A 56,445-nucleotide genomic window follows, 5' to 3' on the forward strand; every position below is an offset into this window, starting at 1 on the left:
GCGCAGCTCGGGGAGATCTCCCGCGTCATCGCCGAGGGCCTGCACCAGCCGGACCGCGCGGACCTGCCCTGGCTGCGCTGAAACGGTCGGTCACCGACCGCGGGAGCGTCAACCTCGCGCCCGTGAGGTCACCCCATACGGTCAGCGCCGCCCGGAGCGGGCGAGCCACCGTCCCTCGTGCCTGCTGACCTCGATCGGCCGCCCGAAGCAGTGGGTCATCGACTCGGCCGTGAGCACCTGCCGCGCGGTCCCCGAGGTCAGCACCCGTCCTTCCTTGAGCAGCAGTACGTGCCCGATCGCGGGCGACAGCTCTTCCAGGTGGTGGGTGACGGTGATGGTCGCCAGACCCGTACGGGTGAGCGCGAGGCGGTGCATGGCGTCGATCAGGTCCTCGCGGGAGGGCAGGTCGAGCGCGTTGAAGGGCTCGTCGAGGAGCATCAGTGCCGGGTCGGCCATCAATGCCCGCGCGACCAGAACGCGGGCCCGCTGACCGCCGGAGCAGACCCCGTACGCCCGGTCCGCCAGATCCTTGATCTCCAGCTCCGCCAGCAGCTCGTGCGCGCGCTCGCGGACCTCGTCGTCGTACTTGCGCCACAGCGGCTGCACCGTGCCCGTGTGGCCGGTCAGGACGACGGTGTGGGCGGTGGCGTCGAGCGGCACCTTCTGTGAGGACGACACCAGGCCGATGTGCGCGCGCAATTCGCGCATGTCGACACGGCCGAGACGGTGGCCGAGCACGTCGACCGTGCCGGAGGTGGGATGCATGAGGGCGCCGATGAGGCGCAGCATCGTCGTCTTGCCCGCGCCGTTGGCGCCCAGCAGCGCCCAGTGCTCGCCGGACCGTACGGTCCAGTTGACGTCGTCGAGGATGACCTGGCCGGTGGTGAAGCGGCGGACGCTGACGGCGTCGAGAGCGGCCACGACGGTGTTGGCTGTCATGACGGCACGGTAGCTGTATCCGCCACCTTCACGCCCCGGGATTCCACGATGTGAGCGGCCGTGCGCGGGAGGGAGGCGTCACATATGTGCGGCGGGCGGGGCGTCGGGTTCGGCGTCACCTGGTGCGGGCGAATCGTCGGGCAGCGTGCTGGGCTGCGCCAGGGCGCGCGGCTTGCCGCGCCGGTAGAGGAAGGCCGTCACCACGGTGCCGACGGCGAAGAAGCCCGCCGCCCACCAATAGGCGGTCGAATAGCTGTGCAACTGGGCCTGTGCGGCGACGGCGGGAGTGTTCTGCCTGCCGACCACGTAGCTGGCGGCGGCGCTGGTGGCGAGGGTGTTCAGCAGCGAGGTGCCGACGGAGCCGCCGACCTGCTGCGAGGTGTTCACCATGGCGGACGCGACGCCCGCGTCCCGCGCTTGTACGCCCGCGGTGGCGAGGTTCATCGCCGTGGCGAAGATCGAGCCGAGGCCGAGGCCGAGGATCAGCAGCGGCGGCAGTACGTGCGCGGGATAGGTGCTGTGCAGGTCGAGCGCGGTCAGCCACGCCATGGCGACGCCGGCCAGGGCCATGCCGGTCGGCACGATCGGCTTGGCGCCGAAGCGCGGCACCAGCACATTGGTGGTGGTCACCGACGTCACCACCATCACGGCGATCATCGGAAGAAAGGCGAGTCCGGTGGAGACCGGCGAGTAGTGCAGGCTCTGCTGGAGGTAGTACGTCAGGAACAGGAAGACGCCGAACATCCCGCCGCCGGAGATGAACATCGCCAGGAACGACGCGCCCCGGTCCCGGTCGGTCACCACCCGAAGCGGCAGCAGGGGATGCGCCGCACGGCGCTGCCAGGTGACGAAGGCGAGCAGCAGGACGACGCTCGCCACCAGGAAGCCCCAGGTCTGCGGCGAGCTCCAAGGGTGCTTCTCGGCGTTGGAGAAGCCGTAGACGATGCAGAACAGGCCGGCCGACACCAGGGCGGTGCCGGGGATGTCCAGCTTGGGACGGTCGGGCAGGGTGCCGCCTTGCAGCAGTCGTACGCCGCCGATGAACGCGATCGTGGCGAAGATCAGATTGACGTACAGGCACCAGCGCCAGTCGAGGTATTCGGTCAGCACACCGCCGAGCAGCAGACCGACGGCGCCGCCCGCGCCCGCGATGGCGCCGTAGATGCCGAACGCCTTGGCGCGCTCCTTGGGGATGGTGAAGGTCGTGGTGAGCAAGGAGAGGGCGGCGGGGGCGAGCAGGGCGCCGAACATGCCCTGGAGGGCGCGGGCGGTAACCAGTACGCCGAAGTTGGGGGCGGCGCCGCCGATCGCGGAGGCGAGCGCGAAGCCGGTCAGGCCGATCAGGAAGACCCTCTTGCGGCCGACCAGGTCGGCGAGACGGCCGCCGAGCAGCAGCAGCGAGCCGAAGGCGAGGGCGTACGCCGTCACGATCCACTGACGGTTGCCGTCGGTGAAGCCGAGGGCCGTCTGGGCGGAGGGCAGCGCGATGTTCACGATGGTGGCGTCGAGGACCACCATGAGCTGCGCCAGGCCGATCACGCCGAGCACCCACCAGCGGTGGGAGGGGGTGCCGACGACACTGCTGCGGCCCGGCTTCCCGTCGGGCTGTGGGCCGCCGCCGAGGCCGGCGGCGGAAGCGGAGGTGTCCGGGCTGCTACGGGCCATGACGGAGTTCTCCCTTGGCGCGACCACCCCCCGGGAACTCCACGCTAGGCGCAGCTCAGCGGCCTCGCCACGCGGGAAGCCGTCGCCCGGACGGCGCAAGGGCCCTGGGCAGTGCCGAGGAGCCGCCGCGGTCCGGTCCCCGTACCGGAACCGCGGCGGCTCCTCCGTCTTCGGTGTCGGTCGTCGCATCCGCGGCGGTGGTCGCCCGCAAGGCCCTGGAGTCCACCGCGACCGCCATCGGACGACCGTCCCGGGTGGCGATGACGGTCACGGAGTGGTCGGCCGCTCCGCGGTCCGCGGTGGCGGCGTGGGCGGGCGTCGTCCGCGCGGCCGGGAACCGCACGGCGGTGGCCGTGCCTGTCCTGTCCAGCAGCAGACGGGTGGTGATCACGCGGTGCGCCCTTCACGAACCTGACCGCCGCGCGACCCGCGCTTCACCGGGTCTGCGGCACCGACACAACGATCAGTAACCGCCCATCCCATAGGACTAACGCGTCGTCACCCGAATGGCGCGACCCAATGAGCGCGACCGCGTGCGCTGAGGTAGCGCCGCACACCGTCACACACCGCGCGAAAGGCGATTTGGCGACAACCCTGACGTACCAACTCCGCGCGCGCACCTGCCCGGCAGCACGTTCCCTGAGAGGAACGGGCCCGGTCGGGCGGCAACCGCACAGGCAGGGGGTACGTGGATGGCGGCGACCACCGACGGACCCGCCGCCGGGGACGGCGCGTCAGGGTCGGGACCGTTGGGTGACGACGAGCGCGCGGAGTTGACGGCGCTGCGGGCGCGGTTGGCGGGGACGCGGTCGCGGCACCGGGTGCGGTCGTTCTTCTCCGCGCTGCTCATCACACTGGCCGCGGTGTTGGCTCCGCTGAGCGCCGTGGCGGTGTGGGCCGCCGACATCGTCGGCAACACCGACCGCTATGTGGCGACGATGGCGCCGCTCGCCGACAACCCGCAGGTGCGGAGGGCCGTCACCGATCAGGTGACGGCGGCCGTCATGGACCGGATCGACCTCGACTCGCTGCTGTCGAGCGTGGCGCCCTCGGATCTGCCGGGGGTGAAGGCGGCGCTGGGCGGGATCAGCGGCCCGATCACGTCGGGGGTGACGGATTTCGTGCACGGCACGGTGGCGACGTTCGTATCGAGCAGTGCCTTCTCGACGATCTGGGAGGAGCTGAACCGGAGGGCGCACGCGACGGTCGTCGACGCGCTGACCGGCAGTAACGATTCGGCGGTGCAGGTCGAGCACAACACGGTGACGCTCGATCTCGCGCCCGTGGTGGCCGGGGTGAAGCAGCAGCTGGTGGACCGCGGGTTGAAGGTCGCCGGGCGGCTGCCCGACGTGCACACCGACTTCACGTTGCTGAAGTCGGACGAGATCGGGCGGGTGAAGACCGGTTTCCGGGCGCTGCAACTGGCCGGGGACTGGCTGCCGGTGGTCACCGTCGTCATCGCGGGCGCCGGGGTGCTGCTGGCCGTACGGCGTCGCCGCGCGCTGGTCGCCGCCGCGCTGGGTGTCGCGGCGGGGGTGGCCGTGCTCGGCGTCGCGCTCGCTCTCTTCCGCACCTTCTACCTCGACCACCTCTCCCCCGATGTGCACCATGCGGCCGCCGCGCCGATCTACGACCAGGTGGTGCGGTTTCTGCGGGCGAGCGTTCGGATGGTGATCACCCTGGGGGTGGTGGTGGCGCTGGGGGCGTGGCTGAGCGGTTCGGGGCAGTGGGCGGTACGGGTGCGGTCGATGTGGGAGTCGGGGATCGCGGCGGTGCGGGAGGCGGCGGGGGTGCGGTCGACCGGGCCGGTGGGGCCGTGGGTGGACCGTTTCCGTGTCTGGCTGCGGTGGGTCGTCGTCGCGGTCGCCTCGGTGGTCCTGGCGCTGTGGCCGTATCCGACCGGCATGGTGATCTTCTGGATCGCGTTGGTGACGGTGGCGGGGCTCGCGGTCATCGAGTTCCTGGACGAGCGTCCGGCCGTTGATACGACCGGCGGGGGTGAGCGCGGAGCCGGGGCGTTGACGTCGTAGTTGACGCCGTCGTCGGGTCCCTCGCCCCGGCTCCGTCGCACGGTCACTCTTGTGGCGCCGTCACCCTTGCGCGCCGAGTGCCGCCAACTGCTCGGCGAACGGCACGACCTCGTCGTCGGCACCGGCGCCCATACCGGCGTCCGTCGTCGCGCGCCCGCCCGGCGCCGGGCGGGACGGTCGGGAGGTCATCAGGGCGGCGAGTTCGGCTCCCGCGCGGTCGATGCGGGCGGCGAGGGTGCCGTCGACAGCGCTGCTCCCGTTGCCGTTGCCACCACCGCTGCCGCTGCCTGCCGTGCCCCAGTCCTCGGAGGCCGCGTATACGGCGGTCGGTACGACGATCGCGCGCAGGTAGGCGAACAGCGGGCGCATGGCGTGTTCGAGGACCAGGGAGTGGCGGGCGGTGCCGCCGGTGGCGGCGGCCAGCACCGGGGTGCCCGCCAGTGCGTCTTTGTCGACAATGTCGAAGAACGACTTGAACAGGCCGCTGTACGAGCCGGTGAACACCGGGGTCACGGCGATCAGGCCGTCGGCGCCGGTCACCGAATCGATTGCGTCGCGCAGATGATGCGCCGGGAAGCCAGTGAGCATGTTGTGCGCGATGTCGTTGGCCAGGCCCCGCAGCTCGATGACCCGTACGTCCACGTCCACGTCACCGTCGACATGGCGGCGTACCGCCTCCGTCAGCCGGTCGGCCAGCAGCCGGGTGGACGACGGCTGGCTGAGACCGGCGGTGACGACGGCGAGCCGACGTCGCTCGATCGGGTGGTGCGTCATGCCCGGGCCTCCAGAACTTCGTCGGCGATGTCGGCGTCGCGGCGGGCGAGCAGCGAGGCGTGGGTGGGGGCGTCGGGCACCTCGGCCGGGCGGCCCTTGGCGAATTCGGCGCGCAGGACGGGGACGACCTCCTCGCCGAGCAGGTCGAGCTGTTCGAGGACGGTCTTGAGGGGCAGACCGGCGTGGTCCATGAGGAAGAGCTGGCGCTGGTAGTCGCCGACGGCGTCGCGGAAGGTCAGGGTGCGTTCGATGACCTGCTGCGGGGAGCCGACGGTCAGCGGCGTCTGCTCGGCGAAGTCCTCCAGCGACGGCCCGTGCCCGTAGACCGGGGCGTTGTCGAAGTACGGCCGGAATTCCCGTACCGCGGCCTGCGAGTCGCGGCGCATGAACACCTGGCCGCCGAGGCCGACGATGGCCTGCTGCTCGGTGCCGTGGCCGTAGTGCGCGAAGCGGCGACGGTAGAGGTCGACCATCTTCTTGGTGTGTTCCATGGGCCAGAAGATGTTGTTGTGGAAGAAGCCGTCGCCGTAGTACGCGGCCTGCTCGGCGATCTCCGGGCTGCGGATGGAGCCGTGCCAGACGAACGGGGGCACGCCGTCCAGCGGGCGGGGCGTCGAGGTGAACGACTGGAGCGGCGTACGGAACTTGCCCGCCCAGTCGACGACGTCCTCGCGCCACAGCTTGTGCAGCAGCGCGTAGTTCTCGACGGCGAGCGGGATGCCCTGCCGGATGTCCTTGCCGAACCACGGGTAGACCGGCCCGGTGTTGCCGCGGCCCATCATCAGGTCGACGCGGCCGTCCGCCAGGTGCTGGAGCATCGCGTAGTCCTCGGCGATCTTCACCGGGTCGTTCGTGGTGATCAGCGTGGTGGAGGTGGACAGCACGATGCGCTCGGTGCGGGCCGCGATGTAGCCGAGCATGGTGGTGGGCGAGGACGGCACGAAGGGCGGATTGTGGTGCTCGCCGGTCGCGAAGACGTCCAGGCCGACTTCCTCGGCCTTCCGCGCGATGGTGACCATCGCCTTGATCCGCTCGTGCTCGCTCGGCGTCCGTCCGTTGGTCGGGTCCGTCGTGACGTCGCCGACCGTGAAGATCCCGAACTGCATCACACCCACCGTCCTGTCGCACTCACCCTGTTTGGTTGAGCATTCAACATCCCGAACATTCCGGCCACCTTACCTATTCCCCTGACCCGGCCGCACCCGGCCCCCGCCGTATCCGGCCCCCCGCCGCACCCGGCGCGAGCCCCCGCCTCGGCGTACGTTGGAAACGCCCGCCCCACCCGCCCCCAGCGACACGGAAGAGAGAGCCACCTCCATGGCAAGGATCCTGTTCGTCCTGACCGGAGCCACCCACTGGACGCTCGCCGACGGCAGCGCGCACCCGACCGGCTTCTGGGCCGAGGAGGCCGTGGTCCCGTACCGGGTCTTCACCGAGGCGGGCCACGAGGTCGTCGCCGCGACGCCGGGCGGGGTCGTACCGACGGTGGACCGGGGAAGCCTCGCGCCCGAGTTCAACGGCGGCGAGGAGGGCGCGGCGGCGATGGCGGCCGAGCTGGCCGGGATCGCCGCCTTCCAGCACCCCGTGAAGCTGTCCGACGTCTCGCTCGACGACTACGACGCGGTCTTCTACCCCGGCGGCCACGGCCCGATGGAGGACCTGTCGGCCGACGCCGTGTCCGGCGCCCTGCTCAACGCGGCCCTCGCCTCGGGCAAGCCGCTCGGCATCGTCTGCCACGCGCCCGCCGCGCTGCTCGCCACCGCCACCGGGCCCGGCGGCGCCTCCCCCTTCGCCGGTTACCGGCTGACCGGCTTCACCAACGTCGAGGAGACCCAGGCGGGCTTCGCCGACAAGGCCCGCTGGCTCCTCCAGGACCGGCTCGTGCAGCTCGGCGCCGACTTCCAGGAAGGCGCGCCCTGGGCGCCGCACACCGTCACCGACCGCAATCTGCACACCGGTCAGAACCCGGCCTCCGCCGGTCCCCTGGCCGCCGAGATCCTCAAGACCCTCGGCTGACGAACCGGCCTTCCGCCCCGCCCCCGGGCCCCCGACCGGCCACCGCCGACCCGCTACACTGACGCCTGTCCCCGCCCCAGTAGCTCAGGGGATAGAGCACAGCTCTCCTAAAGCTGGTGTCGCAGGTTCGAATCCTGCCTGGGGCACACCGGAAGCAGCAGGTCACAGCCATGAGAGGCCCTCCCGTTGTCGAACGGGAGGGCCTCTTTGGCCGTGGAAGTCGGCACGGGGGCCGCTCGGAGACGGCACCGGTGCCCCACGGAGACCGCACGCCCCCGAGGGGACCCGGCCGGTCAGCTCATGTTGTTATACGCGTTGCCCGTGTGGGCGTCGGAGATCGCGCGGGGGGCGAAGGGGCGGGCGGGGTCGCCGGTGCCGGAGTAGAGGTAGACGGTCTTGGTGGCGGCCCGGTAGGCGAAGAGGTCGGCCTTGCCGTCGTGGTCGACGTCGCCGGCGCCGGTGAGCTGGGAGTACGTCTGCCAGCCGGAGCCGATCCGGGTGCGGCGCTCGAAGGTGCCGTCGGACTTGCCGAGGTAGAGCCACAACACGCCGTCCTTGTCGCGGGCGACGAGTTCGCCCGCGGGTCCGCCCGCGAGGTCGCCGACGGCGGTGAGCTGGTCGTAGCCGGTCCAGCCGGTGCCGACGCGCACGCGGGGCTCGAAGGGGCGGGCCGTGCTGCCGGTGCCGCGGTAGAGCCAGAGGGCACCGGTCGCGTCGACCGCGACGAGATCCGGGCGGCCGTCACCGGTGAGGTCGCTGCCGCCGGTGAGATGGGTGTACGTCTGCCAGCCGCCGCCGACGCGGACGCGCGGGGTGAGACCGCCGTCCTCGCGGCCCGAGTAGAGCCACAGGACCCCGTCCTTGTCGCGGGCGACGAGTTCGGGAAGGTAGTCGGGGCTGTTCGTCCCCGCGATGTCGCCGACGGTCTCGAGCTTGTCGTAGATCTGCCAGCCGCCGCCGATCCGCGCCCGCTGGCGCCCGTCGGCGGCGCTGTCCCGCCACAAACCGCCCGAGGCGTCGCGGCCCAGCAGGTCGGGCAGGCCGTCGTTGTCGAAGTCGTGCAGGGCGGAGGTCGGGGTGCCCGCGTGCGCGAGGAGCCGCGCGAACGGCCGGCCGTTCGGGTCGAGGGCGACGCGGAAGACGCCCGCTCCCTGGGCGGAGTCGCTGCCCTGGACGATCCGCGCGGCGCCGTCGGGGACGGCGTACGAGGCGTCGGCGCGGTCGAGGAAGGTGACCTTCTCGCCGGTCCCGACACGCAGGGCCGTCGTCCCGTACGTCACCCAGTCGCCGAGCAGGCCGATGGTCAGATCCGTACCGGCTTTCACGCCCGGCACGGGCACCGCGGTGTCCGCGCCGGTGGTCCGGTTGCGGACGACCACCCGCAGCGTGTTCGCGGCGGTGTCGTCCTCGATCCAGGCGAGGCGGTTGCCGGAGATCACCGGATTCCGCGCCTGCCGCGGGTAGGGGAAGGTGAGGGTGGCGGTGGTCAGGTCGATGAGGCCGAAGCGCCGGTCGCTCTCCCCGGTCCCGGTGGGGACCAGGCCGTGGGTCGCGTCGCCCGGCCGCACCCGCCCGTAGTCGGTCCCCTCGGGCAGGCCCTGCACGGCGCGGTTCGCCCCGTCCGCGGTCTCGACCCACAGCTTCGTGGCGCCCCGGACGAACAGCGCCCGGCCCGCGACGCCCCCGTAGAGGCTGTCCAGCCCGTCGTCGACCGTCCGCAGCGCGAAGGAGGTGCCGGTGGGCATGTCCAGCACGCGGCTCCCGGACGTGTCGCTCGTGGTGGTGACGGTGTCCCCCGAGATCTCGGCGATCCCGTTGGCGGTGTCGAAGCGCAGGTCGCGGACCGGGCCGGGCCCGTACGGGGTCCAGCGGAGCTTGCCGTCGTCGCCGTCGTGCGGGACGTACGTCCAGAAGCCCTGGGTGCCCGCGGACGCCAGCGTGGCGCCGGGCGTCATCGGGAGCAGGCCGCTCACCCCGGACGTCGCGGCGGACGCCCGCGTCGCACCCGCGGAGGCGGAGGTGGTGGCGGTGGCCGTGGTGGTCAGCGAAACCGCGCCCAGAGTGACGGCCAGGACGGTGGCGGTCGCGCCGACGAGACGGCGGCGCCCGGTGCGGAGGGAGAGCGGGGAGACCAAGGAACGTTCCTCCTGTGCGTAACGGGGTGAGACACCGCCCTTGGTGTCCCACCCCGTCCGACAGCCGACCCGTCGGGTTGGTTGTGCTCTGCGGTCAGATGATCAGAGGAAGTCAATACGGCGTCGTGCGGGTGAAGTTGGGGACACCCCGGTCTCCGTGAGCCGTTCTCAGGTCGCGAGGTGGGCGAAGACCACGGTGTTTCCCTCGTAGGAGTGATTGCGCGCGTTCCAGTCGGAGCAGGTGATGAGCCGGAGTTCGGCGTCCGCGGTGTTGCCGTAGACGTCGAGGGTCGGGAACCGGGCCTTCTCGTAGGAGCGGACGGCGTCGACGGTGAAGACGGCGACTTTGTGGTCGGCGCGGGTGACGCGGATCTGCTGCTCGGGCTTCATCGCGCCGAGCCGGTAGAAGACGGCGGGGCCGGTCTCCTTGGAGTCGACGTGGCCGAGGATGACGGAGGGTCCGGTCTGGCCGGGGGCGGGCGAGTTGCGGTACCAGCCGGCGCGCAGCGGCTTGGAGGGGACCTCCAGGCTGCCGTCCTTGTTGAGGCCCAGGTCCAGCAGGTCGGAGTGGACGCCGATGGCCGGGATGTCGAGGGCGACCGGCTTGGACGCGGGCAGGGTGCCGGGCCGGGTGGGCGTCGGACCGGCCGCTTCGGCCGAGGCGGCGCCGCTCGGCGGGGCGGGCATCGCGGCCATGTCGTGGCCGGACATCTCGTGACCCGACATGTCGTCGCGCGGTGTGCTTCCCGCGACGGCCGGGCCCGGCTGCGGCGGCGGGTTGCCGCCGCCCCCGGTGGTCCCGGCGAGTACGGCGGTGACCCCCGCGGCGACGCAGACCACCGCGAGGACGACGAGCATGACCGCCGTACGTCGCGTGCGGCCCACGCGGGCAGTGCGGCTGGCGCGGAGGGTACGGCCGGTATGGCCGTCGCCGGTCGTACGTACGGTGTCGTCCGTACGGCCGGTCTCGTCGTCCGGGCCGTCCTCGTGCGCGGCGGCGGCGTCGTCACTCATCGGGTCGTGACGCCCCTGCGGCGCAGGGCGAATCCGCCGATGCCGAGGCCGACCAGGGCGGCGGCGCTGCCGCCCGCGACCATGCCGGTGTGGATGCCGCTTCCGGTCTGCGTGGCGCCGTCACCGGTGTCCGCGCCGCCGCCGGGCATCGAGGTCATCTGGGAGACGTTGAAGGCGCCGCAGAGGGCGGGGTCGGTGGCCTCGGCGGGCAGGGTCTTGTCGAGTTCGCTCGCGCCGAGCACGTTGTCGTACTTGCCGTTGCCGTTGTAGTCGATGCCGTGCACGACCAGGACGGCCTTGCCGGACTTGAGGTTCGCGGCGACGTTGTCGGTGACTTCGAGGGTGCGGCTGTACTTGACGCTCGAACCGGCCGGGAAGCGGTCGACGGCCAGGGCGCTCTTGGGGGTGCTGTCGCCGCTGGTGGTGAGCGAGGTGCCGATCATGCCGTAGTCCTTCATGGCGTCGGCGACGTTGATCGAACTGTGGCCGTTGTGGTCCTTGGCCTCGGACGGCTTGGGACACACGCCGGCGCCGTCGACGTGGATGTGCATGGCGTGCGGGGAGCCGCCGCCGACCAGGCCCGACGCGGTGACGGTGATCTTCGCGGTGTTGCCGGAGAGCTGGATCATCGCCGTGCCACGGCCCGTGACGTGGTTGGCGGTGATCGGGTCCAGCGACGCCTGGTACGTGGTCCAGGGGACGTCGGTGTCCGTCGGTGCCGCCCACGCCGCCGCCGGGAAGGCCAACGGGACTGCGGCGACTGCTATCGCGGTCACGACACGTGCGCTGGTGGATCGCATGGTGGTGCTGCCCTTCACTCGCGGATTCGCGGAGTCGGCATGGCGTCGGCTCCGCGACCGGAGGCGGGTGCCTCCGCACTGGCATTCGGAGCGGTGGGGGGCGCGGATTGGTACGGGTGTGCCCATGACCTCTTTACGGCGGTACCTCCGCGTCCGGGCATACGGACATATCGCATACGTATGTCCGTATGCCCGGGGAGAGCCGGAGCGCCGTGCGCCGCGCACGACATGACGCGCCGTCAACATCGGCACCATCGCCAAGCCGGACGGCGCACCCCTGGCATCCGTATCCGCATATTCGCCCGATCGGGGACAAAAACCTCTTTCGGGCAATCCGGCACCTCCCCTGGAGACGAACGGGGTGCAGGGACCGGTCCCGAGGCCGGACTCTTCACCCCCACAGAAAGACCACCCATGAGTTCACGCAAAACACCGGGCATCGTCGGCCGGTGGAAGTCGGCAGCGCTGCTGCTGACGCTCGGCACGGCGATCGCGGGAGCGGCGCTCGCCGGTCCCGGTACGGGCGTCGGCCAGGCGTCCAGCCACCGCGAGGCGCCGCTGATCGCGGCGGACCCACAGGTCGACAACACCGACCTCTACGCGTTCTCCAGTCCTGACAAGTCGGACACGGTGACGCTGGTCGCGAACTGGTACCCGTTCCAGGAGCCCAACGGGGGGCCGAACTTCTACCCGTTCGCCACCGACGCCCAGTACGACATCAATATCGACAGCCAGGGCACCGGCAAGGCGGACCTCACGTACCGCTGGACCTTCCGCAACGAGGACCGGCGCGGAGACAAGACATTCCTGTACAACAACGGCGTGGTGAACAACCTCAACGACAAGACGCTGCTGTTCCGCCAGCACTACACGCTCCAGGAACTGCGCGCGGGCAAGCGCCCGGTCACGCTGGTGAAGGACGGCATCGCGACGCCGTCGAACGTCGGCAAGGCGTCGATGCCGAACTACGGGCGGCTGCGCGGCCAGGCGACGCGGAAGCTGCCCGGCGGCGGTCAGACGGTGGCCTCGCAGGCCGCCGACCCGTTCTTCCTCGACCTGCGCGTCTTCGACCTCCTCTACGGCGGGAATCTGTCGGAGACCGGGCACAACACGCTCAAGGGCTACAACGTCAACACCCTGGCGATCCAGGTCCCGAAGTCGGCGCTGGCGCTCAACTGCAACCCCAAGCGCAACCCGGTGATCGGCGTGTGGAGCACCACCTCGCGCCGCACCATGAACCTCTCCCCGGGCAAGCAGACGGCCAGCGGCCCGTACGTGCAGGTCTCGCGGCTGGGCAACCCGCTGGTGAACGAGGCGGTGGTGCCCGCGGGTCTGAAGAACGCGTTCAACGCACTGCCGCCGTCGCAGGACCACAACCAGCCCAAGGTCGTGGCGAAGGTGCTCAACCCCGAGCTTCCGATGCTGATCCAGTCGATCTACGGGATCCCGGCGCCCGCGACGCCGCGCAAGGACCTTCAGGAGATCTTCCTGACCGGTATCGCGAAGGCGGCGAACGGCCCGCTGGCCGTGGACCTCAACTCGCAGCTCATGAACCAGGACGCCGACAAGAAGCGGTTCGTCCCCGCCGAGGAGCTGCGGCTGAACATGTCCACCCCGGTCACCGCGAAGCCGGACCGTCTCGGCGTGCTGAACGGCGACTTCCAGGGCTACCCCAACGGCCGCCGCCTCGGTGACGACGTCGTGGACATCGCGATCCAGGCGCTGGAGGGCGCGACCCCCGGCCACCTGATCCAGGCGCTCGCCGCGGGTGACGGCGTGAACGGACCCGGCGTCCCCTTCGCCGGCACCTTCCCGTACGTCGCGCTGCCCTACACCGGCTCGGTCAACCAGGCCGGCTGAGCAAGCCACCCGGCGTGGGCACCTGACAGGCCCACGCCGGGTCCCTCTCCTCCGGTCCGACCGCCCCACCCGTCCGACCGGCCGGAGCCCCTGTTCGCCCCGAGCGGAGAAAACAGACCCCCATGCGCCGCCTCGCCCTGATCGCCACCACCGCCGTGCTCTGTGCGGGCCTGACCGGCTTCGCAGCGCTGGAGCGCTCGGGCGGCGCCTCGTCCCCGCCGCCGTCCGACGCGGTCCCGGGCCAGAGTTCCGATACGGGTTCCGGTACAGGTTCCGGTACGGGTCCCGGCCCGGACTCCGGCCCGGACTCCGGCCCGCAGGCGGCGCCGTTGAGCGTGGACGCCATCGTCGCCAAGCTCCAGAGCACGCTGCGCGCACAGCCGAACGACGCCTCCTCCTGGGCCCAGCTCGGCTCGGAATACGTCGAACAGGCCCGGCTCGACGTCGATCCGACGCTGTACCCGAAGTCGGAGGCGGCGCTGCGCAAGTCGCTCGCGCTCCAGCCGCGGCACAACACCGCCGCGCTCACCGGAATGGCCGGACTGGCCAACGCGCGGCACCAGTTCGCGCAGGCCAGGACGTGGGCGGACAAGGCGATCAGCGACGACCCGTACGCCTGGGCGCCGTACGGCGCGCTCAACGACGCGCTCACCCAGTTGGGTGAGGACAGCGCCGCGCAGGACGCCGTGCAGCGGATGCTCGATCTGCACCCGTCGACGGCGTCGTTCACCCGGGCGTCGTACACCTTCGAGCTGCACGGGCGCACCGCGGACGCGGAGCAGGCGCTGCGGCGGGCGCTCCAGGACGCGACGACGGCGGCCGACCAGGCGTTCTGCCACCACTACTTGGGCGAGCTGGCCTTCAACACCGGCAAGACGCGCGAGGCGCTGCGGGAGTACCGGACGGCGCTCGCGCTGGATCCGACGTACACCGCGTCGCTGGCGGGCGCGGCCAGGGCGGAGGCCGCGCTCGGGCGGACGGACCAGGCGGTCGCGGACTACCGGACGGCGATCGACCGGGTGCCGCAGCCGCAATATGTGCTGGAATTCGGCGAATTGCTGGAGTCGCTGGGCCGGGCGCCGGAAGCCAGGGCGCAGTACGGGGTGCTGGAGGCGGAGCAGAGGCTGTTCGCGGCCAACGGCGTGGTGGACGACCTCAACCTCGGCCAATATCAGGCCGATCACGGCGACGCGGACCTCGCGGTGAAGCTGCTGAGCGCCGAGTGGGACCGGCGGCACAGTGTGCTGGTCGCGGACGCGCTGAGCTGGGCGCTGCACCGGGCGGGCCGTGACGGCGACGCGCTGCCGCTGGCCGAGCAGGCGAACCGGCTCGGCTGGCGCGACGCGCTGCTGCGCTACCACCGGGGCGTGATCGAGCAGTCGCTCGGCGACGACGAGGCGGCGCGTACGGACCTGGCCGGGGCCCTGGCCGCGAATCCGGCCTTCTCGCCGCTGTACGCGCCGGACGCGCGCGCCCGGCTGACCGCCCTTCAGAAGGATCAGAAGGAACCGGCGGCACAACCACCGCAAGGACGGCGAGGACAGCGATGACGACCCCGATCCGTGCCCGGCGCGGCGCGGCCCTGCTGCTGGTGGCGGTGCCCTCGCTGCTGTGGCTGGCCGCCCCGGCCGTCTCCGCCCACCCGCTGGGCAACTTCACCGTCAACCGGTACGACGGTCTGACCGTACGCCCCGACCGGATCGACGACCTCGCCGTCGTGGACACCGCCGAGATCCCCACGCTCCAGGCCAAGGCCGCCATGGACACCGACCACGACGGGGCCCTGAGCCCGGCGGAGGCCGCGGCCCACGCGCACACCGCCTGCACCGACCTGGCGCGCGGTATCGACGCGACGCTCGGCGGCGACACGGGCGCGGCCGGCGGTTCGGGGAACGCGGGCGGCGCCGGGGACGCGCGGCGGGCCGAGGCCCTGCGGTTCGGGCTGACGGACGCGTCCTTCCGGCTGGTGCCCGGGCAGGCCGGGCTCGACACCGGACGGCTGGAGTGCCGGCTGTCCGCGCCCGCCTCCCCCGGCCGCGGCGACACGATCACGCTGGCCACCGGCGTGGACAGCAGCCGGATCGGCTGGCACGAGATCACCGCGCACGGCGACGGCGTACGCATCGGCTCCTCGGACGTCCCTGCCGTCTCGGTCTCGCGCGAGCTGCGCGCGTATCCGGCGGACCTGCTCGCCGACCCGCTGGACCAGCGCCGTACGCGGCTCGTCCTGGGCTCGGGTCCCGGGGCCGTCGCGGCCGTCGCGCCCGGCACCGGCTGGCCCTCCTCCTGGTACGCCGCCCTGGACCGGCGACTGGGCGCGCTCACCGACCACGACCGGCTCACCCTTCCCGTCGGGCTGCTCGCCGTGCTGATGGCCATGGTGCTGGGCGCGGGGCACGCGGCGCTGCCCGGTCACGGCAAGACCATCATGGCCGCGTATCTGGCGGGCCGTCAGGGGCGTCCGCGCGACGCCGTCACGGTCGCGGGCACGGTAACGCTGACCCACACCGCCTCCGTCCTCGTCCTCGGCATCGCGCTCAGCGTGTCCTCCGCGCTCGTCGGCGAGGACGTCCTGGCCTGGCTCGGCACGGTCAGCGGCATCGTCATCACCGCGGCCGGTCTGTGGCTGCTGCCGTCGGCCGTCCGGGTCTTCCGGGCGCGGCAGGCGGAGCACGGGCACGCGGGGGGCGCGGCTCACGGTTCGCACGGCCACGGCCACGAGCCCGGACACGAGCACGGACCGGGACACGGGCACGGACACGGACACGGACACGCGCAAGGACACGGGGCTGAGCACCAGCACCCGCACCCGTCGTCCGGCCCGCTCGTCGAGGTCCCCGAGGGCGCCGAGGGCATCACCCAGCAGAGCGCTGCCACGACCGTCGCCACCACGCGGGTCGCGGTCCTGGACGAACGGGAGGCCCCCGAACACGAACCCGACCACGAGCACGGCCTTGAGCACGGCCTTGAGCACGACCACGGCCACGACGGTCACCACTCGCACCACACCGACGATCACACCGCCCACGAACACCCGCACCCCCACGGCCTCTTCGGCCACGGCCACCATCACCACTCCCACTCCGCGGGCGGCACCCGCAAGCGCGGCGGTCTCATCGGCATCGGCATCGCGGGCGGCCTGGTCCCCAGCCCCTCGGCGCTGGTCGTCCTGCTGGGCTCGATCGCCCTCGGCCGTACGGCGTTCGGCGTGCTGCTCGTCGTCTGCTACGGCCTCGGCATGGCCGCCACCCTCGCCGCCGCGGGCCTGCTCCTGCTGACGCTCAGGGACCGCTTCCCCGCGCTGAGCGGCGGGAGATGGCACGCCGTCGGCGCGTGGAGCGGTCGCCTCACCCCTCTGGGCACCGCGCTGCTCATTCTCGCCGTGGGCGTGGGAACCGCCCTGCGTGCGATGCCCCTCTGACGGATCGACAACACCCGCACCCGTTGTCCCACGGACGCCACAAGGACAGAACCATGCGCACACCCTCGCGTACGACGACCCGCACGACTGATATGACCGGCACGACCCGCGCGGCCACGCGTACGGCCACACGTACGGCCACACGTATGACACCGCCTACGTCACCGCGTACGGCCTCCCGCCCGGCCGCCCTCCTCGGCGCCGCCCTGACCGCCGCCGTCCTCGCGCTCGCGCTCACCTCCTGCGCCGCCGACCGGCACACGGGAGCGCTGGTCACCGGCCCCGCGAGCCCGCGTCCGACCTGCCGCGTCCACCAGGCGACGCTGCCCGACCGCGACTACACGGCGGGCAAGAACAGCGACCCGATGGCCGTACTGTCGATGCTCCGCTACTACACGGCCCAGCACGCGCTGCCCTATTGCGACGGAAAACCGGCCAGCCGTCAGGACGACGCCTGGGACACCCTCTACGGCGACCTCACCCGGCGCTGAGCGCGCCACCGGCCCCCGACTCCGCCCATGACCCCGGCGGACGGCCGACGGGCGCCACGTCAGGGCGCCCGCACATCCGTACGTCCGTACCCCCTTTCCAGGTGGCCATCGGGCGGAGCGGCCATACCTGAGGACCGGGGCCACGAACTCCCCTTGGTCCGCACGGCACCCGGTTCAGCACCGGGCGCTGAGGAGGTGAGCCGAATGCCGGACGCAGGTCCGACGCGTCTCCCGTCGCCGCCGGAGGCGGAGTGCTGGGAGAGCGACGGCCTCGAACAGCACATGCTGGCGGCGGGACGCGGCGACCAGGAGGCGTTCACCGCGCTGTACACGCTGCTCTTTCCCATGGTCAGGTCGCTGGTCCAGCGGCGGGTGCGGCTGCGCGCCGAAGCCGAGGACATCGCCCAGGACGTCATGGCCGAGGTGTGGGCGAAGGCGTCGCTGTACCGGCCGGAGCAGGGGAGCGTACGCGGCTGGGTCGTCACCATCGCGCACCGCCGTGCCGTCGACTGGATCCGGCGCAACGCCGTACTGCTGCGCAGTGAGGACCTGGCGGCCCGCAGGACGCGGCTGCCGGCCGGCGACAACGTCCTGGACATCGTCGAGCGGCGCATGAGGCAGGCGGCGGTGCGGCGCGGGGTGAGCGTGCTGACCGATCTGCAACGGGAGGCGATCCACCTGGCGTTCTACGCCGAGCGCAGCCACCAGGAGGTCGCGGAGACGCTCGGCATCCCGCTGGGCACGGCCAAGTCCCGTGTCCGCAGCGCCCTGACGCGTCTGCGCCGCGACCTCGGTCTCGACCTGGACCTGAACCTGAACCTGGATCTGAACCTCGACCTGGACCGCAAGTGACGGCACGGGACGACGGAGACGGGACGACGGGGGCGGGACGGCGAGGGCGGAGGGGCGTTACGGGCGGCGGGCCGCGTTCCACTCGCGGTAGACCGCCCACGCGTCCCCGACCGGGCCCAGGTGCCCGAGCTTGTCGGGGTTGCTGACGGAGTTGATCATCTGGATCCGGCCGTCGAGCACGTCCAGCGTCCACACGTTGAGCACCTTGCGGTCGCGGTCGCGGAAGATCATGCCGGGCTGGCCGTTGATCTCGTGGGCCTCGACGGTCACGTCGATGCGGAAGAACCAGGGCAAGGTTGTGGCGAGCAGGCGCGTCACGTTCTCGACGCCGTTGATGGCGCGGGCGAACTGCGGGGTCTTGCCGCCGCCGTCGCCGACGACCTGGACGTCCGCGGCGAGCACGTCGCGCAGGGCCTCGACGTCGCCCTCGCGCAGCGCGTCGAAGAACCGTCCCGCCAGCCTCTCCCGCTCCCGCCGGTCGGCCTCGAAGCGCGGGCGGCCCTCGTCCATGTGCCGCCTGGCGCGTACCGCGAGCTGACGGCAGGCGGCCTCGGAGCGGCCGACGGCGGAGGCGACCTCGGGGAAGCCGAAACCGAAGACCTCGCGCAGCACGAAGACGGCGCGCTCCAGCGGGCTGAGCCGCTCCAGCAGCAACAGGGCGGCCGTCGAGACGGAGTCGGCCAGTTCCGCCGAGCGCGCCGGGTCGTCGTAGGGGTCGGCGAGCAGCGGCTCCGGCAGCCACTCCCCCACGTACTCCTCGCGCCGGAAGCGGGCGGAGCGCAGCACGTCGATGGAGACGCGGGTGACGGCGGCCGACAGGTACGCCTTGGGCGAGGCGGGCGAGGTCCCGGCGGCCTCGTAGCGCAGCCAGGTGTCCTGGACCGCGTCCTCCGCCTCGCTCACGCTGCCCAGGATCCGGTACGCGATCGAGAACAGCAGCGGCCGCAGGTCCTCGAACTCCCCCGCCCGCGCCGCACCGGACCGTGCCCCGTCAGACCGTGCCGAACCCTGCCCCTGCCGCGCATCCGCCCGCGTCACTTCAGCCCCTTCTCGAACCCCTCGCGCCACGACGAGTAGCGCGGCTCCCAGCCCAGTTCCCGCCGGGCCTTGGCATTGGAGAAGCCGCGGCCCTCGGTCATCATCGTCACCGCCACCTCCCCGGCCAGCAAACGGGCCAGCCACGCGGGCACCCGCATCGGCCGTTTCGCGCCCGCGCACCGGGCCAGATACGGCAGCCACTCGGCGGCCGGCGCCGGTTCGTCGTCGACGACGTTGAACAGGCCGGTCGCGCGCCGCTCGACGGCCAGGGCGGTGGCGCTCGCCGCGTCGTCCAGGTGGATCCACGAGGTGTGGCCCGCGCCGGCGCCGACGAGCGGGAGCTGCCGCTTGCGCAGGAGTTCGACCATGTCGTCGGTGACGCCGGGGCCGTAGAAACTGCCGTAGCGCATGACCGCGCCGCCGAAGTCCGCCACCACGTCCTCGACGTGCCGGATCGCCCGCATTCCCGCCTGCGCCGCCGTCCCCTCCATCAGGTCGAGCGGGTCCTGTTCCGTCTTGACCCAGCCGCCCTCGCGGACGCCGTTCCAGGAGGCGTAGCCCTGGGCGACGACGTGGCGCACGCCGGTCGCCTGGGCCGCCGCCAGCAGGTGGTCGGTGCCTTCGGTGCGGAGCCGGATGGTGGGGGCGAACCAGCGGTCCATGTGCTTGAGGTCGGGCTTGCCCGCGTGTGCGGTGGCGATCGCCGTCATCTGGTGCACGATGACGTCCGGCCGCGCCGTGGCCACCGCCTCGCCGACCGACGCCGCGTCCAGGCCGTCCATCACGACGCCGTCGGCGCCCAGCGCCTTCAGCGAGTCCAGTTTGGCCGCGCTCGTCGTGGTGGCCGTCACCTGGTGGCCCCCGTCCACGAGCAGCGGCACCAGCCGCCGCCCCAGTACCCCGCTCCCGCCTGCCACGAACACCCGCATGACCGCCACCGTCCTCGCGTTCCGGTCGGCCCCGGCTCATCGCGGGGCTCTCCCTCACGGGACGGGACAGCGCGGACGCCTGTGACACGCGAGGGACGGTGCGGGTGTGCGAGGTGTGCGGGGGAATGTCAGTGCGGCTTGATAGGGATCTTGATAGGGATGGGGCATGACTGAGCGTGTGACGATCCATGACGTCGATCGAGGGCTGCCGTCGATCGCGGGGCTGCGGGATGTGTGCCGGGCGTCGGCCGCGTTGGAGATCGTGCGGTATCCGGGGGCGGGGGAGGTTCGGGGGGACGGCCGGGGGGAGCTGGAGCGGATCGGCTACCCGGTCGCGCGCTGACGGGGGGGGCGGGGACATGGCACGCAGGGGCGGGCGCAAGGCGCCGCCGTCGCCGTTGGCGCAGCGGGACGGCGTGGACCCGGTGCGGCTGCGGCTGCCCGGCGGGGGCGGGGAGCCGCCGACGGTGGCGGCGTATCTGCTGGAGCGGTACGCGGGGGCGGTGGGCGCGGAGCGCGTCGGGGCGATGCTGGCCGAGGGGCGTTTCGTGACCGCGGACGGCGGTCCGGTGACGGCGGGGACGGCGTACGAGGCGGGCGCGTACGTATGGTTCCACCGCGATGCGGCGCCGGAGACGGCCGTGCCGTTCGAGGTGAGGGTGGTGTACCGCGACGAGCGGATCGTGGTGGCGGACAAGCCGCACTTCCTGGCGACGACCCCGCGCGGGCGGCACGTCACGGACACCGCCCTGGCGCGGCTGCGGCGCGACTGCGGGCTGCCCGAACTGTCGCCCGCGCACCGGCTCGACCGGCTGACGGCGGGCCTGGTGCTGTTCGTGGTCCGCCCCGGGGACCGGGGCGCGTACCAGACGCTCTTCCGGGACCGGCGGGTGCGCAAGGAGTACGAGGCGGTCGCCGCGTACGACCCGCGGGTCGAGCTGCCGAGGACGGTACGGAGCCGGATCGTGAAGGAGCGCGGGCGGATCGCGGCGTGGGAGGAGCCGGGGCCGCCGAACGCGGAGAGCCGGGTCGAACTGCTGGAGCGGCGCGGTGCGCGGGGCCGCTACCGGCTGCTGCCCGCGACGGGCCGTACCCACCAGTTGCGGCTGCACATGAGCGCGCTCGGCCTGCCGCTGCTGTACGACCCGGTGTATCCGCGGGTGCTGCCGGAGCCCGAATCGGAGGGCGGCCGGGAGGACTTCACCCGGCCGCTGCAACTGCTCGCGCGGGTGCTGGAATTCACCGATCCGGTGACCGGACGGGCGCTGCGGTTCGACAGCGCACGGGAGCTGGCGGCGTGGCGCGAGGCCCTGTGACCGGTCGGCCACGCTCCGGTGGGCTGGTTGCGGGGCCGCGGGGAAGTACGGGATGGTTGCTGGACGGCAACGGTCTTCTGGTCGCCGTACGCAACTGTCCCCTAGTCGATGAGGTGAGGGATTCGCTCAGCGGATCCTGAATGTGTGGTTGGTTCCGTCACGACGGCAGCCGGTGCGGACGCACCGGTGAGCGTTTCGAGGAGCGACACTCCGTACCCCCTGCTGGCGCCCTACCCGGTGCTCGTGGTCGAGGCCGACGGCAGGCTGATACTCGCGAACGAGGCGGCGGGGATTCTGCTGCCGGGGGCCGGGAAAGGGGTGGCGCTCGCGGACGTGGCGCCACCGTGGCTGTCGCGGGCACACGAAACGCTGCACGCGCCGACGGAGGAATCCCCGGGCACGGACGTGGCCGCCACCGCTGACGTGGACGTTGCCGCGACCGCTGACGTCGACGTGGCCTGGGGTGCGGTCGGCGGGCGCACCTTCGAGGCGCATCCGACGGTGCTGGCCGACGGAAGCGCCGTGTGGTGGCTGGTCGAGGACACCGACCGGCGGCTGGCGCGCGAGGCGTTGCGCATGGAACGCGAGCGCACCGAATTCCTCAGCCGTTCGTCCAACCTGCTGCTCTCCTCGCTCAACCTGGACCGGTGCATGGACGTCACCGCGCAGATGGCCGCCGAGCACCTGGCCGACGCCGCCATGGTCATCGCCCCGTCGCGGGCGAACCGGCTGCCGGTGGTCTTCTGTGTGCGCGGCGGCAGCCCCTCGCAGTCGCACCTGGGCGTCGATCCGGACGAAGTGCCGGGGCTCGGCGAGGCGTTGCGCGGCTTCCCGCCGGTGCCCTCGCGCTGGCTCGACCCGGCGACGGCCCCCTCCTGGCTGGTGCCCGAGGGCTTCGGGCCGGTCGGTTCGATAGTGATCACCCCGCTGCCGGGGCACGGGGTGTCGGCGGGCGCCCTCGTCCTGCTGCGGCGCTCGGAGACCGACGCCTTCACCGAACGCGAAGAGGTCTTCGCCCGGCTGTTCGCCGCGCGCGCGGGCGCCGCCATGTCGGCGGCCCGGCTGTACGCGGAGCAGTCGGCGATCACCGAGGTCCTGATGCGGGAACTGCTGCCGCCGTCGCTGCACCAGGTCGGCGGGGTGGACTTCGCCGGCGGCTACCGGCCCTCGCAGGACCACGAGCGGATCGGCGGGGACTTCTACGACGTGCACCCGTCGGTGACCGAGGGCGAGGCGTCGCTGGCGGTGCTGGGCGATGTGTGCGGCAAGGGCCTCGAGGCGGCCGTGCTGACCGGCAAGATCCGCAACACCCTGCACGCGCTGCTGCCCATGGCCGACGACCACCAGCGGATGCTCAGCCTGCTGAACACGGCGCTGCTGAACTCCCACCACACCCGCTTCGCGACGCTGATCCTGGCCTCCGCGCTCCGCGACGGGCACCAGGTGCGGCTGCGGCTGACCAGCGCGGGGCACCTCGCGCCGCTGATCGTGCGGGCCGACGGCGAGGTGGAGCAGGCCGACACCAAGGGCACCCTGGTCGGCGCGATCCCCGACGCCGTCTCCCGGACCGTCACGCTGTCCCTGGCGCCCGGCGAGACCTGCGTGCTGTACACGGACGGGATCACCGAGGCGCGCGGCGGCCCCCTGGGCGGTGCGCTGTTCGGCGAGAAGCGGCTGCGGCGTGTGCTGTCGGAGTGCGCGGGCATGCCCGCGGAAGGAATCGTGGAGCGGGTCCAGATGCTCGCCGCCGAATGGGTCGGCACGGGGCGTCACGACGACATGGCCGTCGTCGTGATCTCCGCGCCCCGGACGCACCACCTGAGTGCGGTGAACGGCCGTACTCGGGGCAGGTACACAGCGTGAGCACCGACACCGAGCCGACCGCACCCTCGTCGCACTCCGCGTCCTCGCCGCCCGCCCCGCCGTCCGGAGCCCGCTCCGGACCTGATCAGGGGCTCGGGCGGCGCGTGACGGAGCTGTGGGAGGCCGTCGCGCACGGCGACGAGCACGCGGCGGCCGGTGTGGTGCTCGGCGCGCTGGACACGGGGGTGGACGCGGAGAGCGTGCTGCTCGACGTCATCGCGCCCGTGCAGGGCAAGGTGGGCGAGGAGTGGGCGGCCAACCGGCTGAGCGTCGCCGAGGAGCACGCCGCCACCGCGATCAACGACCGGGCGGTGGCGGCGCTGTCCCTGCACCCGGCCGCCCGTACCGAACCCTGGCGGGGCAGGATCACGGTGGCCTGCGTCGAGGGCGAGTGGCACGCGCTGCCCGCCCGGATCCTCGCCGAGGTGCTGAAGCTGCGCGGCTGGCGCGTCGACTTCCTCGGCGCCCAGGTGCCCACCCCGCACCTCATCACCCACCTGCACCGCACCGCGTGCGACGCGGTGGCGCTCTCCAGTTCGCTGGCCACCCGGCTGCCGACCGCGCACGCGGCGATCACCGCGTGCCAGGCCGTCGGGGTGCCGGTCCTCGTCGGCGGCGCCGCCTTCGGCCCGGACGGCCGGCACGCGCGGCTGCTGGGCGCCGACGCCTGGGCCCCCGACGCGCGTACGGCCGCGGAGCGCCTCGCGCGCGGCCCGCTGCCGCGCCCGCAGCCCGAGCACCAGCCGATAGACGATCTGCCGCACCTGGCCGACCAGGAGTACACGATGGTCGCGCGCGCCCGTACGGCCCTGGTGCGGACCGTCTTCGGCGGGCTGGAGGCCGCCTTCCCCGCGATGCGCGCGTACAGCGAACTCCAGCGCGAGCACACCGCGCAAGACCTCGCGCACATCGTGGACTTCCTCACCATCGCCCTCTACACGGGCGACGAGGACCTCTTCGCGGACTTCCTCACCTGGACAGCGGGGATTCTCGCCGCCCGCGGCGTTCCCGCGCACAGCCTGCCGCCCGCGCTGCGGATCCTGTCCGACGAGCTGAAGGACTTCCCGCGCGCGGTCCGGATACTCCGGCTCGGCACCGACTGTCTGACCTCGTCCGCACTCACCACCGCCAGGACCACCGCATGACCACGATTCCCCCGAGCCATCTGCGGCTGACGGCCGTCGACACCCAGACGACCGTGCGGATCGAACTGCACGGCGACCTCGACTACGACAACGCCGACCGGCTGCTGGCGGTCGTCAGCGACAAGATCGCCGACAATCCGCACCTGGCGGACCTGCACCTGCACTGCGCCGGGCTCGGCAGCACGGACTCCAGCGGGCTCTCGGCGCTGCTGATGATCCGCCGCCGCACCGACGAGGCCGGTGTCCGGCTCCACCTGGACGACCGGTCCCCCGCGCTGGAGCGGCTGCTGACGATCACCGGCACGCTCGCCCATCTGACGGCGCTCCCCGCGACCGGGGCCGGTGCGGCGGAGCCGTCCGCCGCCGAGCAGGCCGCCCCTTCCACGGGCCAGGACCCGCGGGCCTGAGGGCCGCGCGGGCCGGGCACGCTGTGGCGGCTTTGCGGGAGGCTGTAAGGGCTTCGCGGGCTCTACGGGCCGTACGGGCTCAGGACGTCATCGAGGCCGCCGGGGTGAGCACGGCGAAGAACGCGCCCTCGGGGTCGGTCAGCAGGGCGAGGCGGCCGACGCCCGCCATGTCGGTGGGGGGCAGGAGGGCCGTGCCGCCGCCCTCGGTGGCCCTGGCGACGACGGCGTCGCAGTCGTCGACGCCGAAGTAGGGCTGCCAGTAGGCCGTACCGGCGGGGAGCAGGTCGGGGCCGAGCTGGAGGATGCCGCCGTGCGAGCCGTCCTGGCCGCCGCCGGAGCGGGACACCACGGTGTAGACGTCGGCGGACGCGTCGCCGGGCAGCGGCATGTCCTCGTAGTCCCAGGCCAGGACCGCGGCGTAGAAGTCCTTGGCGCGCTGGGCCCGCGGTGTGTACAGCTCGGTCCAGCACAGGCCCCAGGGGCCGACGTGGTCCAGGCCCTTGTTGGTGCCGGGCTGCCAGACGCCGAATTCGCCGCCGGTCGGGTCGGTGTAGGAGGCGAGGCGGCCCTGGTCGAAGACGTCCATCGGCGGCACCCGTACGGTGCCGCCGTTCTCCTCGACGGCGGCCGTGGTGGCGTCGGCGTCGGCGGTCTCGAAGTAGACCGTCCAGGCCGGGTGGGCGCCGGTGTCCTGGAGCGGGCCCAGCGCGGCGACCGTCGCGCCGTCCCGCACGAAGGTGCCGTACCCGCCGGACGCGGGGCCGCCCGGTTCGAATTCCCAGCCGAAGAGCGAGCCGTAGTACGCGGCGGCGGCCGTGGTGTCGCGGCTGCCCAGGTCGATCCAGTCGGGCGCGCCGGGCACGTAGTCGTTGGTGAGCATGGGTGCCTTCCTCCTGGAGCTGTCGTGCGGTGGCCGGGCGGATCGGAGGCGTCGGGCGGATCGGAGGCGTCGGGCGGATCAGGGATGCCGGGCGGATCGCAGGCGCGGGGCGGATCGGGTGGGTGCCGGGCGGATCGGGCGGGTGCCGGGCTTTTTGTCCGATTGGGACGCAGTGTCCTCTCTCACACCCAGCATGGCAGCCGGTCCCGACAATCGCCGTTCGTGCGCAGGTCACCGCCTTGGCGGGTGAAACGGAAGGCGCCGTGCCGCATCGACACGGTCACGCGCGGTGTTTAACGGATTCGGGATTGTCAGTGCCGCCGTCTACTGTGGTTCACATGTACGGGGGAAGTCTCGATCAAGCGAACGCGGCCCTGCGCGCTTATGTGCAGGAGCACGGCGACCGGCCTTGGACGGCCGAAGAGCTCACGGAGCTGGCGCGGCTGCGCGCCGAGTGGACCGCCGCCGCGCGGGGTACCCAGATGCCGATACGCCCGGTCCAGGGCCCGGCCGTCGGCCCGGTGAGCGGCGCGGCGGTCGTCACCGCCGCGTAACGCTCACCGTCGGACACACGGGGCGCGACGCGTCACGAGCGGTCCGCGAACATTCCGCGAACACCCCGCGATCAGCGAGCGGGCCCCGGCACATCAGTGATCCGGCTTCGGCCGTCAGACCCGCGCCACGGCGTGCGGGGGGCGGAGCGTGTCCGCGCCGGGGGTGGGCTCCGACGGGTCGCCGCCGACCGTGATGATCCGGTTGTCGGCGTCCACATGGACGACGGCCGGGCGCAGCGCCCTGGCCTCGGCGTCCTCGACCTGCGCGTAGCTGATCAGGATGACCAGGTCTCCGGGGTGCACGAGGTGGGCGGCGGCGCCGTTGATGCCGATGACGCCGGAGCCGCGCTCACCCTCGATGACATAGGTCTCCAGCCGGGCGCCGTTGGCGATGTCGACGATGTGGACGAGTTCGCCGGGCAGCAGGTCCGCGGCGTCCATCAGATCGGCGTCGACGGTCACGGAGCCCACATAGTGCAGATCCGCCTGGGTCACGGTGGCCCGGTGGATCTTCGACTTGAACATGGTGCGCAGCACGCTGCCGCCTCCTGGTGAAAGAGCTGGTCGCGTCCCTGCCACGGGTACGCGCCGACGCGTCCAGCCTAGGCGAGCGCCCGGCGCGCCGGGAGCGGCGGGGCGCCCGGAGTGCCGAAGATCTCAGCTTCGTGGAATACCCCTAGGGGGTATATGGTTGTTCCCGGCGGACGGAGAAGCACGTCCGCACAAGCAGGCACGCACGCACGTATCGAGGAGAACACCATGAGCGAGGCCGTCTACTCCGTGTCCGGGATGAGCTGCGGTCACTGCGAGTCCGCGATCACCAAGGAGGTCACCGCGATTCCCGGTGTCACCTCCGTCAAGGCGGTCGCCTCGACCGGTCTGCTGACCGTCGCGTCCGAGCAGCCGGTGGACGACGAGTCGGTGCGCGCCGCCGTGGACGAGGCGGGTTACGAACTGGTCGGCCGCGCCTGACCAGCGCTTCGCGGCCTCCACGGCGGGGGCCGGGGGCAGGGGCCGGGCGGCGGGAAAGGTACGACGGGGACACGAGGGGAGCGGGAGTGGCCATGACCACGGCGGCGAAGGACGGCGGGACGGCGGCGGCCGAGCAGGCGGTCGAGCTGGAGATCGGCGGCATGACGTGCGCGTCCTGCGCCGCGCGGATCGAGAAGAAGCTCAACCGGATGGACGGCGTCAGCGCCACCGTCAACTACGCGACCGAGAAGGCCAAGGTGGCGTACGCCGAGGGAGTCGCGGTCGGCGATCTCATCGCGACCGTCGAGGCCACCGGGTACACCGCCGCGCTCCCCCCGCCCCCGCTCGCGCCCCCGGCCGACGCCGACGGGACCGCCGCCGGCCCGGCGCGCGACCCCGAATCGGCCTCCCTGCGGGAGCGGTTGATCACCGCCGTCGTCCTCGCCGTGCCGGTCGTCGCGCTGTCGATGGTCCCGGCGCTCCAGTTCGACAACTGGCAGTGGCTGGCGCTGACGCTCGCCTCGCCGGTCGTGGTCTACGCGGGCTGGCCCTTCCACCGCGCCGCCTGGACGAATCTGCGGCACGGCGCCGCCACCATGGACACCCTGGTGTCGGTCGGCACCCTCGCCGCGTACGGCTGGTCCCTGTGGGCGCTGTTCTTCGGCGACGCGGGCATGTCCGGCATGAAGGACTCCTTCGACCTCACCGTCTCGCGCGGCGGCGGCAGCGGCCACATCTATCTGGAGGCGGCGGCCGGGGTCACCGCGTTCATCCTGGCCGGGCGGTACTTCGAGGCCCGCGCCAAGCGGAAGGCGGGGGCGGCGCTGCGCGCGCTGCTCGAACTGGGCGCCAGGGACGTCGCGGTGCTCCGCGACGGGCGGGAAGTGCGCATCCCTGTCGGCGAGTTGGCGGTCGGCGACCGCTTCGTCGTACGCCCCGGCGAGAAGATCGCCACCGACGGCGTCGTCCGCGACGGGGGCTCCGCCGTCGACGCGTCGATGCTCACCGGGGAGTCCGTACCGGTCGAGGTCGGGCCCGGCTCGCGGGTCACCGGCGCCACCGTCAACGCGGGCGGGCGCATCGTCGTCGAGGCCGAGCGGATCGGCGCCGACACCCAACTCGCCCGTATGGCACGGCTGGTGGAGGACGCGCAGAACGGCAAGGCCGCCGCGCAGCGGCTCGCCGACCGGATCTCGGCCGTCTTCGTGCCCGTGGTGATCGTGCTGGCGCTCGGCACGCTCGCCTTCTGGCTGCTGACCGGGGAGGGCGCGACCGCCGCCTTCACCGCGGCCGTCTCCGTCCTCATCATCGCCTGCCCGTGTGCGCTCGGGCTCGCCACGCCGACCGCGCTCATGGTCGGCACCGGGCGCGGCGCGCAGCTCGGCATCCTCATCAAGGGGCCCGAGGTGCTGGAGTCGACGCGGGCCGTCGACACGGTCGTGCTGGACAAGACCGGGACGGTCACGACCGGGTCGATGACGCTGACCGGGGTGCGTGTGTCGGGAGCCGAGGAGGCCGACGTCCTGCGGCTGGCGGGCGCGCTGGAGGACGCCTCCGAGCACCCGATCGCGCGGGCCGTCGCCGCCGGGGCGCGCGAGGCGGCTGGTGAACTGCCGCCGGTCACGGACTTCGAGAACGTCCCCGGCCTCGGTGTGCGCGGTGTCGTCGAGGGCCACGAGGTGCTGGTCGGCCGCGAGCGGCTGCTGAGCGGGCGCGGGCTCGTCCTGCCCGCCGACCTCGCCGAGGCCAAGGCGGCGGCCGAGGCGCACGGCGGCACGGCGGTGGTCGTGGGCTGGGACGGGCGGGCGCGGGCCGTGCTCGTCGTCGCCGACGCCGTCAAGCCGACGAGCGCGGAGGCCGTACGGCGGCTGCGGGCGCTCGGCCTGCGGCCGATGCTGCTCACCGGGGACAACGCGGCCGTCGCGGCGGCCGTCGCCGCCGAGGTCGGCATCGACGCGGCCGACGTCTTCGCGGATGTCCTCCCCGAGGACAAGGTCGCCGTCGTCCGGCGCCTCCAGGCCGAGGGGCGCAGCGTCGCCATGGTCGGCGACGGTGTGAACGACGCCGCCGCGCTCGCCCAGGCCGACCTCGGGCTCGCGATGGGCACCGGCACCGACGCCGCCATCGAGGCCGGGGACCTCACCCTGGTCCGCGGTGATCTGCGCGTGGCCGCCGACGCCATCCGCCTCGCGCGGCGCACGCTCGGCACCATCAAGTCCAATCTCTTCTGGGCCTTCGGCTACAACGTCGCCGCTCTGCCGCTGGCGGCGGCGGGGCTGCTCAACCCGATGATCGCGGGCGCGGCCATGGCCTTCTCCTCCGTCTTCGTCGTGGCCAACAGCCTGCGCCTGCGCGGCTTCCGGCCGCTGAGCCGGTAGTGACGGCGGGGCGTGTGAGCATGAGGTCATGAGCGGAACGCGGCGGCGACAGGTCGGGAACGAGGAGCGGCGGGGGCGGCTGGTGCGGCGGCAGCTCCGGGCCGTGGGCACCTGCGAGGAGGTCGCCGACGCGCTCGTGGCGCTGCACGCGACCGATCCGGCGACGGTGTTCCTGACGGTGGCGGCGCGGCTGCGCGAGCCGGGCGACGGCGTCGGGGCGCTGGAGGAGGCGCTGTACGGGGAGACCGGGTCGCTGGTGCGGATGCTGGCGATGCGGCGCACGATGTTCGTCGTGGGCCGGGCGGCGGCGCCGGGGGTGTACGCGGCGGCCGGGCGGCAGATCGCGGCGAAGGAGCGCAAGGGGCTGCTGGCGTTCCTGGCGGAGGGCGGCGGCTGGGGCGAGGCGTGGCTGGAAGACGTCGAGGCGCGGGTGCGCGCGGCGCTCGACGCGCACGGCGAGACCAGCGGCGCGGGGCTGTCGAAGCTGGTGCCCGAGCTGCGCGAGCAGGTGCTGGTGGCGGCGGGCAAGCCGTACGAGGCGCGGCAGAACGTGGCGAGCCGGATCATCAGGACGATGGCCGCCGAGGGCCGGATCGAGCGGCGCAGGCCGGCCGGGTCGTGGACGAGCAGCCAGTTCCGGTGGGCGAACGCCGAGCCGCTGCCCGACGTGCCGGTGGCCGAGGCGCGCGCGGGGGTGGTGGAGGCGTGGCTGGGGGCGTACGGGCCGGGGACGGCGGCCGATCTGAAGTGGTGGACGGGCTGGTCGCTGACGGAGGTGCGCACGGCGCTCGCGGCGGTCGGCGCCGAGGAAGTGCTGCTGGACGGGGACGCCGTCGGCCACGTACTGCCCGGTGACGCCGGGCCGTCGGCGGACGCGCCGCCGCCCGCCGCGACGCTGCTGCCCGCGCTGGACCCGACGCCCATGGGGTGGCAGGAGCGCGACTGGTTCCTGCCGCGCGAGCACCGGACGTCCCTCTTCGACCGCTCGGGCAACGTCGGGCCCACCGTGTGGTGGGGCGGCGAGGTGATCGGAGGCTGGGCGCACCGCGCGGACGGCACTGTCGCCTGGCGGCTGCTGGCCGACCGGGGCGCGCGGGCGGCGGACGCGGTCGAGGCGGCGGCGGAGCGTCTCACCGCTTTTCTCGCGGGCGGCGGTGTGACGGTCACACCGCGATTCCGCACCCCTTTGGAGCGCGAACTGTCCGCGTGACCCGGCCGGGACCCGCGCACCGGGCCGGGACCCGCGCACCCGGCCGGGACCCGCGCACCCGCTGGACTCGGTAGGCCGCGCTTACGCGCGGCGCGGCCGTATAAACCTCGCTTTCCGGACAGAATCCGGAGCGTGCATCTCCCCTCACGCCTCTCGCGTGTCACCCGCGCCGTGGCCCGCGCCGTGTGGGCGTACATCCGCAGCGCCCCCGGCACGTACATCTGGCTGGCGATCCTGTTCTTCACCACGGTCGCGATCCACCGGATGGCGCCCGCCACGGTGGACGACTTCCTGCGGCTGCGGTCGACGAACATCCACAATCTGTCGAGCCAGCCGGTCCGCGCCCTGGTGCGCAGCGCGCTGTGGACCGACGGCGGCGGATGGCTGCCGTACGTGCTGCTCTACACGGTCTTCCACGCCACCGCCGAGCGCTGGCTGGGCACCTGGCGGTGGCTCGCGGTCGTGCTGATCGGGCACGTCGCGGCGACGTACATCAGTGAGGGCGTGCTGCTGTGGGCGATCCGGCACGGGCACGCGCCGCAGTCGGCCGCCGAGACCCTCGACGTGGGCGTCAGTTACGGGCTGGCGGCGGTCGAGGCGGTGCTGACCTGGGCGGTCACGATGCCCTGGCGGTACCTGTACGGCGCCTGCGTGCTGCTCTTCTACGGGCTCGCGCTGGGCGAGGGCCGCACCTTCACCGACGTCGGGCACTTCACGTCGGTGCTGCTCGGCCTGGCCTGCTACCCGCTGACACGCGGACGGCCGGGTCGGATCGACCCGGCCGCCGCGTACCGGAGCCTGCGCGGTGCCGCCCGCGGGCGGCTCGGGGTCAGCCGACCCGGGTGAGTTTCGTGCCGAACGACGGCTCGCTCAGGTCGGACTGGAGGACGACCGGCACCGTGGTGCGGGCCGAGCCGGTGCCGAAGCCGATCGTGCCCACCTCGGCGCCGGACGTCGCGGTGTGCGGCAGCCCGTCCTTGAGGGGGGTCAGCGACAGCGTCGTCCTCAGGCCCGGCCAGCCGACGGCCTTCAGGTCCTTGCTCGCCACGACCGGCGTGTGACCGCCGAGCCCGTCGTCCACATAGCCGACGACCTCGCCCTTCTTCACTATCGTCGACGACGTCAGGCCGCCCTGCACGGAGTTGATCAGCTTCTGCGAGTTGACCAGCGCCGCCTGGAGGCTGTCGTAGACGGTCGTGCCGCCGCGCTGCTGGAGGACGACGCCGAGGATCAACTGGTCCTTGCCGTCGACCTTCTTGTTCGCCGCCCACATCAGGGCGCCGCCCGCGGGGGTGCTCGAACCGGTCTTGATGCCGATCACACCCACGTTGACCAGGTCGTTGTTGTTGTTGTAGATCGTGCCGACGCCGGGGATGTCGATGTTCGGCTGCGCGACGACCGACCGGAACACGTCGTTCTTCATGACCTCGCGGGCCAGCTTCAACTGGTCGACGGCGGTGCTCCGCGTGGTCTCCTCGAAGCCGCTCGCGCCGGTGTACGTGGTGTTGGTCATGCCGAGGTCGGCGGCGGCCTTCGTCATCTTCGTGACGAACGCCTCCTGGGTGCCGGAGTCCCAACGCGCCAGCAGGCGGGCGATGTTGTTGCCCGAGGGGATCAGCAGCAGTTGCAGCATCTGCCGCTCGGTGAACTGCTGGCCCTTCTTGACCTGCGCGGTCGACTCGTCGCTCGAACTCGCCTCGTCGGCCGCCTGCGCGTCCACGGGGATCGTCGGACCGGTCTGCTTACCCGTCAGCGGGTGGTCGCGCAGGATCAGGTACGCGGTCATCACCTTGGTGACGCTCGCGATCGGCACCGGGGTCTGCGCGCCGTGCACGCCGAGCGAGCCCAGGCCCTCGACCTCGGCCACCGACTGGCCCTGCGACGGCCACGGCATGGACTGCGGCAGCGGCGTGCCGTCGAAGGTGTACGACGAGGCCGCGGTCAGCGCCATCGACGGCGCCGGCAGCGGGCGCAGCGCCTGCACCACGACGAACACGATCGCCAGCAGCACCACCAGCGGGGTCCAGATCTTGAACCGGCGCGCGACCGTCCGCAGCACCGTCTGGCGCGGCGGCGGGGTGTTCGTCAGCTCCGCGAGCAGCTTCAGCGGCGCCTCGGGCTCCGGCGGCACGGGCATCGACCGCGTCCCGTCGGGCCCGGCCGCCGCGCCGTCCGGCGAGGCCGCCGTGGGGGTGCCGATCGCCGACGGGCTCCCGGCGTACGGGGGCAGCGGCGCGCCCCCGGCGGGCTTCGGCGGGGCGGACGGCTGCCCGATCGGGCCCGCGGCCGGACTCTCCGAGGGCTTCACGGGGCCCGTACGCGGCTTGGCGGACGCCGGGGGCGGCTGGGGCGCCTCATAGGGCGCGGAGGCGCCAGAGGGCGCGTTACGGGCTCCTGAGACGCCTTCCGCGCCCTGCGCCGCCGGGCGCTCGGCGGGGAGATCGGACACAAGCGGGCGCAGGACGGAGGCGCTCCGGGCGCCGGGGCCCTTGGGGGCGTTGTCCTCGGAGGCGGCGTCCTCGGGGGCGCTCTCGGGGGCGTCCGTGGAGGTGTCCTCGGAGGTGTTCCTGGACGCGGAGCTGTCGGAGTCCTCCGGAGCGGCGTCCTCGGCGTCACCGGCAGAGGGCGCTGCGTCCGCCACGTCGTCGGCGGCGTCGGTCGAGGTCGCGGGGGCGGCGTCCTCGGGGTCCGCGGGGTCCGCGTCCTCAGAATCCTGACCGTCGCCGGAGGGCGGGGCCGCGTCCGATACGTCGCCCGGTACGTCGTCGGCGTCGGCGTCGGCCTCGGTCACGGCCTCGGCGCCGTTCACGCCGTCCGCGCCCTCGGCGTCGTCCACGCCGTCCCCGTCTGCGCCCTCAGCCGTACCGTCACCTGCCGCAGAGCCGCCGGCGGTGGTGCCGGCGCCCAGCAGGCCCCCGCGCCCCCCGACGCGCAGCACGGCGGTGTGCTCGTCGCGCTCCGCCGCGGGCGGCCCGGCCGGCGCGGAGTCTTCCGCTTCCGGACCCGTTTCGGGGTCCGGCCCGTCCTCGGAGGCTTCCCCGGCGGCGGAATCCGGGTCCTGGAGGTCACGATTCGGTTCCGCTTCCGGAGGCAGGACCTCCGGGGTGCGGGGCGCGGGCGGCGCCGTGGACGTAGCCGCGTCGGAGGATTCGTCTACGGCCGCTACGCCGTCCGGCGTATTCGCCGTGGAGGCGGCGGAGGAGGCGGCGGCCGGGTGGGGGCGTGCGCCGGAGCCCGCGGAGTCCGCCGATTCGGGGGGCGCGGAGGGGACGGCTCCGACCGCGGCGCCCGCGTGCTCCTCCCGTACGCCCTCCGCCACGCGTGTCCCGTGCCCCTCGGTGGGCGCCCGGAACACCACCAGCCTCGGATCAGCGGTCGACCGCTCGACCGCCTCCCCCGACGTGCTCTGCCGCTGTTCCCTGCCGGGGGACTCGCCCGCCACGCAGACCTCCTCCACACATCACGAAATGGCCGCACACATCGTGCGGGGGCGGATGCCGAATGGCACCCATACCCCTTCAAAGCTCACACTGGCAGTGTCCCGCCGACAGGCCCGCGACCCGTCCGCGACACCACCGCCCACCCCGTAGACGAGAACGACATACCACCCGGTTCCCGTCGATAAGGCAAAGGCGCTCTCGACAGGCCGGTGTGAGAGGCGTCACCCTGTCATTCATCCACGCGGGGAGGCATGGATGGGCAAGAGCCGCAGAACAATTCCGGAAGAGCTGTTGCTGCTCGCACTGGACCCGACGACCGGGACCACGGCGCAGCCTCAATCGCTCGACCTCGGCCTCGCCGGGGCGCAGCTCGTCGAGCTGGCCCTGGCCGGACGGATAGCCCCTGACGGGGATCGTATAGCCGTGGTGCACCCACGGCCGACTGGAGATCCGACCCTGGACTCCGCTCTCGAACTGCTGCGGCGACGCGGCAGTCCGGTGCGGGCCGTCCACTGGATCGGCGGACCCCGCCTCGGGCTCCGCCAGACGTATCTCGCGCACCTGGAGCGGTGCGGCATGGTGCACGCCGTGCCCGGCCAGATGTGCGGGGTGCTGCCGACGACGCGGTACCAGGCGTCCGACAGCGCGGTCAGCCGGGAGATCCGTACCCGGCTGGACAGTGCGATCCGTACCGGCGTGCCGCCGGACCCGCGGACCGCCGCGCTCGCCGCGCTCGCCCACGCCGTGGGACTCGGCAAGCACCTCTACCCGGGCAACGAGGGCCGGTCGTCACGATCGCGCCTGCGTGACCTGATCAGGTACGACCCAATGGGCGGCCTCGTCGCGCATGCCGTGATGGATGTGCAGAACGGCGTGGCGGCGCAGCCGAAGCGGCCAGCCGCTCCGGCACCGCGAGCGGCGGGGCACAGCACCATGGCCCGCGCCGGCGCCCGTTGAGTCGGCGTGCGACAGCGAGTGGACACAGGCAGCACAGGCAGCACGCTCAGTACGTTCGGCACGCTCAGCACAGGCAGCACAGGCAGCACGTTCAGCACGTGAGAGCGCGTGCGCAGGTGAGCACGTAGCGCTCGGCAACCCCCTCATCAGGGACGGCTGCGGCGCCCGTCGGCAGGGACGGGGCACCGCAATCCGCGACCATCGCGCCGTCCTCAGCGACCCGTTCCGGGAGCCGCTGTGACGCGCGGGGCGGCGGGACTCGGAACACGTTCCGGGATTCGTCGCACCGCGCGTCGCCGTATACACCCCCGTGTACCACCGCGTACACGCCCCTGCCGGGTTACCCTCATTCGCCAGCGCGCCGATGACCGCAAGTGGCAGGCTGCTGACCATCAGTAGGTTCAGCGTGGAGGTGCACGTCCAGTGGTCGCCAACGTCAATCCCACCGTCAGGCGCCGCCGGCTGGGTTCGGAACTGCGCAAGTTGCGGGAGCAGAAGGGCATGACGGCCGAGGAGGTCGCCGCCCGGCTCCTGGTGTCGCAGTCGAAGATCAGCCGGTTGGAGAACGGGCGCCGGAGCATCAGTCAGCGCGATGTGCGCGACCTGTGCGGTGTGTACGGCGTCGAGGACGTGCGGATCGTCGACTCGCTGATGCAGATGGCCAAGGAGTCGCGCCAGCAGGGCTGGTGGCATGCCTTCGGCGACATCCCGTACAGCGTGTACATCGGCCTGGAGACCGAGGCGGCCAGTCTGCGGGTCTTCGAACCCCAGGTGGTGCCTGGCCTGTTGCAGACGCCGGAGTACGCCGCCGCGATGATCGCGGGCAATCTGCCGGAGGCCACTCCCGAACAGGTCGACAAGCGCGTCAGCGTGAGAATGCGCCGGCAGGAGCGGATCACCGACCGGGACGGGCCGCTGCGGATGTGGGCCGTGGTGGACGAGGCGGCGCTGTGCCGCAAGGTCGGCGACGAGCACGTGATGCGTGACCAGCTTCTGCATTTGGTGGAATTGAGCCATCTGCCGCATGTGACCGTGCAGGTGCTGCCGTTCGAGGCGGGCGCGCACCCCGGTCTGAGCGGGCAGTTCGCGGTACTGGAGTTCACCGACGCGACCGATGCCACGGTGGTCTATCTCGAAGGCGTCAACAGCGACCTGTACTTGGAGAAGGACACCGATGTGCAGGCCTACAGCGTGATGTACGAGCATCTGCGGGCCCAGGCGCTCAGCGCCGAACAGACCCGGCAGTTCATCACCGAAGCGGCGGAACGATACACCCGCTGAAGTGCGGGCGATACGGTACACCCCCGCTCACTCCCATTGGAAGAGTTACTGGGAATATGCCATCCACTTGGGTGAAGTGGCTCACCGGTCCGTGATGTTGGCTAGTAGCGTCGAGCGCGTAGTCAGGCAATGGCGTACCTCGCCGCCGCCATCAGCACAGACCGGAGCAGAGATGGCAATCAAGCTGGGCAGTACTCCCGCGTGGATGAAGTCCTCGCGGTCCACCGGAAATGGCGCCTGTGTCGAAGTGAAGTCCCCGGCCGTCGAGTCGGTCGTGGTCCGCGACTCCAAGGACCCGCAGGGTCCGGTCCTCAGCTTTTCCCCTGAGGCGTGGACCGCGTTCGTCACGGACGTCGACCGAGGCGCCTTCACGATCAACTAGTACAGCGCGCGCACCTTCAGCAGTACCGCAGAAGAGCCCTCTCGTCTGGCCGCCGTCCTAGCCGAGGGGGCTCACTGCTGTCCTGATGTTCCGGGCCGGGTGATCAACGCGGCGAACGGGGTGATCAACGCGGCGGACCGGGTGATCAACCCAGCGGACCGGGTGATCACGTCAGCGGATCAACGGAGTTGATCGACGTAGGTGTCCGTGCCGGGAATGGTCGGAATGAAGGGAGCGATGAATTCCACTTTCGCCGAGCGCCCCGCCGAGTCGGTCCGGCCGGCGATCTCGGCGGCGTGACCGGCGAAATGCTCTTCCCACCCCTCGCGTGGATCTTGTTGCAGGAACCACAGGAGAGTGAGCCGGGTTTCGACGCCTTCGACCTGTTTCACATAAGACATCCGGTCGAGCGGCAGCGCAGTGGGCGTGAAGATCACCACCATCGCCGCCGGTGATCCGGCGAGCTTCTTCGGCAGGTGGCGGGCCCGCAGCCATTCCAGCAATTCGTCCCGGCCTTCCGCGGATTCCGCTTCCAGCACTTCGAGGACGAGTCCGCGGTACGGGTGGTCGAGCGCGTGGATGTCGCGCGGACCGGCGGCGCCGTCCCGGTAGACGCTCGCGGCGCGGTCCTGGAAGGCGGTGAAGACGTGGGTGCGGTCGTGGTAGACGCGGCCGTCGCGATTGAGCCGCTTGTTGATGCCGACCGTCCACCGCATGTGCGCGTCGTAGCGGCCCGCGGTGATCCAGTACAGCGACAGGTAGCAGCCCGCGGTGACCGGCCGCGCGACCGCGGAGTCCGCCGGGTACCGCAGGTCCAGCAGCGGCCGCGTGGCCACCCAGCGGCGCCCGGCGTACAGCCAGGGCATCGCCATCGCACCGGCGATGAAGTGGTCGTCCTCGTACCACCGGTTGTACGCGTATTCGTGCCCGGCGTGCGGCTCGACCATGGTGATCAGCGCGTGCCCGACGTCGACGCCGTACGGTCCGACGGCCGCGAGCCGTCCGTACGCCTCGACGTCCGTTCCGCCGTCCGGGCCCGTTCTCACGTCCTCAGCCATGAATCTGACGCTACGTCAGCTCCGGGGAGAAGTGAAGGTGCCCGGATGCTGGAAAGTACCTGGACATGGCAACGATTCTTCGTAGGCTGCCGGACATGACCTCGACCCGAGCCGCCGTGCCCGCCCTCGCCCAACGCGCCGTCTCGGTGGGCGCCTCGCCGGTACGGGAGATCCTGGCGCTGACCGCGCGGCCGGAGGTGATCTCCTTCGCCGGCGGGCTGCCCGCGCCCGAGCTGTTCGACGCGGCGGCCATCGCGGAGGCGTACGCCCGCGTCCTGGCCGAGCAGCCGCACAAGGTGCTCCAGTACTCGACGACCGAGGGCGATCCCGCGCTGCGCGCGGCCGTGGCGGCCCGGCTGAGCGGGCGCGACCTGGCGACGGGCATGGACGACATCCTGGTGACCGGCGGCTCGCAGCAGGGGCTCGCGCTGATCGCGACCGCGCTGATCGAGCCCGGCGATGTGGTGCTGGTGGAGAACCCGACGTATCTGGCGGCGCTCCAGTGCTTCGGCTTCGCGGGCGCCCGGGTGGTGCCGGTGCCGACCGACGCGTACGGGGTGATCCCGGAGGCACTGGAGGAGGTGGCGCGCCGGGAACGGCCGAAACTGCTCTACCTGGTGCCCAACTTCCAGAATCCGACCGGGCGTACGCTCCCGCTCGAACGCCGCCGCGCGGTGGCCGAGGTGGCGGAGCGGCACGGGCTGTGGATCGCGGAGGACGACCCGTACGGGGATCTGCGGTTCGAGGGCGAGAGTGTGCCGTGGATCTCGGCGCTGCCCGAGGCCGCCGACCGGACGATCCTGCTCGGCAGCTTCTCCAAGATCATGTCGCCGGGGATGCGGCTGGGCTGGCTGCGGGCGCCCGCGGCGCTGCTGCGCGCCTGCGTGATCGCCAAGCAGGCCGCCGACCTGCACACCTCGACCGTCGACCAGGCCGCCGCCGCGCGCTACCTCGCCGACCACGACCTGGACGTCCATCTGGACCGGGTGCGTACCGCCTACCGCGCCCGGCGCGACGCGCTGCTCGCCGGGCTGCCGGCCGCGCTGCCCTCCGGCAGCACCTGGAACCGGCCCGAGGGCGGCATGTTCGTGTGGGTACGGCTGCCCGCGGGGTACGACGCGACGGCGCTGCTGCCGACCGCGGTCGGTCACGACGTGGCGTACGTACCGGGGTTGCCGTTCTTCGCGCAGGCGCCGGAGGCGGGGGCGCTGCGGATGTCCTTCACGACGCACACGCCGGAGGAGATCGGGGAAGGGCTGCGGCGGCTGGCGAAGGTCTTCGCCTGAGGCCGTTGACAGCAGGTAACGCGGCGGCCCGCACGAGGAACGGCGCGGTGCCGTACGCACGGACGGCGCGGCGCCGTACGCGTCCAACGGCGCGCGTCACCGCATCAGTTCGCCCGCGTTGACGAGCAGGGACTGTCCGGTGATCGCGCGGGCGCGGTCGGAGGCGAGGAACACGGCGGCCTCCGCCACATCGCCGTCGGTGGCCAGTTCGGGCAGTGCCATGCGGCGGGCGAGGCGGGCCAGCACCTCGTCCTCGCCGACGCCCTCGGCGCGTGCGGTGAGCGCGACGAAGGACCGCACGGGCGGCCCCCACATCCAGCCGGGCAGCACGGTGTTGACCCGGATCCGGTACGGGCCCAGCTCGCGCGCGAGTGAGTACATCGCGGAGGTGAGGGCGCCCTTGGAGGCCGCGTACGCCGCCTGGCGGACCTGGCTGGGCGCCGCGACCGCGGACTGGGTGCCGATGAACACGACGGAGCCGCCGCGCTCCTGGCGCTTGAGGGCGGGCAGGCACGCCTGGGCGAGCCTGAGCGACCCGAGCAGATTGACGTCGAGCACCCGCTGCCAGACGGCGAAGTCCGCGTCCTCCAGGCCGCCGAAGTAGTCGTCGAGCGCGGCGACCTGGACGACGGCGTCGATCCCGCCGAACCGCTCCTGTGCCAGCGCCGCCAGCGCCTCGCACTGCGCGCCGTCGGCGATGTCGGTGGGCAGCCAGGCCGTCGAGGTGCCCGCCGGGTCGATCTCGGCCGCCGTCTTCGCCAGCCGTTCTGCGGTCCGCGCGCCCAGCACCGCCCGTCCGCCGTCGCGTACGACGGCCGCCGCCACGCGCTGCCCGAGTCCGGCGCCGACGCCGGTCACGACCACGGTCTTCCCCTTCAGCAGCATGTCGGCCTCCGCAACCGTTGTCTGACGGAGCGTCAGAATAGGGCGGGCACCCGCAGGAGGGAAGGCCGCGGCGGTCACGCTCACGTCGGCGATCGGCCGCTCCCCTCTGCGTCCGCACGGGATCCCGTATCCCGGACGGCCGCCTCCTGTGTCCCGCGCGTCCCGCGGGCCTCGTGCGACGTCCAGCGAAGTGTCCGCTCATCGTGGGTTGGTGATCAGGGTCACGACAATGCCAAGGTGGGCAAAGAGCGAGTAAAATCGTTCGGCTTTCTGATCTGAGTTCAGACTCTTGAACGCAGAGACCCTTGACCGGCCCCCCGCGCGAGGGGTTCAATCCCGGAAGTCCCCACTCCCGCACGGGGGCGACCCGCCCGGACCGGCGCCACAGCGAAGTGCGCTCCTGTTCACAAGGCGGACCCCTCTGGAGGGGACATGAACAGTCTCGACTGGACCGTGCTGATCGCGTACTTCGGCGTGATGCTCGCGATCGGACTCTGGTCCCACAAGCGCGTCGACGACGTCGGCGACTACTTCACCGCGGGCGGCAAGATGCCGTGGTGGCTGTCCGGCATCTCGCACCACATGTCGGGCTACAGCGCGGTGATGTTCACCGGTTACGCGGGCATCGCCTACACCTACGGCATCACCTCGTACGTCACCTGGTCCTTCCCGATCGCGCTCGGCATCGCCATCGGCGCCAAGCTCTTCGCGCCCCGGCTCAACCGGCTGCGCTCACGGCTGTACGTGGCCTCGCCGCTCGAATACCTCAAGAACCGCTACAACCTGACGACCCAGCAGGCGCTCGCCTGGTCCGGCGTGCTGCTCAAGATCGTGGACGTCGGCGCCAAGTGGGCCGCCATCGCGACCCTGTTGTCCGTCTTCACCGGGGTCACCATCACCCAGGGCATCGTCATCACCGGCGCGATCACCGCCGTCTACTGCACGGTCGGCGGTCTGTGGGCGGACGCGCTCACCGAACTCGGCCAGTTCGTCATCCAGTTGATCGCCGGGCTCGCGATGCTGGTCGCCGCGCTCAACAAGGTCGGCGGGATCAGCGGCATCTGGAACGTGTGGGACGAGCCCGCGCTCAAGCACCACGCCGACCCGGTCGCGGGCCCGTACACCACCGTCTTCCTGCTGGCGTACCTGTTCATCAAGACCTTCGAGTACAACGGCGGCATGTGGAACCAGGCCCAGCGCTACATGGCCACCGGCTCCGCCCGCGAGGCGACCCGCAGCGCCTGGCTGTCGTCGGCCCTGTGGTTCGTCTGGCCGGTTATCCTCTTCTTCCCGATGTGGATCTCGCCGCTGCTGGTGCACGCCAAGAAGCCGGACGGCTCGGACTCGTACGGTCTGATGGTCGAACAGCTCCTGCCGCACGGGCTGCTGGGCCTGGTCGTGGTCGGCTTCTTCTCGCACACCATGGCCATGTGCTCCTCCGACGCGAACGCCATCGCCGCCGTCGTCACCCGCGACATCGCCCCGGCCTTCTCGAAGACCGCCCGCGAATGGTCGGCCCATGTCGGCCTGATCGCCGCCCGGTTGACCACGCTGACCTTCCTCGGCCTGTCCATGGCCGTGGCCACCCAGGTCAACTCCCCCACCTTCAAGGACATCATCACCGTCGTCATCAAATGGGTGGCCGGTCTGATGGGGCCGATCGCGATCCCGTTCATGCTCGGACTGCTGCCGCGCTTCCGCACGTCCGGCCCGACCGCCGCCCTCACGAGCTGGGCGCTCGGCCTGTTCGCCTTCTACCTGCTCAACTACCCCGTCAACGACGCCGTCTCGGGCGGCGTCAACCTCGAATACCAGATCTCGCTCCCGCTGGCCGTCTCGCTCGTCCTCTACATCGTCATCGGCTGGATCAAGCCGGAGGACACGCCGGAGCGGGACGCGCTCCTCGCGAAGATCAACTCCGATGACGGGGGCGGCCCCGGACCGGCCTCCGTCTCCCTCCCCGAGCCCTCCTCCGAGCCGACCCCCACCAAGGTCTCGGACTAGGTCCTGTCCGGCGGCTCCCCTTCCCGGGGGGGAGCCCCGGCGGGGGCGGTGGTGATCGCCGGACAGGCCCTAGGCGGCCGGGTAGCGGTCGAGCCACGCCGGGCTGGCGCCCGAAGGCCCGTGCAGGGCCGGCGCCTGCGTCATCTCCATGGCGAAGTCGTCGGCGAGCTGGAGCAGCGTGGCGCGCCCTTCCACCTCGGCGATCCACGCGGGCGGCAGCGCCGTCTCCCCGTGCTGGACGCCGAGCAGATTGCCGCAGACGGAGCCGGTGGAGTCGCTGTCGCCCGAGTGGTTGACGGCGAGCAGCAGCCCGTGGCGCACGTCCTCGGCGACCAGGGCGCAGTAGACGCCGATCGCCAGCGCCTCCTCGGCCGTCCAGCCCTCCCCCAGCGCCTCCACGCGCTGCGGCGACGGCATCCCCTGCCGTACGGCGCCCAGGGCGCCCTGGAGCGCGTCGGTCGTCTCCTGGTGGCCGGGGCGGGCGCCGAGCAGGGCGAGGGCGTGCTGGACGGAGCCGTCGAGGGCCTCGCCGCGCGCCAGGCCGTGCACGATGACGGCGAAGGCTCCGGCGGCGAGCTGCCCGGTGGGGTGGCCGTGGGTCTGGGCGGCGCACTCCACGGCGAGCTGGAAGACGAGCTGCGGTTCCCAGCCGACCAGCAGCCCGAAGGGCGCGGAGCGCATCACGGTGCCGCACCCCTTGGAGCCGGGGTTCTTCGGCTCCTCCAAGGTGCCCATCCGGTCGTCGGACAGGCCGCTCAGGCACGCCTCGCCCGGCGCTCGCCGCGCGTAGAGCCACTCCTCGCGGGCCAGCCAGCCGGTGTCCTTGCGGCGCTCGTCGGGCCCCCACTCGGTCTGGGTGGCCGACCAGCGGCGGTAGGCGCGGTGGATGTCGGTGGGCGGGTGCCAGGCGCCGGTGTCCCGGCGCACCTGGGCTCTGATCAGGCCCTCGACCGTGAACATCGTCATCTGCGTGTCATCGGTGACCGCGCCGCGTCTGCCGTACGCCGGAACGTAGTCGGTGACGCCGTCCGTGCCGTGATTGCGCTGGATCGCCTCGAACGACTCGAACTCGACGCCCGCGCCCAGCGCGTCCCCGATCGCCCCGCCCAGCAGGCAGCCCCGCACGCGGCTGCGGAAGTCCTGCTGCTGCGCGCGACCCCAGACAGCGGTCAAAGCGGTCCCCTTCGATCAACCCCGATCCGAACCCGTTCTGCGCCAGCACGATAGCCGACGTCACCAGGAGCGGAAGGGGGCCCTGGGGTTGGTGACGCCTGTCCGCGAACGGTGCCGGTCCGATCGGATACGACCGGACGCCGGAAATGCTCTGACGCGCGACTCAGGGTGTCGGACTCGGGCGCGGGAGCCGGGTCCGCGCGTCGGGCCGCGCGACTCGGGCGTTAGGCGCACATACGCGGCTCACGTGCGCGAGAAGACGCCGATGGCGTTGGCGACCGGGCGCTCGACGCCGCCCGACGGGTGGTTGCGTACGGTCACCGCCGCCGCGCCGGGGTCGCGGGCGACCAGCGTCGTGGAACCGCCGCCGTCGAGGTTCACCGCCGAATCTGCACCCAATTCCCTCATGACGGACGCAAGTTCCGCGATGGTCAGGCCCGCGCCGGACTCGGCGGAGCCGTCCAGCGCCAGCAGGTACAGCGTGCTGCCCGACGCGTCGAAACCGGCGGCCGTACGCGTGGCCGCCGTCGTGGTGTCCAGGCCCGCGAGCGGCTGTCCGCCACGCAGGACGGGGAAGCCGCCGACCGCGAAGACGTACGGCACGCGCGAGAGCGTCGGGGTGAGGCGGCTGTCGACCTCCGCGCGGTCGCCCACGCGCAGGGCGCGCAGTGTGTCGGCGCCCGCGTCCCGGCCGAGCAGTACGGTGCTGCCCGCGGGAATGGCTCCCGCGCCGGGCGCCTGCGCGACCGCCGCGACCCGCCCCTGACGTACCGTCACCTCGTAGGTGTCCGTGCTGCATCCGGCGCCGCGCGAGGTGTCCGTGCCGCAGACCGCCCGCTGCCGGGAGACCGTCCCCCAGTCCGCCGTGTACGCGCCGACGCCGCCGACGGGCAGCGCGTACTGGTTGTAGCCGCCCAGCGGGATGCTCCCCCGCGGGGTGCGGACCGACCCGCGCAGGTCCAGCCGGTCGAGCCGCAGCTTGCGGTCCTTGCCCATGCCGAGCACGTCGTGCGTGGTCTCCCCCGGCGGCATCGCGGGCCCGAAGCGCTGGCCGTCGGGCACGGCGGCCTTGAGGTCCCGGCCGGAACCGATCTCCGGGCCCACCGAGGAGCCGGTCGGCGCCACGCCGGGGTGCTGGTCCTCGGTGATGTTGAAGAAGTCGCCGTTCACCGCGCCCACCGCCTGCCGGTCGTCGGCGAGCCCGGACACCGCCTGCCGCGCCGCCACCGACCCCGGCGTCAACAGGTCGAGCCGCGTACGGGATTCGCGCAGATCCACCGCCAGCACATGCCCGTGCACGGTCCCCCGCGAGGCCGTTACCGAGAACTCCCGGTACTCCACGCCCGGCCCGAGCCGCTCCACCCGCTCGTACGGCAGCCCGCCGCCGGCGCCGCTGTCCGCCGCGACGGCCGATGCCCCCGCCAGTCCCCCGGCGAGCACCCCCGCCGCGACCGCCAGGGCCACGCCCGCCCGCCCGCTCCACGCCACTGCTCCCCCAAGGGTGTCTCAGGTCCCGTGTATCCCACAGGACTCCACCACCCCCGCACTCCCCGCACCGGAACACGGTGAAACGCGGCCATGACGGTGGTGCGAATTCACCCCTCAGGTGCGCGGCGGGCGTCAGTCGCCCAGGACCGGGAGGAGGTCGGGGAGGTGGCCGTCGGAGGCGAGACCGGTGGTGATGCGCTCTTCGGGGACCTGACCGTAGAGGGTGGTGCGCTGGCGGGAGGGGCGGCCCGCGGCCTCGGCGATGGCGACGAGGTCGCGGATGGAGCGGTAGGAGCCGTAACTGGAGCCCGCCATACGGGAGATGGTCTCCTCCATCAGCGTGCCGCCGAGGTCGTTGGCACCGGAGCGGAGCATTTCGGCGGCGCCGTCCGCGCCGAGCTTGACCCAACTGGTCTGGATGTTGGTGATGTGCGGGTGGAGCAGCAGGCGGGCCATGGCGGTGACGGCCCGGTTGTCGCGGGCGGTCGGGCCGGGGCGGGCGATGCCCGCGAGGTAGACCGGGGCGTTGGTGTGGATGAAGGGGAGGGTGACGAATTCGGTGAAGCCGCCGGTCTCCTTCTGGATCTCCGCGAGCAGCCGGAGGTGGCCGAGCCAGTGGTGGGGCTGGTCGACGTGGCCGTACATCATGGTGGACGAGGACCGTATGCCCAGCGCGTGGGCGGCCTTGACGACCTCGATCCAGGTGGCGGTGGGCAGCTTGCCCTTGGTGAGGACCCAGCGGACCTCGTCGTCCAGGATCTCGGCGGCGGTGCCGGGGATGGAGTCCAGGCCCGCTTCCTTGGCGGCGGCCAGCCAGTCGCTGATCGACAGGCCGGTGCGCGTCGCGCCGTTGACGACCTCCATCGGCGAGAAGGCGTGCATGTGCATGCCGGGGACGCGGGCCTTGACCGCGCGCGCGATGTCGAAATAGGCGGTGCCGGGCAGGTCGGGGTGGATGCCGCCCTGCATGCACACCTCGGTGGCGCCGACCTGCCAGGCCTGCTCGGCGCGGTCGGCGACCTGGTCGAGGGAGAGGGTGTACGCGTCGGCGTCGGTGCGGCGCTGCGCGAAGGCGCAGAAACGGCAGCCGGTGTAGCAGACGTTGGTGAAGTTGATGTTGCGGGTGACGATGTACGTCACCTCGTCGCCGACGACCGCGCGCCGCAGGTCGTCCGCGATCCGGCACAGCGCGTCCAGGGCGGGGCCGTCCGCGTGCAGCAGGGCCAGCGCCTCGGCGTCGGTGAGCCGGGTCGGGTCGTCGGCGGCCACCGACAGGGCCTGCTTGACGTCGGCGTCCACCCGGTCTGGGACCATGCCGGGCGCGGCCTGCTCGCGCAGTTCGGCCCAGTCGCCGTACACCTCGTCGAAGTCGTCGCGGCGGTCGGCCGTACGTCCTTCGGTGTCGATCGTGCGGTGCAGGTCGGTGCGGCCCGTGGCGGCCGAGGTGAAGCCCTCGTCCGGCTCCTGCCACGGGCGGCCCACGACCGGCGCGTCCTCGTCCGCCAGACCGGTGGCGGGGTCGGCGAGCGCCGTGACGTGCGGGATCAGGCGCGGGTCCAACCAGGGCTCGCCGCGCTGGACGAACTCCGGGTAGATGGTGAGGCGTTCGCGCAGCGCGAAGCCCGACTCGGCCGTACGGGCGGCCAGTTCGTCGATCTGCGGCCACGGGCGCTCGGGGTTGACGTGGTCGGGGGTGAGCGGGGAGACGCCGCCCCAGTCGTCGATGCCGGCCTCGATGAAGCGCGCGTACTCGCCGTCCACCAGATTCGGCGGCGCCTGGATGCGGGCGGACGGGCCGAGCACGATCCTGGCCACCGCGATGGCCGCCGCCAGCTCCTCCAGCTCCGCGTCCGGCATGCCGCGCATGGCGGTGTCCGGCTTGGCGCGGAAGTTCTGGATGATCACTTCCTGGATGCCGTGGTAGCGGCGGGCGGTCCTGCGGATCGCGAAGAGCGACTCGGCGCGCTCCTCGTACGTCTCGCCGATGCCGATGAGGATGCCGGTGGTGAACGGCACGTTGGACCGGCCCGCGTCCTCCAGGACCCGCAGCCGTACGGCGGGCTCCTTGTCCGGCGAACCGTAGTGCGGGGCGCCCGGCTCCGACCACAGGCGGGTGGCGGTCGTCTCCAGCATCATGCCCATGGACGGCGCGACCGGCTTGAGCCGCTGGAGGTCGGTCCAGCTCAGCACGCCCGGGTTGAGGTGCGGCAGCAGGCCCGTCTCCTCCAGCACCCGCACCGACATGGCCCGTACGTACGCCAGCGTGTCGTCGTAGCCGTGCGCGTCCAGCCACTCGCGCGCCTCGGGCCAGCGCTCCTCGGGGCGGTCGCCGAGGGTGAACAGCGCTTCTTTGCAGCCCATTTCGGCGCCGCGCCTGGCGATGTCCAGCACCTCGTCGGGCGACAAGTACATGCCGTGCCCTTCACGGCGCAGCTTGCCGGGCACGGTCACGAATGTGCAGTAATGACATTTGTCCCGGCACAGCCGGGTCAGCGGAATGAAGACCTTCCGCGAATACGTGATGACGCCCGGCCGTCCCACCGCTTCGAGGCCGGCGTCCCGCAGCCGGGCCGCGGTGCCCGCGAGTCGGGCCAGGTCCTGGCCACGGGCTTGCAGCAGGACGGCGGCCTCGCCCGTGTCCAGGGCGACACCTTCGTCCGCGCGGTGCAGGGCGCGGCGCATGGCATTGGCGGTGGGCGTCGGCGAAGTCATTCTCCGAGGATAGGCGGCCCCGCCGACAATTCGCTGGGGGCTCAGGCCGTCTTCGGCCCGATCCCCCTGTCGGCAATATCACCCGGAGATCGGACCGTCCGAGGAATACTCCGGCTACAAATACTGCGCGTAGTCGTCGAGCGCCCGCAGCACCTCGTCCGTCCCGGCCGGCGGGAGCTGGACGACGATCTCCTCGATGCCGAGGTCGCGGTAGTACGCGAGCTTGCCCGCGTCCGGGCGTACGGCCGTCGGCACCACCTCCGGGCCCTTCTCCCCGCGGCCCGCTTCCCGCCACGCGGCCCGGAGTCCGGGCAGCGACTCACCCAGACCGCCGCCTCCGATCGGCATCCACCCGTCCGCGTAATCCGTCACATGGCTGAAGAGTTTCGGGCCCGCCGCGCCGCCCACCAGGGTGCGCACCCGGCCGCCCGCCGGTTTCGGATACGCCTGGCTGGCCTGCACGGACGCGAATTCGCCCGCATAGGCGACGGGTTCGGCCGCCCACAGCGCGCGCATCGCCGCCATCCGGTCCCGTACCAGCTCGCGGCGGCGCCGCCAGTCCACCCCGTGGTCGGCGGCCTCCTCCACATTCCACCCGAAGCCCACCCCCAGCGTGAACCGCCCGCCCGACAGGTGGTCGAGCGTCGCGATCTCCTTCGCCAGCACCACCGGGTCGCGCTGCGCCACCAGCGTGATCGCCGTCCCCACCTCCAGCCGCTCGGTGACCGCCGCGACCGCGCTGAGCGCCACGAACGGGTCCAGCGTCCGCCCGTACTCCTCCGGCAGCGGCTCCCCCGCCGGATACGGCGTCGCCCGCGACACCGGAATGTGCGTGTGCTCCGGCAGATAGAGCCCGGCGAACCCGCGCTGCTCCAACTCCCGCGCGAGCCGCACCGGCCCGATGGTCTGATCGGTCAGGAAGATCGTGACGGCGATCCGCACGGGCACCTCCGGTGGGGTGGGTGAATCGGGCTCGGCTCCTGTCTTAGATCCTTTCGCCTCGAAGAGCCAGAGGCACCGCCGTGCGGATCTCGGGGTACCTCCGGCCGACGTCACAGAAGGAGCGGGATCGACCTCATGTGTCGGCCTGCTGCTCAGGAGACTGCCACTCTCCCGTCACCCGGAGAGGTGAGCGTGGACGTATGGACCGACGCGACGTACTGAAGTTCTCCGCACTGGCCGGCGCCACCGGCGTCCTTACGCTGGCTCCCGTGAACTTCGCGGAAGCAGACGACGGCACGGGCACGGCCGCGGGAGGGGGGTCGGGGGCCGCGGACCAGACGCGTACGGTCACCGGCCATCTGCCCACCGGGGCGGCCGACTTCGTATACCTGCCGGTGAAGGTGCCGCGCGGCGTGCGGCGGATCGCGGTCTCGTACACCTACGACCGGCCGGCCGTGCCCGCGGGGACCGTCGGCAACGCGTGCGACATCGGCATCTTCGACCAGCACGGTACGGACATCGGCGGGCGCGGCTTCCGCGGCTGGTCGGGCGGCGCGCGCACGGAGTTCGCGATCAGCGCGGGCGAGGCGACGCCGGGGTATCTGGCCGGGCCCGTCGAGGCCGGGACCTGGCACGTCGTCCTCGGCCCCTACACGGTGGCGCCGCAGGGCCTGGACTACTCCGTCACCGTCACCCTGAGCTTCGGCGACCGCGGCGACACGCTCGTCCCGTCGTACCCGCGCGACCGCGCGCCCGGCCGCGGCCGTGACTGGTACCGCGGCGACTGCCACCTGCACACCGTGCACTCGGACGGCAAGCGGACGCTGGAGCAACTGGTGGCGCTCGCCCGCGCCGCGAAGCTGGACTTCATCAACTCCAGTGAACACAACACGAGTTCCGCGCACGCCCACCTCGGGCCGCTGGCCGGGGACGATCTGCTCGTCCTGACCGGCGAGGAGGTCACCACCCGCAACGGCCACTACCTGGCCATCGGCACCGACCCCGGCACCTGGGTGGACTGGCGCTACCGCTCCCGCGACGACGCCTTCGACCGCTTCGTCCGGCAGATCCACCGCGCCGACGGCATCGTGGTGCCCGCGCACCCGTACGGCACCAGCCTCGCCAGCCAGTGGAAGTTCGGCTACGACCAAGTCGACGCCATCGAGGTCTGGAACGGCCCCTGGACCCCCGACGACGAGGTGTCCCTGCTCACCTGGGACAACCTCCTCACCGGCGCCGCCCGCGGCGACGGCCACTGGATTCCCGCCATGGGCAACTCCGACGCCCACCGCGACCCGGATGTCGTCGGCCTCCCCCAGACGGTCGTCCTCGCGGACGGCCTCGACCGGCGCTCCCTCCAGGCAGGTATCCGCGCGGGGCGCTCGTGGATCGCCGAATCCGCCGCCGTCCAGCTCGCCTTCGCCGCCGCGGGCCCCCGCGGTGAGCACGCCGGTATCGGCGACCGCATCTCCGTCGCCCCCGAGGCCGACGTCACCCTCACGCTCTCCGTCAGCGGCGTCCCCGCCGACTCCCTCATCCGCCTCATCACCGACGAGGGCCAGCTCCACGCCGAACCCCTCCCCGCCTCCGGCACCCTCTCCTGGACCACCACCCCCTCGTACTCCGCCTATGTCCGCGCCGAAGTCCGCCACCCCGCCCCCGCCGGCGACACCTCCGGCCTCCCCGGCCCCGCCATCGCGATCACCAACCCGATCTGGCTGGGCCGCAAGTAGCCACCGCGGGCGGCCGGGACTACCAGGCGCCGTGGTGGGCGAGGCCCAGGGTCAGGGCGGCTGCCGCGGTGGCGAGGAAGACGATGCCGCCGAGGATGTCGCGGGAGCCGACGCGGAGGTGGGCGGTGACGGCGCCGATGAAGTAGAGGATGAGGCCGCAGGCGGCGAGGGTGCCGAGGACGGGGACGGCGAGCCCGGCCAGCAGGCCGACCGTGCCGGCGGCGAGCAACGCGCCGAGGACGGGCACCCACTTGCGGGGCAGGCCCTTCATGTCGGCCTGGGTCTTGGGGTATTCGTGGCCGATGAGGTAGGTGACGGCGGCGGCGCCGTTGAAGAGGGCGCCGAGGATGGTGACCGTCAGATAGGCGGCGAACACGGCAGCTCCGCTTCTGTGCGTGACACGTCGGGGCGACACCTCGTACGGGAAGGCTAAGGCGCCTCCACCGAGCGGGAGTTGACCGTGAGTCGCACGCCCTTGGCACGGCGTGAACCGCGCGGGCGGCTACGCGGCGTTGACCGTCAGCACGATCTTGCCCCGTACGTGGCCCTCCTCGCTGAGGCGGTGCGCCTGTGCGATGTCGGCGAGGGGGAACGTCCGGGCGACGGGCAGTGAGAAGCGGCCCGCCTCGATCAGCGGGCCGATCTCGGTGAGGACGTAGAGGGCCCGGCCGCTGTCACCGCGGCTGAAGGTGACGCCGTGCTCGCGGGCGCCGAGGAAGTCCGCGAGGGTGACGACGTGGCCGGGGCCGCCCGCGAGGGCGATGAGTTCGGGGAGGGCGCCGCTCCCGGCGACGTCGAGGGCGGTGTCCACGCCGTCGGGGGCGAGCGCGCGGACGCGGTCGGAGAGACCGTCGCCGTACGAGACGGGTTCGGCGCCGAGCGAGCGGAGGAAGTCGTGGTTGGCCGGGCTCGCGGTGCCGATGACGCGGGCGCCGCGCGCCACGGCGAGCTGCACGGCGGCGGCGCCGACGCTCCCGGAGGCGCCGTTGATCAGGACCGTGCCGCCGCGGACGCCGAGCTGGTCCAGGCCGCGCGCCGCCGTCTCGACGGCGGACGGCAGCGCGGCGGCCCCGGCGAAGTCGAGCGACGCCGGGATCGGCGCGTAGAAGGAGAGCACCGCCAGCTCGGCCTGCGCGGCGCCCTCGGCGCAGAGGCCGAACACGCGGTCGCCGACGGCCACATCGGTCACCCCTTCGCCGACCTCGTCGACGACGCCCGCCGCCTCGTACCCCAGGGTCTGCGGAAGCTCCTCGTCCATGAGGCCCTTCCGCTTCTTCCAGTCGCTCGCGTTGAGTCCCGCCGCGCGTACCGCGATACGGATCCGGCCGGGGCCCGGGTGCGGATCGGGAAGGTCCACGATCTCCAGGACCTCGGGTCCCCCGAACCGGCTGAAACGGGCCGCCTTCATCACTTCGCTCCGATCTCGGCGCACGGGGGCAGGAGGGCTGGAGCCAGGGGTGCCGCGAATGCCGCGCGTACGCGCCAGTCTGTCAGTCCCGCCGGCCCCGGGGCCCAGGACCGGAGTCCGACGCGATGACGGATGCGAAGACCGATGCGAAGACCGACGGGACGACCGACGCGGACCGGCAGCCGTACCTCATCGTCCGCCTCCAGCGGGGTGAGCGCGACGCCCAGCACGGCAGCGCCCAGCACGGCACCGGCCGCGCGGCCCTCCGCCGGTCAGGGGATGGTTCGGACGGTTGCCGTGTCGCGGCCGGATCTCAGGACGGTGCCGGGGACGGCGCCGGTGACGGTGTCGTCGCGGATCGTCTCGACGCCGTTGACGCGGACGCTGAGGATGCCGGTGGCGCGGGAGTCGAGGCGGGGGCTGTCGCCGGGGAGGTCGTGCAGGAGGGTGGCGGGGCCCGCGTCGATGCGTTCGGGGTCGAAGAGGACGAGGTCGGCGGCGTTGCCCGGGGCGATCACGCCGCGGCCGCGCAGGCCGAAGAGGCGGGCGGGGTCGGCGGTGAGCATGCGGACGGCGCGCTCCAGCGGCAGGAGTTGGCGTCCGCGCAGGCAGTCGCCGAGGAAGCGGGTGGTGTACGGGGCGCCGCACATCCGGTCGAGGTGGGCGCCCGCGTCGGAGCCGCCGAGCATGACGTCCTCGTGGTCCCAGGTGCGGCGGCGCAGCGCCCAGGAGTCGGGGTCGTTGTCGGTGGGCATCGGCCAGAGCACCGTGCGCATGCGGTCGTTGGCGCAGATCTCGACGATCGTCTCGAAGGGTTCCTGCCCGCGTTCGGCCGCGATGTCGCGGACGACCCGCCCCGACACCCCCTGATTCGCGTCGCTGTACGTGTCGCCGATCACGTAGCGGCCGAAGTCGGCGAGGCGGCGGAAGACCCCGGCCTCGGGGCTGGCGGCGCGGCGCAGCATCTCGGCGCGTACGGCGGGCTGCCGCAGCCGCGCGATGCGTTCGGGGACGGGCAGGGCCAGGATGTCGCCCCAGCCGGGGATGAGGTTCAGGGCGCAGAAGGTGCCGAGCGACATGTTCATGGGGGTGAGGATCGGCATGGTGAGGGCGACGATCCGGCCGCCCGCCTTGCGGGCCCGCTCCGAGGCGAGGAGCTGGCGCGGGACGCGTTCGGGGACGGCGGCGTCGATGGTGAGGACGTTCCAGTTGAGCGGGCGCCCGGCGACGGCGCTCATCTCCACGAGCAGGTCGATCTCCTCGTCCGCGAACTGGTCGAGGCAGCCCGCCACGATGGCCTCGATCTGGGTGCCCTCGTGCTCGCCCACCGCCCGTGACAGGGCCAGAAGTTCGTCCGGCCGCGCGTGCCGGGACGCGACCGGCCGTCCGTCGCCGTCGGAGTGCGTACTGGACTGCGTGGTGGAAAGGCCCCAGCCGCCTGCTTCCATCGATTCGTGGAAGAGCCGCAGCATGGCATCGAGTTGGTCCCGCGTGGGCTGTCCGCCGACCGCGTCGGCGCCCATCACATGGCGGCGCAGCGCGCAGTGGCCCACCATGAAACCGGCGTTGACGGCGATCCGCCCCTCCAGGGCGTCCAGGTAGTCGCCGAAGGACGACCACGTCCAGTCGACGCCCTCTTCGAGCGCCGCCAGCGACATGCCCTCGACCTTGGACATCATCCGCCTTGTGTAGTCGGCGTCTTCGGGCCGGTCGGGGTGGAGCGGCGCGAGCGTGAAGCCGCAGTTGCCGCCCGCGACGGTGGTCACGCCGTGGCTCATCGAGGGCGTGGCGAAGGGGTCCCAGAAGAGCTGGGCGTCGTAGTGGGTGTGCGGGTCGACGAAACCGGGGGTCAGGACGAGGCCGGTGGCGTCCTCCTGGGAGCGCCCGCTCTCGCCGAGGCCGCCGGGTTCGGCGACGGCCGCGATCCGTCCGCCGCGCAGCGCCACGTCGGCGGTACGGGAGGGCGCGCCCGTGCCGTCCACCACGGTGGCGCCCTTGATCACATGGTCGAACACGGGTGTGCTCCTCTCGTACGTCGCGCTGGTGCGTGCCGCCCGGTCGCGTTACGCCGCCGCCTGCCGGAACCGGGTCGTGCGGTGCACCGGGTCGGTGTCGATGACGGGTATGACGTGCTCGCCGATCAGCTTGATCGTGTTCATCGTGTCCTCGTAGCCGATGCCGATCGGCAGCCCGAAGGTCAACTGGTCGGCGCCCGCCTGCTCCCAGCGCTTGCACTGCGCCAGCACCTCGTCGGGGTTGCCGCAGATCATCAGCTCCTCGGAGATGAGCAGATCGATCAACTCCTCGGTGTAGTCCGGCAGAAGCTCGGGCCAGACCGGGATGCCGTCGGGACGCGGGAAGGTGTCGTGGTAGCGGAAGAGCAGCGACTGGAGGTAGTTGAGGCCGCCGCCGACGGCGATCTGCCGCGCCTTTTCGGTGGTCTCCGCGCAGATCGCGGTCGAGGTCACCATCACGTTGTCGTTGACGAAGTCGCCGACCGGCTCGGCCTGCCCGATCGCCGACTTGTACGACTCGACGACCCACTCCATGTCGGAGACCTTCTGCACGCTGAAGCCGAGCACGCCCAGGCCCTTGCGGGCGGCCATCGCGTACGAGGGCGGCGAGCCGGCCGCGTACCACATCGCCGGGTGGGAGCGGCCGTACGGCTTGGGCAGGATCTTGCGCGGGGGCAGCGACCAGTGCTTGCCGCTGAAGCCGGGGTACTCGTCCTGGAGCCACATCTTGGGGAACTCCGCGATGGTCTCCTCCCAGATCTCCTTCGTGTGGTTCATGTCGGTGATGCCCGGCATGAACCCGAGGATCTCGTGGCTGCCCGCGCCGCGCCCCGAGCCGAACTCGAAGCGTCCGCCGGAGAGATGGTCGAGCATGGCGACCTTCTCGGCGACCTTCACCGGGTGGTTGACCGGCGCGAGCGGGTTGAAGATGCCGGAGCCGAGGTGGATGCGCTCGGTGGCGTGGGCGAGATAGCCGAGGAAGACGTCGTTGGCCGACAGGTGCGAGTACTCCTCCAGGAAGTGGTGCTCGGAGGCCCAGGCGTACTTGAAGCCGGAGCGGTCCGCCTGGATGACGTACTCGGTCTCCTCGATCAGCGCGTGGTGCTCGGCCTCGGGGTCGGCCTTGGCCCGCGCGGCGGGCACATATCCCTGTACAAAGAGCCCGAATTCCAAGGGGTCACCATCCTCCGGTTTCTGACGCTCCGTCAGATCTGATCCGACTCTTCCACCGGCACGGTGGGGCGTCAATAGCTGATGGACCGTCAGATACGCTCGACGGCGGACTCAGAGCGCCGCGACTCCCGCCAGCCAGCCGCCGTCGATGACGAACGGCTGCCCGGTGACGTACGAGGAGTCCTCACTGGTCAAGAAGAGCGCGAGCCTGGCGATCTCGTCGGCCCGGCCCATCCGGCCCAGCGGCAGCAGCTTGCGGTAGAAGCGGGCGGTGGCCGCCGCCATCGCCTCCTGGTCGGCGGCCGGGTCGAGCACCGCGGGATTGGCCATCGGGGTGTCCACGGCGCCGGGGCACATCGCGTTCACCCTGATCCCGTGCGGCGCCAGCTCCAGCGCCGCCACCCGCGTCATGGCGACGATCGCCGCCTTCGTCGCCGCGTACGAGGTGAGCAGCGCCATGCCGCTGAGCGCCGTGTACGAAGCGGTGTTGACGATCGTGCCGCCGCCCGCGGCGGTCAGCGCGGGCGCGCAGGCCCGCATGCCGAGGAAGGCGCCCACCTGGTTGACCCGGACGACCTGGAGGTACTCCTCCAGCGGGGTGTCCGCCAACGCGTTGAAGCGCAGGATCCCGGCGTTGTTGACCAGTCCGTCGAGGCCGCCGAACTGCTCGTCGGCGTACGCCAGCGCCGCCGTCCAGTCGTCCTCGCTGCCGACGTCGAGCCGGGTGTAGCGGGCCGCGTCGCCGATCTCCTCGGCCAGCGCCGCGCCCTGGTCGTCCAGCACGTCCGCGAGCAGCACGCGCGCGCCCTCCGCGGCGAAGAGCCGGGCCTCCTGCTCGCCCTGGCCGCGCGCGGCGCCGGTGATCAGGACGGTACGGCTGTCGAGCTTGCCCATCCGGGCCTCCGGGGGTGGTGGGACAACGGGGGGTCAACGGGGGGCAACGGGACTCACCTGTCGAGGTGCGGTGCCACATCGGCGGCGAACGCCGCCATCTGGTCGAGGAGTTCGGCCACGCCCCGGCTGCGGAAGCGCACCTGGATCTGGTCGACGCCCATGGCCCGGTAGGCGCGCAGGCTCTCCGCGAGCGCGTCCGGCTTGCCGTGCAGGGTGTACCGGCCGACGTGCCAGCCGGGCTCGCCGACGTAGAGCGGTTCCGTGATCGCGCCGATCTCGATCGGGTCGGCGATCCCGGCCTCGGCGCGCAGCCGCCGGACGCGGTCGATCTGGCCCGGCAGCCGGTCGCGCGGGTCGCCCTGCGGCAGCCAGCCGTCACCCCTGAGGGCGGCCCTGCGGACGGCGGCCGGTGACGAACCGCCGACCCAGACCGGCGGCCGGGGCGTCTGCACCGGGCGTGGCCGCTGCCCGAGACCGGCGAAGTCGTATCGCTCGCCGTGGTGTTCGGGGAACTCGTCCTCGCCGAGCGCCGCCTTCAGCGCGTCGATGGTCTCGTCGAGTACGCCGCCGCGCCCGGCGAAGTCCGCGCCGACCGCGTCGAATTCCTCGACCACGTGCCCGGCCCCGACACCGAGGATCAGCCGCCCGCCGGAGAGCCGGTCGAGCGTCGCGTACTGCTTGGCGGTGGCCAGCGGGTGCCGCAGTCCGACGACGGCGACATGGCTGAGCAGCCGCACACGTTCGGTGACGGCGGCGAGATAGCCGAGGGTGGCCACCGGGTCGTACCAGGTGGTGGACATCGCGGCGGCCAGCCTGCGCGGCACCGCGATGTGGTCGCAGACGGCCACGTACGCGAAGCCGTGCCGGTCGGCGGCGCGGGCGACGGCGGCGAGTTCGGCCGGGCCCGCGTCGGCCTCCCAGCCCT

49 protein-coding genes and 1 tRNA gene (2 of these 50 only partly in view) are annotated in these 56,445 nt (G+C 72.4%); 25 read left to right on the forward strand and 25 right to left on the reverse strand.

What is annotated here, in order from left to right:
* Positions 1-81: the final stretch of a MarR family transcriptional regulator gene (locus tag ACIP4Z_RS21965; RefSeq protein ID WP_391043331.1), read on the forward strand. The gene continues 405 nt to the left of window position 1, outside the view; 81 of the gene's 486 nt are visible here — the last part of the coding sequence; the start codon falls outside the window, past its left edge; it ends in the stop codon at positions 79-81.
* 60 nt (positions 82-141) lie between these two features.
* Here the strand turns inward: ACIP4Z_RS21965 and ACIP4Z_RS21970 are convergent, their stop codons facing one another.
* The 3 genes from ACIP4Z_RS21970 to ACIP4Z_RS21980 all read right to left on the reverse strand — a co-directional run bounded on the left by ACIP4Z_RS21970 (position 142) and on the right by ACIP4Z_RS21980 (position 2,995).
* Positions 142-939: an ABC transporter ATP-binding protein gene (locus ACIP4Z_RS21970; protein WP_401310478.1), complete on the reverse strand. Its 798-nt coding sequence runs from the start codon at positions 937-939 to the stop codon at positions 142-144.
* 78 nt (positions 940-1,017) lie between these two features.
* On the reverse strand, positions 1,018-2,604 hold the full coding sequence (locus ACIP4Z_RS21975; RefSeq protein WP_401310481.1) for a DHA2 family efflux MFS transporter permease subunit: 1,587 nt from the start codon (positions 2,602-2,604) through the stop codon (positions 1,018-1,020).
* Positions 2,605-2,659: 55 nt separating this feature from the next.
* Positions 2,660-2,995: a hypothetical protein gene (locus tag ACIP4Z_RS21980; RefSeq protein WP_401310484.1), complete on the reverse strand. Its 336-nt coding sequence runs from the start codon at positions 2,993-2,995 to the stop codon at positions 2,660-2,662.
* 301 nt (positions 2,996-3,296) lie between these two features.
* Here ACIP4Z_RS21980 and ACIP4Z_RS21985 point away from each other — a divergent pair, with 301 nt between their 5' ends.
* Positions 3,297-4,634, forward strand: coding sequence for a hypothetical protein (locus ACIP4Z_RS21985; protein WP_401310487.1), 1,338 nt, complete (start codon positions 3,297-3,299; stop codon positions 4,632-4,634).
* 60 nt (positions 4,635-4,694) lie between these two features.
* Here ACIP4Z_RS21985 and ACIP4Z_RS21990 read toward each other — a convergent pair whose 3' ends face one another.
* Both ACIP4Z_RS21990 and ACIP4Z_RS21995 read right to left on the reverse strand, forming a co-directional pair.
* Entirely contained in the window at positions 4,695-5,408 is a 714-nt protein-coding gene (locus ACIP4Z_RS21990) for an FMN reductase (protein WP_401310490.1), read from the reverse strand.
* Positions 5,405-6,514, reverse strand: coding sequence for an LLM class flavin-dependent oxidoreductase (locus tag ACIP4Z_RS21995; RefSeq protein ID WP_401310493.1), 1,110 nt, complete (start codon positions 6,512-6,514; stop codon positions 5,405-5,407). Before ACIP4Z_RS21995 ends, ACIP4Z_RS21990 begins: the two co-directional genes overlap by 4 nt.
* Before the next feature lie 211 nt (positions 6,515-6,725).
* Here ACIP4Z_RS21995 and ACIP4Z_RS22000 point away from each other — a divergent pair, with 211 nt between their 5' ends.
* Together ACIP4Z_RS22000 and ACIP4Z_RS22005 are read left to right on the forward strand one after the other, a co-directional pair.
* A complete protein-coding gene (locus tag ACIP4Z_RS22000; RefSeq protein WP_355337793.1) occupies positions 6,726-7,424 on the forward strand; it encodes a type 1 glutamine amidotransferase domain-containing protein in 699 nt (232 codons plus the stop codon).
* Between the two features lie 73 nt (positions 7,425-7,497).
* Positions 7,498-7,570, forward strand: a tRNA-Arg gene (locus ACIP4Z_RS22005).
* A gap of 147 nt (positions 7,571-7,717) precedes the next feature.
* Here ACIP4Z_RS22005 and ACIP4Z_RS22010 read toward each other — a convergent pair.
* The 3 genes from ACIP4Z_RS22010 to ACIP4Z_RS22020 form a co-directional block, all read right to left on the reverse strand.
* Positions 7,718-9,559 (reverse strand): FG-GAP repeat domain-containing protein, encoded by a 1,842-nt coding sequence (locus ACIP4Z_RS22010; protein ID WP_401310496.1) that lies wholly within the window; start codon positions 9,557-9,559, stop codon positions 7,718-7,720.
* A gap of 168 nt (positions 9,560-9,727) precedes the next feature.
* The gene (locus tag ACIP4Z_RS22015; protein ID WP_401310499.1) at positions 9,728-10,573 is read right to left on the reverse strand and encodes a class F sortase; all 846 of its coding nucleotides are present in this window, start codon (positions 10,571-10,573) and stop codon (positions 9,728-9,730) included.
* Positions 10,570-11,349: a hypothetical protein gene (locus tag ACIP4Z_RS22020; RefSeq protein WP_401310502.1), complete on the reverse strand. Its 780-nt coding sequence runs from the start codon at positions 11,347-11,349 to the stop codon at positions 10,570-10,572. The genes ACIP4Z_RS22015 and ACIP4Z_RS22020 overlap by 4 nt, the downstream gene beginning before the upstream one ends.
* A gap of 438 nt (positions 11,350-11,787) precedes the next feature.
* Between ACIP4Z_RS22020 and ACIP4Z_RS22025 the strand changes: the two genes are divergently transcribed.
* The 5 genes from ACIP4Z_RS22025 to ACIP4Z_RS22045 all read left to right on the forward strand — a co-directional run bounded on the left by ACIP4Z_RS22025 (position 11,788) and on the right by ACIP4Z_RS22045 (position 17,997).
* Entirely contained in the window at positions 11,788-13,233 is a 1,446-nt protein-coding gene (locus ACIP4Z_RS22025) for a DUF4331 domain-containing protein (RefSeq protein WP_401310505.1), read from the forward strand.
* Positions 13,234-13,355: 122 nt separating this feature from the next.
* Positions 13,356-14,783, forward strand: coding sequence for a tetratricopeptide repeat protein (locus ACIP4Z_RS22030; RefSeq protein ID WP_401310508.1), 1,428 nt, complete (start codon positions 13,356-13,358; stop codon positions 14,781-14,783).
* The gene (locus ACIP4Z_RS22035; protein ID WP_401310511.1) at positions 14,780-16,654 is read left to right on the forward strand and encodes a hypothetical protein; all 1,875 of its coding nucleotides are present in this window, start codon (positions 14,780-14,782) and stop codon (positions 16,652-16,654) included. Before ACIP4Z_RS22030 ends, ACIP4Z_RS22035 begins: the two co-directional genes overlap by 4 nt.
* 146 nt (positions 16,655-16,800) lie before the next feature.
* Positions 16,801-17,145 (forward strand): hypothetical protein, encoded by a 345-nt coding sequence (locus ACIP4Z_RS22040; protein ID WP_391043302.1) that lies wholly within the window; start codon positions 16,801-16,803, stop codon positions 17,143-17,145.
* Between the two features lie 204 nt (positions 17,146-17,349).
* Positions 17,350-17,997 carry a sigma-70 family RNA polymerase sigma factor gene (locus tag ACIP4Z_RS22045; protein WP_355337769.1) on the forward strand — a complete coding sequence of 216 codons (648 nt, stop codon included), beginning with the start codon at positions 17,350-17,352 and terminating at the stop codon, positions 17,995-17,997.
* A gap of 57 nt (positions 17,998-18,054) precedes the next feature.
* On the opposite strand, the gene ACIP4Z_RS22050 is transcribed toward ACIP4Z_RS22045, so the two are convergent.
* Positions 18,055-19,035 carry an RNA polymerase sigma-70 factor gene (locus tag ACIP4Z_RS22050; protein WP_401310515.1) on the reverse strand — a complete coding sequence of 327 codons (981 nt, stop codon included), beginning with the start codon at positions 19,033-19,035 and terminating at the stop codon, positions 18,055-18,057.
* A complete protein-coding gene (locus tag ACIP4Z_RS22055) occupies positions 19,032-19,964 on the reverse strand; it encodes an NAD(P)-dependent oxidoreductase (protein WP_355337763.1) in 933 nt (310 codons plus the stop codon). Before ACIP4Z_RS22055 ends, ACIP4Z_RS22050 begins: the two co-directional genes overlap by 4 nt.
* A gap of 166 nt (positions 19,965-20,130) precedes the next feature.
* On the opposite strand from ACIP4Z_RS22055, the gene ACIP4Z_RS22060 reads away from it, so the two are divergent.
* From ACIP4Z_RS22060 to ACIP4Z_RS22080, 5 genes are all read left to right on the forward strand, one after another.
* Positions 20,131-20,307: a hypothetical protein gene (locus ACIP4Z_RS22060; RefSeq protein ID WP_401310518.1), complete on the forward strand. Its 177-nt coding sequence runs from the start codon at positions 20,131-20,133 to the stop codon at positions 20,305-20,307.
* 16 nt (positions 20,308-20,323) lie between these two features.
* Complete coding sequence (locus tag ACIP4Z_RS22065) at positions 20,324-21,280, forward strand: pseudouridine synthase (RefSeq protein WP_401310521.1); 957 nt, start codon at positions 20,324-20,326, stop codon at positions 21,278-21,280.
* 186 nt (positions 21,281-21,466) lie between these two features.
* Complete coding sequence (locus ACIP4Z_RS22070) at positions 21,467-23,143, forward strand: PP2C family protein-serine/threonine phosphatase (protein WP_401310524.1); 1,677 nt, start codon at positions 21,467-21,469, stop codon at positions 23,141-23,143.
* Positions 23,140-24,288, forward strand: a complete 1,149-nt coding sequence (locus ACIP4Z_RS22075; RefSeq protein WP_401310527.1) for a B12-binding domain-containing protein — start codon at positions 23,140-23,142, stop codon at positions 24,286-24,288. The genes ACIP4Z_RS22070 and ACIP4Z_RS22075 overlap by 4 nt, the downstream gene beginning before the upstream one ends.
* Positions 24,285-24,695, forward strand: coding sequence for an STAS domain-containing protein (locus ACIP4Z_RS22080; RefSeq protein ID WP_401310530.1), 411 nt, complete (start codon positions 24,285-24,287; stop codon positions 24,693-24,695). Before ACIP4Z_RS22075 ends, ACIP4Z_RS22080 begins: the two co-directional genes overlap by 4 nt.
* Positions 24,696-24,774: 79 nt before the next feature.
* On the opposite strand, the gene ACIP4Z_RS22085 is transcribed toward ACIP4Z_RS22080, so the two are convergent.
* Positions 24,775-25,575, reverse strand: coding sequence for a VOC family protein (locus ACIP4Z_RS22085; protein WP_355337751.1), 801 nt, complete (start codon positions 25,573-25,575; stop codon positions 24,775-24,777).
* Positions 25,576-25,913: 338 nt separating this feature from the next.
* On the opposite strand from ACIP4Z_RS22085, the gene ACIP4Z_RS22090 reads away from it, so the two are divergent.
* Positions 25,914-26,129, forward strand: coding sequence for a hypothetical protein (locus ACIP4Z_RS22090; RefSeq protein WP_188279703.1), 216 nt, complete (start codon positions 25,914-25,916; stop codon positions 26,127-26,129).
* Between the two features lie 114 nt (positions 26,130-26,243).
* On the opposite strand, the gene panD is transcribed toward ACIP4Z_RS22090, so the two are convergent.
* A complete protein-coding gene (gene panD, locus ACIP4Z_RS22095) occupies positions 26,244-26,666 on the reverse strand; it encodes an aspartate 1-decarboxylase (protein ID WP_401310534.1) in 423 nt (140 codons plus the stop codon).
* Between the two features lie 222 nt (positions 26,667-26,888).
* On the opposite strand from panD, the gene ACIP4Z_RS22100 reads away from it, so the two are divergent.
* The 4 genes from ACIP4Z_RS22100 (at position 26,889) to ACIP4Z_RS22115 (ending at position 31,535) form a co-directional block, all read left to right on the forward strand.
* A complete protein-coding gene (locus ACIP4Z_RS22100; RefSeq protein WP_188279701.1) occupies positions 26,889-27,101 on the forward strand; it encodes a heavy-metal-associated domain-containing protein in 213 nt (70 codons plus the stop codon).
* 92 nt (positions 27,102-27,193) lie between these two features.
* Complete coding sequence (locus ACIP4Z_RS22105) at positions 27,194-29,479, forward strand: heavy metal translocating P-type ATPase (RefSeq protein WP_401310537.1); 2,286 nt, start codon at positions 27,194-27,196, stop codon at positions 29,477-29,479.
* Between the two features lie 28 nt (positions 29,480-29,507).
* Complete coding sequence (locus tag ACIP4Z_RS22110; RefSeq protein WP_401310540.1) at positions 29,508-30,689, forward strand: winged helix DNA-binding domain-containing protein; 1,182 nt, start codon at positions 29,508-29,510, stop codon at positions 30,687-30,689.
* Positions 30,690-30,821: 132 nt separating this feature from the next.
* Complete coding sequence (locus ACIP4Z_RS22115; protein WP_401310543.1) at positions 30,822-31,535, forward strand: rhomboid-like protein; 714 nt, start codon at positions 30,822-30,824, stop codon at positions 31,533-31,535.
* Here the strand turns inward: ACIP4Z_RS22115 and ACIP4Z_RS22120 are convergent.
* The gene (locus ACIP4Z_RS22120) at positions 31,519-34,131 is read right to left on the reverse strand and encodes a D-alanyl-D-alanine carboxypeptidase (protein WP_401310546.1); all 2,613 of its coding nucleotides are present in this window, start codon (positions 34,129-34,131) and stop codon (positions 31,519-31,521) included. The genes ACIP4Z_RS22115 and ACIP4Z_RS22120 overlap by 17 nt on opposite strands.
* 253 nt (positions 34,132-34,384) lie before the next feature.
* Here ACIP4Z_RS22120 and ACIP4Z_RS22125 point away from each other — a divergent pair, with 253 nt between their 5' ends.
* The 3 genes from ACIP4Z_RS22125 (at position 34,385) to ACIP4Z_RS22135 (ending at position 36,749) form a co-directional block, all read left to right on the forward strand.
* Positions 34,385-35,086: a GPP34 family phosphoprotein gene (locus ACIP4Z_RS22125; protein WP_355337733.1), complete on the forward strand. Its 702-nt coding sequence runs from the start codon at positions 34,385-34,387 to the stop codon at positions 35,084-35,086.
* A gap of 423 nt (positions 35,087-35,509) precedes the next feature.
* Positions 35,510-36,367, forward strand: a complete 858-nt coding sequence (locus tag ACIP4Z_RS22130) for a helix-turn-helix transcriptional regulator (protein WP_355337730.1) — start codon at positions 35,510-35,512, stop codon at positions 36,365-36,367.
* A 172-nt stretch (positions 36,368-36,539) separates the two neighbouring features.
* Entirely contained in the window at positions 36,540-36,749 is a 210-nt protein-coding gene (locus ACIP4Z_RS22135) for a DUF397 domain-containing protein (RefSeq protein ID WP_355337727.1), read from the forward strand.
* 179 nt (positions 36,750-36,928) lie between these two features.
* Here the strand turns inward: ACIP4Z_RS22135 and ACIP4Z_RS22140 are convergent, their stop codons facing one another.
* The gene (locus ACIP4Z_RS22140; protein WP_401310550.1) at positions 36,929-37,807 is read right to left on the reverse strand and encodes a hypothetical protein; all 879 of its coding nucleotides are present in this window, start codon (positions 37,805-37,807) and stop codon (positions 36,929-36,931) included.
* 95 nt (positions 37,808-37,902) lie between these two features.
* On the opposite strand from ACIP4Z_RS22140, the gene ACIP4Z_RS22145 reads away from it, so the two are divergent.
* Positions 37,903-39,093 (forward strand): PLP-dependent aminotransferase family protein, encoded by a 1,191-nt coding sequence (locus ACIP4Z_RS22145; RefSeq protein WP_355337721.1) that lies wholly within the window; start codon positions 37,903-37,905, stop codon positions 39,091-39,093.
* 96 nt (positions 39,094-39,189) lie between these two features.
* On the opposite strand, the gene ACIP4Z_RS22150 is transcribed toward ACIP4Z_RS22145, so the two are convergent.
* On the reverse strand, positions 39,190-39,978 hold the full coding sequence (locus ACIP4Z_RS22150; RefSeq protein ID WP_355337718.1) for an SDR family oxidoreductase: 789 nt from the start codon (positions 39,976-39,978) through the stop codon (positions 39,190-39,192).
* Between the two features lie 432 nt (positions 39,979-40,410).
* On the opposite strand from ACIP4Z_RS22150, the gene ACIP4Z_RS22155 reads away from it, so the two are divergent.
* A complete protein-coding gene (locus tag ACIP4Z_RS22155) occupies positions 40,411-41,982 on the forward strand; it encodes a sodium:solute symporter family protein (RefSeq protein WP_401310554.1) in 1,572 nt (523 codons plus the stop codon).
* 69 nt (positions 41,983-42,051) lie between these two features.
* Here the strand turns inward: ACIP4Z_RS22155 and ACIP4Z_RS22160 are convergent, their stop codons facing one another.
* The 4 genes from ACIP4Z_RS22160 to ACIP4Z_RS22175 all read right to left on the reverse strand — a co-directional run bounded on the left by ACIP4Z_RS22160 (position 42,052) and on the right by ACIP4Z_RS22175 (position 48,297).
* Complete coding sequence (locus ACIP4Z_RS22160; protein WP_355337713.1) at positions 42,052-43,155, reverse strand: ADP-ribosylglycohydrolase family protein; 1,104 nt, start codon at positions 43,153-43,155, stop codon at positions 42,052-42,054.
* A gap of 243 nt (positions 43,156-43,398) precedes the next feature.
* The gene (locus tag ACIP4Z_RS22165; protein ID WP_401310557.1) at positions 43,399-44,643 is read right to left on the reverse strand and encodes a phosphodiester glycosidase family protein; all 1,245 of its coding nucleotides are present in this window, start codon (positions 44,641-44,643) and stop codon (positions 43,399-43,401) included.
* A 132-nt stretch (positions 44,644-44,775) separates the two neighbouring features.
* On the reverse strand, positions 44,776-47,355 hold the full coding sequence (locus tag ACIP4Z_RS22170; protein ID WP_355337707.1) for a bifunctional FO biosynthesis protein CofGH: 2,580 nt from the start codon (positions 47,353-47,355) through the stop codon (positions 44,776-44,778).
* Between the two features lie 114 nt (positions 47,356-47,469).
* Positions 47,470-48,297, reverse strand: a complete 828-nt coding sequence (locus tag ACIP4Z_RS22175; RefSeq protein ID WP_355337704.1) for a TIGR03619 family F420-dependent LLM class oxidoreductase — start codon at positions 48,295-48,297, stop codon at positions 47,470-47,472.
* Between the two features lie 200 nt (positions 48,298-48,497).
* On the opposite strand from ACIP4Z_RS22175, the gene ACIP4Z_RS22180 reads away from it, so the two are divergent.
* On the forward strand, positions 48,498-50,030 hold the full coding sequence (locus ACIP4Z_RS22180; protein ID WP_401310561.1) for a CehA/McbA family metallohydrolase: 1,533 nt from the start codon (positions 48,498-48,500) through the stop codon (positions 50,028-50,030).
* Between the two features lie 19 nt (positions 50,031-50,049).
* Here the strand turns inward: ACIP4Z_RS22180 and ACIP4Z_RS22185 are convergent, their stop codons facing one another.
* The 6 genes from ACIP4Z_RS22185 to ACIP4Z_RS22210 form a co-directional block, all read right to left on the reverse strand.
* Positions 50,050-50,406, reverse strand: a complete 357-nt coding sequence (locus ACIP4Z_RS22185; protein ID WP_391043251.1) for a DoxX family protein — start codon at positions 50,404-50,406, stop codon at positions 50,050-50,052.
* A 126-nt stretch (positions 50,407-50,532) separates the two neighbouring features.
* On the reverse strand, positions 50,533-51,438 hold the full coding sequence (locus ACIP4Z_RS22190) for an NADP-dependent oxidoreductase (protein WP_355337695.1): 906 nt from the start codon (positions 51,436-51,438) through the stop codon (positions 50,533-50,535).
* Positions 51,439-51,710: 272 nt separating this feature from the next.
* Positions 51,711-53,453 carry an amidohydrolase family protein gene (locus tag ACIP4Z_RS22195; protein WP_401310565.1) on the reverse strand — a complete coding sequence of 581 codons (1,743 nt, stop codon included), beginning with the start codon at positions 53,451-53,453 and terminating at the stop codon, positions 51,711-51,713.
* A gap of 48 nt (positions 53,454-53,501) precedes the next feature.
* On the reverse strand, positions 53,502-54,626 hold the full coding sequence (locus ACIP4Z_RS22200) for an LLM class flavin-dependent oxidoreductase (RefSeq protein WP_391043245.1): 1,125 nt from the start codon (positions 54,624-54,626) through the stop codon (positions 53,502-53,504).
* Between the two features lie 111 nt (positions 54,627-54,737).
* A complete protein-coding gene (locus ACIP4Z_RS22205) occupies positions 54,738-55,520 on the reverse strand; it encodes an SDR family NAD(P)-dependent oxidoreductase (RefSeq protein WP_401310568.1) in 783 nt (260 codons plus the stop codon).
* 53 nt (positions 55,521-55,573) lie between these two features.
* Positions 55,574-56,445, reverse strand: partial view of an LLM class F420-dependent oxidoreductase gene (locus ACIP4Z_RS22210; protein ID WP_401310571.1) — the 3' portion only. It continues 85 nt past the right edge of the window; the window shows 872 of its 957 coding nt (coding positions 86-957); its start codon lies off the right edge, out of view; its stop codon occupies positions 55,574-55,576.

The organism is Streptomyces sp. NPDC088910 (assembly GCF_044749865.1).
GTDB lineage: Bacteria > Actinomycetota > Actinomycetes > Streptomycetales > Streptomycetaceae > Actinacidiphila.

Bases quoted from the DNA above. Each gene is read 5' to 3' on its own strand.
- ACIP4Z_RS22140 (WP_401310550.1), bottom strand. From the start codon at position 37,807: ATGGCTGAGGACGTGAGAACGGGCCCGGACGGCGGAACGGACGTCGAG.
- ACIP4Z_RS22025 (WP_401310505.1), top strand. From the start codon at position 11,788: ATGAGTTCACGCAAAACACCGGGCATCGTCGGCCGGTGGAAGTCGGCA.
- ACIP4Z_RS22015 (WP_401310499.1), bottom strand. From the start codon at position 10,573: ATGAGTGACGACGCCGCCGCCGCGCACGAGGACGGCCCGGACGACGAG.
- ACIP4Z_RS22190 (WP_355337695.1), bottom strand. From the start codon at position 51,438: ATGAAGGCGGCCCGTTTCAGCCGGTTCGGGGGACCCGAGGTCCTGGAG.
- ACIP4Z_RS22060 (WP_401310518.1), top strand. From the start codon at position 20,131: ATGACTGAGCGTGTGACGATCCATGACGTCGATCGAGGGCTGCCGTCG.
- ACIP4Z_RS22090 (WP_188279703.1), top strand. From the start codon at position 25,914: ATGTACGGGGGAAGTCTCGATCAAGCGAACGCGGCCCTGCGCGCTTAT.
- ACIP4Z_RS22040 (WP_391043302.1), top strand. From the start codon at position 16,801: ATGACACCGCCTACGTCACCGCGTACGGCCTCCCGCCCGGCCGCCCTC.
- ACIP4Z_RS21975 (WP_401310481.1), bottom strand. From the start codon at position 2,604: ATGGCCCGTAGCAGCCCGGACACCTCCGCTTCCGCCGCCGGCCTCGGC.
- ACIP4Z_RS22085 (WP_355337751.1), bottom strand. From the start codon at position 25,575: ATGCTCACCAACGACTACGTGCCCGGCGCGCCCGACTGGATCGACCTG.
- ACIP4Z_RS21985 (WP_401310487.1), top strand. From the start codon at position 3,297: ATGGCGGCGACCACCGACGGACCCGCCGCCGGGGACGGCGCGTCAGGG.
- ACIP4Z_RS21970 (WP_401310478.1), bottom strand. From the start codon at position 939: ATGACAGCCAACACCGTCGTGGCCGCTCTCGACGCCGTCAGCGTCCGC.
- ACIP4Z_RS22110 (WP_401310540.1), top strand. From the start codon at position 29,508: ATGAGCGGAACGCGGCGGCGACAGGTCGGGAACGAGGAGCGGCGGGGG.
- ACIP4Z_RS22105 (WP_401310537.1), top strand. From the start codon at position 27,194: ATGACCACGGCGGCGAAGGACGGCGGGACGGCGGCGGCCGAGCAGGCG.
- ACIP4Z_RS22125 (WP_355337733.1), top strand. From the start codon at position 34,385: ATGGGCAAGAGCCGCAGAACAATTCCGGAAGAGCTGTTGCTGCTCGCA.
- ACIP4Z_RS22045 (WP_355337769.1), top strand. From the start codon at position 17,350: ATGCCGGACGCAGGTCCGACGCGTCTCCCGTCGCCGCCGGAGGCGGAG.
- ACIP4Z_RS22205 (WP_401310568.1), bottom strand. From the start codon at position 55,520: ATGGGCAAGCTCGACAGCCGTACCGTCCTGATCACCGGCGCCGCGCGC.
- ACIP4Z_RS22030 (WP_401310508.1), top strand. From the start codon at position 13,356: ATGCGCCGCCTCGCCCTGATCGCCACCACCGCCGTGCTCTGTGCGGGC.
- ACIP4Z_RS22035 (WP_401310511.1), top strand. From the start codon at position 14,780: ATGACGACCCCGATCCGTGCCCGGCGCGGCGCGGCCCTGCTGCTGGTG.
- ACIP4Z_RS22000 (WP_355337793.1), top strand. From the start codon at position 6,726: ATGGCAAGGATCCTGTTCGTCCTGACCGGAGCCACCCACTGGACGCTC.
- ACIP4Z_RS22135 (WP_355337727.1), top strand. From the start codon at position 36,540: ATGGCAATCAAGCTGGGCAGTACTCCCGCGTGGATGAAGTCCTCGCGG.
- ACIP4Z_RS21990 (WP_401310490.1), bottom strand. From the start codon at position 5,408: ATGACGCACCACCCGATCGAGCGACGTCGGCTCGCCGTCGTCACCGCC.
- ACIP4Z_RS22145 (WP_355337721.1), top strand. From the start codon at position 37,903: ATGACCTCGACCCGAGCCGCCGTGCCCGCCCTCGCCCAACGCGCCGTC.
- ACIP4Z_RS22100 (WP_188279701.1), top strand. From the start codon at position 26,889: ATGAGCGAGGCCGTCTACTCCGTGTCCGGGATGAGCTGCGGTCACTGC.
- ACIP4Z_RS22180 (WP_401310561.1), top strand. From the start codon at position 48,498: ATGGACCGACGCGACGTACTGAAGTTCTCCGCACTGGCCGGCGCCACC.
- ACIP4Z_RS22080 (WP_401310530.1), top strand. From the start codon at position 24,285: ATGACCACGATTCCCCCGAGCCATCTGCGGCTGACGGCCGTCGACACC.
- ACIP4Z_RS22065 (WP_401310521.1), top strand. From the start codon at position 20,324: ATGGCACGCAGGGGCGGGCGCAAGGCGCCGCCGTCGCCGTTGGCGCAG.
- ACIP4Z_RS22150 (WP_355337718.1), bottom strand. From the start codon at position 39,978: ATGCTGCTGAAGGGGAAGACCGTGGTCGTGACCGGCGTCGGCGCCGGA.
- ACIP4Z_RS22170 (WP_355337707.1), bottom strand. From the start codon at position 47,355: ATGACTTCGCCGACGCCCACCGCCAATGCCATGCGCCGCGCCCTGCAC.
- ACIP4Z_RS21995 (WP_401310493.1), bottom strand. From the start codon at position 6,514: ATGCAGTTCGGGATCTTCACGGTCGGCGACGTCACGACGGACCCGACC.
- ACIP4Z_RS22055 (WP_355337763.1), bottom strand. From the start codon at position 19,964: ATGCGGGTGTTCGTGGCAGGCGGGAGCGGGGTACTGGGGCGGCGGCTG.
- ACIP4Z_RS22155 (WP_401310554.1), top strand. From the start codon at position 40,411: ATGAACAGTCTCGACTGGACCGTGCTGATCGCGTACTTCGGCGTGATG.